Source organism: Geomicrobium sp. JCM 19055 (assembly GCF_000698185.1).
Taxonomy (GTDB): Bacteria; Bacillota; Bacilli; order Bacillales; family Marinococcaceae; genus Geomicrobium_A; species Geomicrobium_A sediminis.
In genome coordinates, this window is sequence record NZ_BAXL01000002.1 from 56438 (window position 1) to 113079 (window position 56642).

Sequence of the window (56642 nt, forward strand, 5' to 3'; positions counted from 1 at the left end):
TGACTGTACGTTTTACTATTAGAATAAAATAGTGTAGTGGCGTGTCATGAATGTCATTTTATGTATTTTTTGTAAAATTTTATAAAGTATGATAAGTTTACTGGAGTTTATTGGAATTAAAGTCTATTTTTCCTAAAGGGGTGTTGTATGCGAAATTATAATTCATTGCTTTGTAAAGTCGCCATAACATTGGTGTTCGTGTTGAGTTTGAGTACCGCGAATAGTACTCAAACAGAGGCATTAGAAGAGACTCATTTTGCTCATGAGACGTTGGAAATACGGGAAAGTGCCGATGAATCAGCAGCAATTATAGGTGAGGTTAAGTCAGATGAACCGTTTACGATGGAGCATGTGGAGGATAACGGTTGGATTGAAATAGAAAATGATGAGGGAACAAGTGGTTATGTACATAGTTCTATGATAGCGGAACGTTATTTAGAAAGTATAGAGCGTGAAGTCGTTGAAGCGATGAATGTCAGAAGCGAAGAGATGGTCGTATATTCACAGCCTTATGAAAGTGCTGAAGAAATCGGTAGTTTATCTCATGGAGAAGAAGTGAACATCTATGACCAGAAATGGTCGCCGTGGTTCGTAACGGATTTCAATGGTCAGTTGGCATTCGTCCATGAAGATGCCCTCATTCTTAAGAGAGAATCAGAGAATCAAGAAGAGGAGAATGAAGGTTCGGTTGATGATGAGCAAGTAGAAGAATCGCAACAGATCGAAGAGGAAGCTGAAGTTCCGGAAGATTCTCAACTTCAACCTCAAAGTGCAGACGGACTTGAACCACGTTCAATTGGCATTGTTACGCATCGTAATCTAGCCATTCGTGAATCTGCTAGTGGCTCAAGTCAGCGAGTTGGAAACGCAACTGAAGGTGATGCACTTGAGATTCTCGAAACGTTCGGGGAAGGACCTTGGGTAAGTATTCGTTACAACGGAGACATTGCCTACACGCACAGTAATTACTTCGTCGAACTTGAAGTAGCAGGTGAGGATGAACCTGTTATTGGCACAGGTACAGTCACTCATCGCGCACTCGCCATCCGTTCTAACCCGAGTGGTTCTGCTGCACGGGTCGGTACGTTAACCGAGGGCGCGCAAGTAGAAGTTCATGAATATGTGAATAATGGTCCATGGTTTTCATTCACATTCAATGGCGGGATTGCCTATACACACCGAGATTATGTCGACATTGAAGACATTACACCACCACCTGAACCTCCGGATGACGGGGAGTTAGGCGAGGTGATTGCGACAGGGATTGTTGATGCAAATGGAAGACTTTCGGTCCGCACAGAACCAAGTGGATCAAGTGAATCGTTAGGTCATTTGGTCAGTGGTGATATCGTTTTAATTTATGAATACATCAACGGTGGTCCGTGGGTGAAGATTGAATATGAAGGTCAAGTGGCCTATACACATGCTGATTATATGAATGTAACCGAGATGGGTGACGTCATTGATACTGCAACCGTTACGCACCATCGTCTCTCTGTGAGAAGTGGTCCGGGAGCGTCTTATGAAACCGTCCATCGATTAACGACGGGTGATCAAGTTGAAATCTTACAATTTGTTAACGGTGGTCCGTGGGTAGAAGTAAACTTCAACGGCGGGAGTGGATTCACACACTTAGATCATCTCCGATTGCACGCTGGCAATACCGGACCGTTGCAAGGAAGGTTAATCGTCGTTGATGCTGGTCATGGTGGGAGTGATCCAGGGGCTCAAGGGAATGGACTCGTGGAGAAAACATTAAATCTTCAAGTTTCCTTAGAGCTTGCTCAGCGGTTAGAAAGCAGCGGAGCTGAGGTGATCCTGACAAGAAGCACGGATACTTTTATTGACTTGTCTGAACGAGCGAACATTGCCAACCGAGCAGATGCAGACTTGTTTATTAGTGTACATGGTAATGCGGCAACAGATCCGCGGGCAAGAGGAGCGGAGACTTTTTATCATAGATCAGCGAACCCTGCCAGTGTACGACTTGCAAATGTGATGCAAGATCGTTTAGTGAGTGATACTGGGATGACGTATCGTCGTGTTGATCCTGCGGATTATGTAGTATTAAGAGAAACGGCTATGCCAGCGACATTAATTGAATTAGGGTTCTTGACGAACAGCGGTGACGCATCAATTATGAGACAACCGGGATATCCTGCACGTGCTGGAGAGGCGTTGCATCAAGGATTCTTAGATTACTATAGTTAATGAAGGTATAGGCAATAAATGTGGCAAAGATATCATTCAACTGTGTATTTAGAATCCAATATATGATATATTATAAAAATACTATATATTTCCTTTGTATAGTAAAACAAGTTTGAGCTACTCTTCTTTAGAGTAGCTTTTTTAGTGTTTTTATAGAGATATCTTTTATAAATAAATTATTCATATAAGTTATCTAAAGTGATAAAAATAATGAATGAATATTAATCAAAGTAAAAACTTGCAACGAGTCTAAGAGATCGGTTGCAAGGTTTTTTTGCTAGTAATAGTTTATGTAATGCCTTTTTATATTTAAGTAGCATAAGACTTTTTATCGTCTTCATCATTCATAAATATCAGGTAAAGAATAATCACACCAAAAGCAATTACAGTAGCGAGTAGTGACTGTATATCTGTTGTTAAAGGTGTATAAGCCAACAATCCTTACTCAATACATGAGCGTTCATTTTCCCTCTTCCTCCACCTCTCTAGTTATGACAGCATTTACGTTACGGCTGATTTCATTCCAATTTCTTAAGAATACTGCTAATTCATCCTCACCTTTTTGAGTTAAGTTGTAATATTTCCGTTTCGGTCCAGCGGTTGATTTCTTACGTGTAGAAGTTACAAGCTCTTCTCTTTGTAATCGCAAAAGCACAGGATAGATTGTCCCTTCACTAATTGAAGAAAAGCCATAATGGCTTAAGCGAGTAGCCATTTCATATCCATAACATTCCTCTTCGTTGATAATTGCAAGAAGACACCCATCAATAATCCCTTTTAACATTTGTGTTTGAGACATAGATAAACACCTTTCATATACCTTGTTAAACAAGGTATATGTTTATAATAATTGAATATATCTTGTAATACAAGGTAAATGATTAAATAAAAATCAGATTCTTTGAAACGTTTAGTGAGTAACAAGCGTAACTGTATATACAATGGAGGTGATGAATTTGAAAAAGAAGACACATAGCGCATTGTTTTTGATGTTGCTAGCTTTTATCGTAACGTATGTCGTTGCTTCAGCGAGTGCGCGTTTTGGAATTGATCCAACGACAGGGGTTGCTAGCCTACTTATTATTTGTACTGGTTATTATTTAACTACAGTTTTGAATAAGGTTTTTGGAAACACCGTGAAATTGATCAATGATTAGATAATTCCAGAGCCAATCAATGGGTCCTTTTTGTAACTTTAAAAGTCAATACGAATGCCGTTTACATGTATAAGGATCACTTGCCAGAAGAGATTTGAAAATACCCGATTAAGTCGGGTATTTTCGGCAGTTTATTCAATAATGATAACGATTACAAAAGATGTAATTACTCACCTTGGAAACCGGTTTTCTCTTCTCCAAAAAAGCTTGAACACCTTCTTGGACGTCATTAGTTTGGAAACATTTTTGAATGAGTAAATATTCTTGTTTGAGCAAGGTAGTAAGGTCAATGTCGTTGCTTGCTGTTAAGAGACGTTTCGAATAGGTCATCGCAACGGGAGGTCCTGCTGCTATTTCTTTTGCTAAGTTAAGTGCGTGGTTATATAGTTCGTCATCCGGTAACACATCGTTTACGAGTCCCAGTTCTTTTGCTTCTTGCGCCGCAATGTCACGTCCCGTAAAGATGAGTTCTGCTGCTTTCGGATAACCAATTAAGCGAGGTAAGAAGTAAGACATTCCTGCATCTGGACTTAACCCTCGACGAATATAACCCGTCGTTACTTTGGCACTTTCACTAATAAAGCGAATGTCACAGGCTAGTGAAAGGGCAAACCCTGCGCCAGCTGCTACACCATTAATGGCAGCAATCACCGGTTTATCACACTGAACAATTCCCAATGCTTGATGCCCGACCCATCCAAGATCATCTAACGTTTCATGACGTGTTTTCTCGGATGCTTTTCGGTTTCCGAGATCTTCAAGGTCAAGTCCTGCACAGAACCCACGACCATTCCCCGTGACGATGACTGCTCGTACTTCATCATCGAGTGAAGCTTCCTTGAAAGCTTGTACAATCTCTAAACTTAATTGGCTGTTTACCGCGTTTAGGCGTTCCGGACGATTCAATTTGAGTGTGCGTACGCCATCCTTTGTTTCAACGAGAATGTGTTCCATATTCGTTCCTCCTTAGTTAATTGAAATAGTTCATTGTAAATGTGCGTGAATTGCGAAGAGAAAGGTGATCCATATTGGTTAACGTATCACAATTGTTCATTTAGTTGAAGTGGTAATATTCAGATTATATAAAGCGGAGTTAAAGTAACTGAATGATTTATGCGTTGGGATTGGTACATCCTTTAAAGTGAGGAGAATGCGACATCAAAGTAGATAAAGTGTTTATAGTATCTTTATGGAAATAAAGGAAAAAGGTCATTTACGTAAAACTTAATAAAGATTGAGAGATTTGATAAAGGTATAGGTGCACTAATGGATATAAAAACAATATGGGGTTTAAGGGTACAGGAATTTTATCAAAAAAATGTTTAGGTATTATTCAATTATTGGGGCAAATGTTTTTTTATTTTTTCCTGATCATGAGTAGTATTTTCATTTATTTTTTTTCATTTATTTCTAGAGTGGGTTCCTCCTCAACTACCTGTTGAAGTAATCGGATCCCTCCTTGTAACTTACCTATTAATGCGTACAAAAGTCCGTACTTTTGTTAAAAGGGCAGACATCCCCTTTTTGTTGCCATTAGAATGGCGTTTGAAAAACTATTTTTTTAAAATCCATTCTGTATAGTTTTGTGATTAATGTTGTTATCTTGGTGAGTTTCTTAACTGTATTTTTAACTCTATTTTTGCAAGTAACGACGATAAATCTTCTCTTTCTTAGTTTTATAGTGGGGGTTGCTGCTTGTAACATTTTCATGAAGTGGATTGAGCAATGGTTAGATAACCGTGTACAACTTGTGTTACATCGGTTAAACAGGTTCCTATTGCTGTATGTAATGTGCTACTTTTTACTTGGAAATGATTGGATGTATGTACTTGCGTTAATGAGTGTCAAAATCGTCTATTTAATTTACTTTACAAGTAAAAAAAAGAAAGTTGAATTGGCAGTGGCTAATTGATGAAGAAGAACGTGCTTTAGTAAGAAATTATAAATTTATTAACTTTTTCATAGATGTTCCTAATCTTAAACGTTCTTTTCGACGTAGACGATTGCTTACAATGATTCTGAAAAGATGCATCCCAAGTAGACGGAGCCATACATTCGTCTATTTATACTCACAGTTGTTTGTACGACATAATGATTATTTTTACCTTTATTTAAGACTGACTGCAATTGGCATCGTTGTTAATTATGCAATGCCAGCAAATGGAGGGGTTTTTAATCTTCTAGTTCTATTTATGACTGGATCTCAAGTAACCCCTTTGCAATATGAACTGAATCAAAGTGTCACATTGTATCCGATTTCAGAATTTCAGAGAAAAGATTCTTTCTTAACGTTTGTCTTGATCATGCTCTATACTCAATTAGCTATTCTATTTTTCGCTACATCGCTTACGTCTACTGCGAACTTATTCAATCTTTTCATTGGAGGTCTATTTGTACATGTATTCGTTTATTTCTTTGTAGCAAAGAGAGTCAATGTCTTAGGAAGTGCCATTAAAAGGTAGTGTGGAATTCAATTCACAGATAAGAATGGAAAGATTATTCTTTTAAAGGTAACGAAATTTAGTTTGGATAGTGATGAATGATCCAGGTAATTGGATGATTACGACAATATTTCAGTCTGATTTATCCGACTGCACCGAAGCAGACAAAAAGACAAAGGAAGCTATAAATACAGCTTCCTTTGAACTTGAACATCTGATAAGTTGTTTAAGCTATTCTTAATCATTCCATTTTAATTTATAGTTTTGATCAAATGTTGATCCACTAAATAAACCAATATCAAAGCCACCACTCAAGTCAAAACCCTTACTTAAGTCAAATGTTTCAACTAATTGTTGGATTGCTTGAATACGATCTTTTCTATCGTGTTCGAAAAAGTAAAAGGCATCAAGAAATCATATGATTTTAGCATCTTTGCAACATACAAGGCATCCTCCATTGCGATCGTACTACCGTATCCAGTATTCGGGTTTATACCATGCGCAGCATCCCCTATCAAGACCGCCCTCCATTTAGAGAAGCTCGGTAAATTGGTTACTGTATGAAGTTGTTTAGGAATAATTTTCTTAGTTTTAAGGATAATTTCTTTTAACGGTCCTGTTATTTGGAAATTTTTAATTAGATCTTTTTTTTAATAATATCTTCGTTCTTAAGTTCATGATCTTGTTTTGGTAACTTTCTTTCATTATAACTAGAAACTTGCCAAGAAAGGTTTAGATTACTTGTTGGATGGCTTTTTGCTAAAAATAAAGCGAAGTTTTGATCAACATAAATCATCTCGTCACCAGTCTCAAGATCAGTAGCAATTTCACTTTTCATATCATCTAAAGAAGCTAATCCGTATAATGCCCAGGATTTAGCGTAACTAACTTGCGAATCAGAGTAAATTTGCTTTCTTACCGTTGAATTTAAGCCGTCAGCACCAACGATGATAGAGCCTTCCGCATTACTTCCATCTTCAAAATAAGCGGTTACCGAATTCTCTGATTGATCGAGCTTTATGAGTTTTTTATGCGAGTTAATCGTTATTCCTAATTGCTTTACTTCATCTAGTAATATTTCTATCAGATCAGAACGTTTCATGAAGATAGATCTATCACTAAATGCACTGCTTCTTTGCATTAAATTAAATTTAGCTAATTCATCATTGTTAGTTGTTAAAAGACGTAGGGAGTCAGCAGAGTGGCTATTTTTTTTGATTTTATCTAGTACACCCAACTCATTTAATATATTCACTCCACTTTTATTTATCCTAAAACTTGATTCTTCGACCCTTGTATAAGGGAACGTTTCGAAAACCTCACTTTTAATTCCTGCTTTTTTTAAGGAAAATAGCAGTCGAAAGCCCACTTACTCCTGCACCAATAATTAATACTTTATTTATTGACATTGCAACCTCCCGTTTGAACGTTCGTTCAATATTAGTTTTATTTAAAAGACCAAGCTTGGTCTTTTATGTTTTCATTGTTGTTATCATTCGATTCATGAAGTTATTCACAACACTTTTTATATCTGTATCATCGGGTAAATAGTGATTCATTAGTGACATACTCGTTAAGCTACTGTAAAGCATGATACTAACTTCCGAAACATCTAATTCATCGTCAAATTCGCCAGTATTGATACCATCTTCAATTATAGTATTAAATACATTGATTTCAGGGATAATGATTTCCTCATTTAGCTCTTTCAAAGTAAATCTTTGTTCAGCTGATCTCTTGGAACTTTCTTCAATAAATTGAGGAATACTAAAAGATAATGAGCTTTGATCTTCTTCTGTTAGGTAATCAGCTATCATTATCAATTTTTCCGTTGCTGATGCTTGAGATCGGTGAATTTTTTTCCCATGAATCTAAATGTTGTAACGTATCATATTTTAAGCATGAGACAAATAATTCTTCTTTGTTTTTGAAATGGTAATACATTAACCCTTTGCTTATTCCTGTTTCTAATCTCAAATCCTCAATTGATGTAGATCCGTATCCTTTTCTTTTAAATAGATCGATAGCATAATCAAGAATTTTTTTTGTTTTGTATTATTTTTAATCAAATCAGTGCTCCTTACATTAAATTTTGTTGAGGTTTTTCAGCAACAGAATTGTTTACTCTATATACCTTCGGAAGCTTTCCTTCTTCTAGAAAAACGCCATTGTTAAAATCTGTTTGTTTATATTTAAAAAAAACAAACCTTTTATTCCACTTTTTGTATCTGATTCATCAACTAGCAAACCATCGTCATCTAAAACCATCCTAATGCCTTGTTCAAAATCCTGACTGTCCGGCTCTTCAGATAGATGTTCAGTTAAAATCAATGTAATGTTATAAAAATATTTATACAGTTGTATAGGAAGACTTTCTTCAAACAGCTCTTCATAAAAACTTTCTTTAAATCTAGGAGTACTGACTACGGTTATATTATTTTTATCTAAAAACAAGGCTATTTCTTTTCTTAAATGACTGAAATCTTTAAAACTAAGAAAATCTAAAGAGGTACTCATTGTTTCAAGTTCCGCAATTTGTTTTACCTCGTGATATAAATAGCTTGAAGCAATATCATCCGTATAGTCAGAAGGAAATGCGATTAAAATATAGATTCGATTGCTCATCGATCTTAGCTTTTCAATGCTTTCTAAGACCCCTTTTTTTATGGTAATGATCGGACGTAAGGATTACCGCCGAATTTTGTTTCACGATCTCTTTCCCTCCTAATGATTCGTTAATCAAGCATATTGATAGTATCACAGTTTGAACGATCGTTCAAACTTTAAGTCTGTGCTTAATTATCGCATTGGATCGGTTCGATCAAAGAGCGCTTTTAGTGGATTTCGATCCGCAAGGAAAACAATTTGAAATACGAAGACATATTGAGTTAATACACTTAAGGATTTTTTTCATGGGGATAATGAGGGGAGCTGTTTATGCGCCTTTTTTTTATAAAGGTGTATGCTCATTATTTAAAATCAGGAGAAGTAAATTATTTAAGGAGAGGTAATGTCTAAGGAAGTGATTATGAAGGATAGCGTCGTATTCAGCTTGAAAAGCCAAATAGCACAGAGCAGAAGGCTGCTGTGCTATCGAAGATTACGCGTAATGTACAAGAGGTTACCCTTTAGGATCTGCAATCACTAGTTTATTCTGACCTGCTACGAGACCAAACAATGCAATGCAAGTCGCAACACCCATAAGAATCATGAATGGGACTGTCCAGCCATTTGTCCATTGCGCAACAGTTCCTAGAAGAATCGGTCCAGTCGCGGCAATGAGATAACCGACCGATTGAGCCATTCCGGATAATTGAGCAGATTCGGTTACTGTGCGTGTACGCAAGACAAAGAACATCATCGCTAAACTAAACGTGGTGCCTGCGCCCATGCCAGTTAAAATGAGAAAAACAAGAATGAAATAGGAACTGGAGAGGGATGTTCCGAGTAAACCCGTAAACAACAGAACCCCAGATAATAAAGCTAGCATTCGCTGATTGTGCATTTTAGCCGCAATCATCGGAACGATAAACGTAGCTGGAATGAGACCTGCTTGATAAATGGCCATAAACCACCCAGCTTCGGTTGCATCAAATCCTTTTTCTAGCATCATATCAGGAAGCCACGTAAAGATGCTGTATGGGATAAACGATTGAAAGCCCATGTATAACGTAACAGCCCAAGCGATCTTTGATTTAAATAAGGCAGAAGAAGGTTGATTGTTGACTTTACCAGGCACCTTTTTATCTTCTGAGAGGATCGCAGGCAGTCGCATTAGAAGTACGATAATCGCTACTACAGACAAAATTCCCCAGAGTTGCAATGCGCTTTGCCAACTAAACATTGACGATGATGCAACGGGTACAGATATGCCTGATGCAAGTGCACCAAAGACATTCATGGAGACTGAATAGATCCCGGTCATAAGACCGATCCGATAAGGGAAACTCATCTTTATTAAACCAGGCATAAGTACATTACCGACGGCAATACCAATTCCGAGTAACACAGTCCCTGTCAATAAGAAAGAGACAGAGCCGGTTGAACGAATGAAAATCCCAAATGATAGAATCACCATCGCCAACATTAACGTAACTTCCATGCCATATTTTCTCGATAGTCTAGGTACAAATGGTGAAAAGAGACCAAATGCAATGAGTGGGAGCGTATTTAAAAGTCCAACCGTAGAGTTAGAAATTTGAAGATCTTCCCGAATAAAGGGAACGAGTGGACCAACCGAAGTCATCGGTGAACGTAACGTTGATGCAATAATTAAGATTGCTAGAATTAGTAAAAACGTATAATAGCGATTGGACTTTTCTTCAGGTGAAAGTTGCATTTGGACCCTCCTTATTAAGCACTTGATGCTGGAGAAGTGTATCACAAAAGCAAGGCATTATAAATATTAGTTTCTTTGAGGGAAACATCAACATAATAATAAAGAAATTCATTGCCTGTTACTTCAATTAAAACGAAACATTCATTGAAAGGATACTGGATAATAAGCCAAAAAAATAACACAGGTTAATGTGCATCCTGTGCTACTAGTATGTACAATATACTATTGTTCTAAGGCTTGTGTTCATGTTCTCAAAAAGGATTTGAGAATGGACGAACCTAGTACGTAGAAAGCCAAATGTATTGAACATGATCATCCATTGTCCAAAGCGTTAGCTTTATAGTGTGATCGCGATCAATATATACGATCGCATCACCTAAGCCCATCTCTTGATAGGTATAATAATCATCGCCATAAACGTCAACCAAGTCCTCAACTGAATCGCCAATGTGAATGCCAGATGAGGTTTGTAATTCTTCACTGATTGAGATTGATGTAATTTCATGATCGTCATTCGTATGAACATAATAATTCTCAGATTGATAGCCATAGCCATTAGGTTGAATGGAGCGCTCAAATTCGCCAATAGAACGCAAGGCTTCTTCATTAAGAGTAGTGTGCAATGAGAACGGTTCAATAGATTCTTCACTAAGATTGGTAGAAGAAGTAATGAGTTGTTGAATAGGGTAAAGTGCAATGGCAATAACGGCGATAATTATGAGAAGCAAAAGAATGGCTACGGCTACAAGCCCGCGTTTACGTGTAATGAAGTTTCTCCTCCTTGCATCCTAATTCTTTGATGTTATTGTCGATCTATCGGGAGTTTGGTTACATGTACAACTCGAATTAAAGCAGATAATTCGAGCTGTTTAAGAATACCTCTCGTGTTGTTCCACTAATGATTCGTCCCATTTATCTTGTGGTAGCTTCGTAATCAATTCGATTAAATTCCCATCTGGGTCTCGTAAATGTACAGTTGAGATACCCCATAACGGCATAGCTTCAATATCTGAAATGAATGTCCCGCCTCGTTCCTTAATCTCTCGCACTGTTTCTTCTAGATCCGAGACTTCAAAGATACACATGAATGGATCCTGAGATCTTACTTGTTCTGGTAGTTCTTTCGTTCCGACAGTCTCAGCAATTAATTCTTTTTTTGAACAAAGCTAACACGCTGCCTTCTCCTACATCAAAGCTTGCATAATTCCCACCTCGTTCGCCCCAAGTAAGTGAGAATCCCATAACCGTTTCATAAAAGTGCAAACAGTCATCGAAGTTCGAGACGAGCAATCGAATGTTATCAAGTTTCATAAGTATCCCTCCTGATTTGTTTTGAAAATTATAAATTATTCACCCTTAGTTATTTTGGAGTACACGTTTCACTTGAGCGAAGTGGTGAAGGTCATGTTCAGCAAGCCCATTAAAATAGTCATATAACTGCAACCTTGTTTGACCAATAAGGAGTTCTTCTTTCCAACGGCTATTGGAAATCTCATGAATGGCGTTAAGAAGATTGGATCGTACTGAAACAAATTGACGAATTGTTGCACTCTTTTCTTCATTTCTAGATTTGAATGCGGATGCGTTGTTTAAGGTCATTGCTTCAGGTCCTTTTGGAAGTTGTTCGTTCGTGAATAGATAGGGAATCCGCTTTTGCAAAACAAATTCATCCCAAGGAATCAAGTGACCAATCACTTCGGCTACGCTCCATTGACCAGCTCCTAGTTCCATCCGCCATGTGTCTTCACTTACTGCATGCAAAGATTGTACGAATTCGATCGTTTTCCTATGATGTTCTACAATTCTTATTTTACTTTCTTCCATAAGATCAACTCACTTTTCTTACTTGAAGCTTATCATAAAAAGAGGCACAAGTAGGTTGTTATACCTCGCTTGTGCCTCGCATCATTCAACTAGTTAAGCTTCAATCGTTAAAAACTCAGCAAGTTGTATTTGATGTTTGTCGAGTTTAATTTGTTCAGGGCTAATCCCATGATCGAGTAATACGTTAATGTTTTCTGTAAGAAACTCATCGCTGCCAACAACGTAGAAAAGACCATCTTTGTCTGCAGAAAGATTCTTCACTTCTTCATAATAATCATGACGGTTATCGACGAATTGCGACGTGAATTTTTTTATCAGGAGCCGGCTCAAATAGCGTCGTAAATAGGTAATCTTTCGATGAATCGATGTTCAAGGAATGGATGTGGTTAACGTTGTCTGCGCGATCGAAATAATCAAGTAAAAGTGGTCTGAACGTTGCTAGACCAACACCAGAGGATAAGAGGTACACGTTTTTGTCATCTCTTCTAAGTGGAATATTCGAATGCGTCTTAAAGATCGCAACTTCATGCCCAACGTCAAGGTTACGTAAAATTGATTTGAATTCCGAACATTCTTCCTTGATTCGCGTTGTAATACCGATCGAATTTTCGTGTGGCAAAGTGGAAATTGACATATGGCGGATGAGGCTACGATTTGGTTTTTCACCAGCATTAAATCCTTCGAATGCGAAGTGAGTGTGAGCTCCTTCTTCCCAAGTGAAATCCTCAGGGCAGTCGAGTAAGTATGTTTTAACTTCAGGTGTTTCTTCGACAATCTTATTTATTTTCGTCCAGTAAATTTGCATAATCAGATCCCCTTAAACCGTGATATGACTCTTTAGTAGTTAGTATACAACAAATGATAATGATTCTCAATATCGATTGTTTGAATATTGAACCTTAGGTAATAAAAAACGAGGCTAGTTTCGCCCCGTTTTGAACTCATGAATTCGTGTTTGAATTTCGTCACGAACACGCTGAAAAACTCCCCACTTTTCTTCATCTGTGCCTGTGGCTTTTGCTGGGTCGTCAAAGCCCCAATGCTCACGTCTGACGTGAGAAGGAGTGATTGGGCATTTATCTTTTGCGTCGCCGCAAAGGGTGACAACGAGATCAGCGTTTTGCAGAAGCTCCATATCAATTTGATTAGAGGTTTGGATTGAAATATCAATTTCGATTTCATTCATCGCTTTGATGGCGTTGGGATTTAGTCCGTGTGCTTCAATTCCGGCACTGTAAACGTCCCACTCATCTGAAAGAATCTGCTTCCCAAATCCTTCTGCCATCTGACTGCGACAAGAGTTACCAGTACAAAGGAAATATAGAGTTTTCTTTTTCATATCATAAGCTCCTTAACTAATGATCATAAGCCAGAGGTATAGTCCAAGTAATGTGATGAACAGCACCGGCAATGTAATGACGATTCCGGTTTTAAAGTACGTCCACCAAGAAATCTTTACCCCTTTTTGGGTTAACACATGTAACCAGAGAAGCGTCGCTAATGAACCAATCGGTGTAATTTTTGGACCTAAATCTGAACCGACTACATTGGCGTAAATGAGCGCTTCTTTCATAAGTCCCGTCATTGCCGTCGTATCAATAGCAATTGCGTTGATCATGACGGTTGGCAGGTTGTTCATAATTGAACTTAAGATCGCTGCGATAAATCCCATGCCTATTGTTGCAGCGAACACACCGTGTTCTGCAATCGTTTCTAGTCCAGAAGCCAATACATCGGTGAGCCCAACGTTTTGTAGCCCGAATACAACGACATACATCCCGATGGAGAAGAAGACAATGTTCCACGGCGCACCCTTTAGTACGGAGCGAGTCTGAATGACTGGGCTTCGACTTGCAATGCCTAAGAAGATCAAGGCAATAATCCCTGCAACGATTGAAACGGGAATGTGTAAAAATTCACTGACCAAGTAACCGACTAATAAAATTCCTAGAATCCACCACGACAATTGAAACATGTTCTGATCTTTAATCGCCGTTTTCGGAGCTTGCAGTTTGTCGTGGTCATAGCGTTTTGGAATCTTTTTTTCTGAAATAAAGGTACAAGACTAGAATGCTTGCAATTAATGAGAAAAAGTTTGGCACGATCATTCGTGTCGCATATTCAATAAAACCGATCCCAAAATAATCAGCAGACACGATATTCACGAGGTTACTGACGATGAGTGGCAAGGAAGTTGAATCGGCAATAAAGCCACTTGCGATAATGAATGGAAAGACCATCGCCTCGTTAAAGTTCAACGAGCGAACCATCGCAAGCACGATCGGCGTTAAAATCAACGCAGCTCCGTCGTTAGCAAAGAAAGCGGCCACAATCGAACCGAGAATACACACATACACAAACATAAGAACCGCATTTCCTTTAGCGGCCTTCGTCATATGTAGGGCAGACCACTCAAAGAAACCAATTTCGTCTAAGATTAAAGAAATAATAATAATAGCAATAAACGTTAACGTTGCATTCCAGACAATACTCGTCACTTCAATCACATCGCCAAAGGAGACGACGCCAAGAAGCAAGGCAATCACCGCACCTCCGCAGGCGGACCAACCGATGTTTAAATTCTTCGGTTGCCAAATAACGAGAACAAGTGTCGCAATAAAAATTAATGAAGCCAAAATCACAGAGGACACGTGTTAAACTTCCTTTCTAGCCGCAATCAACTGGGCGTTCTTTGTTGATGAGCTCGATGTAACGCTCATCTTGATCTGAAATTTGATTAATAATGGCATGAACAATGCCGATTGCATCAGAAGCGGTGTTCAATGAGTAGAAACGCCATTGCCCTCGTCTTGTTTCCTCAACAAGACCAAAGCTTTTTAGTTTTTTTAGATGTTGACTGATGGACGGCTGGCTCATTTCAAACATCTCGACAAACTGACAGACGCAATATTCTTTTTTAGATACGAGCTTTATAATTAACAATCGTGTCGGATCGCTCATGACTTTCGCATAGGTAGCAATTTCTTCCGAACTTAAACGATAAGATTGGTTCATTTTCTTCCTCCTTTAGACTACGATTATAATTGAAGATTTATATATAAGTAAATGATTATATAAATGAAAGTGAATATATTATTTTCAATAAATTAATTGTGATACAATCACGAGAAGAGAAGCTTCGTTAAACAAAGCTGATGGTATTTAATGATTCATAAAGGATTGGAGTGATCGTGATGACGAAACATAAAATTTATACGATGAGCTTTGCTAGTGTGTATCCTCATTATGTTAAGAAGGCTGAAAGAAAAGACAGAACGAAGAATGAAGTCGATGAAATTATTCGTTGGTTAACCGGATACAGTCAGCAGCAACTTGAAGCACAAATCGACAATCAAACCGATTTTGAAACGTTTTTCAATGAAGCTCCACAATTACATTCATCAAGAGCACTCATCAAAGGTGTCGTTTGTGGTGTACGCGTGGAAGAGATTGAAGAGCCGATGATGCAGGAAATCCGTTATCTCGATAAAATGATCGATGAATTAGCGAAGGGCAAAGCAATGGAGAAGATTCTACGTCAACCATAAAGAAAGGCCACACAGGATAAACTGTGTGGCCGAAGTTATTTTTGATACGTGTTGAGTGCACTGCGTGTTACCGAGAACGGTGCCAAATCAAAGTTACTTGCACCTGTTAAGGTAAGGTCAGCGAGAATTTCTCCAATGACCGGTGCGTACTTGAAACCGTGCCCTGAGAATCCACCTGCCAACACAATCGAATGGTGCACGGGGTGGTGGTCAATGATAAAGTCGTGATCTGGCGTACGCGTATACATACACGCTCTTCCATCATTGCACGGACCAGCAGCTTTAGGTAAAAAGCGATCAAGAAATTGGCGTGGGTCTTGTTCATCTTCAGGATACGTGCCAAATGTGCGATCCATCGTCGATGGGTCCACATCAGGACCGTGATCGTGACGACCTGACTTTACACCTTTTCCATCGATCATTGGAAAGCCGTAATATTCTCCGTCTGGTAAATCAGCAAAGAAAATGGGGAAAGAATCCTCGACGCGATATAGATCCTCTTCAGGTTCAAACCAGACATTTGTCTGTCGGGTCGGTTGCATACGAATCTGCAGATCAAGCTGTTGGAATAGTTCTGTATTCCAAGCGCCACCACTAACGATGACTGTCTTGGCAGAATAGCTACCCTGATCGGTCGTTACCGTACCGGATTCAGCATCAATTCCAGTCACTTTCGTATTCGTTAACAGCTCTGCTCCTTCAGAGAGTGCCATCTTTTTGAACGCTCGCAAACAGTTCGCACTATATAACATGCCAGCATTTTCTTCAAGACAACCTTCATAACCTTCAGGTGCTTCGATGCCAGGCCAACGATTGTGAATTTGCTCATGATCTAACAGTTGATATGGAATGTTGTGCTTCTTGGCGCTGTTGATCGTTTCGCGAATAAACGAAGCACCTTTAGGTCCAAAAGCTAGCACCCTGTGTTGCGAAATAGTTCATATCCAGACTTCTCTTCTAACTCTTCCCACAGTTCCTGTGCTCGAAGAGCGAGAGGGGAGTAAAATTCTCCTTCTCCCAAAGCGTGGCGAATAATTCTCGTCTCTCCGTGATGACTTCCCATTTCGTGGGGAGGGTCAAATTGGTCGATGAGTAACGTGCGGACATTCTTCTTTGAAAGGTAGTAGCCTGCAGCCATCCCCATCGTACCTGCCCCGACGACAATTACATCATAATCCGTGTTCATTGTGAGAACTCCTTTGCTTATTCCATCGTGTCCGTCAGTTTCCCTAATCTAAGAATATGAAAACGTATTGATGATGAACAATCCGAATTAATCAACGCCAAGTTCGTCGTCCCAAACTCCTTGTTGCTTTCGGATGTCAACAATTTGACCAATATGATAAGCGTTGTGAATGGTTAGATGGGTCAAGTCAGGAGATTTCTCATTGAGTGTTTCTTCGCTAGAAGAGCGAACAACATCCGTCCACTCTGTCATCAACGTATCAAACGCACGAGTCGTGTCTTCCCAAGAATCATGACTATGGTTATCAAAAGACTCATCATTTGAATCGATCGAATAAGGTGAACCTCCTTGATTTTTAAAACGATTCAAATAAGAACGATTGTAATAAAGTAAATGATTAACCGTTCCCCAAATTGTGTTGGCACTCTGATGATTCGTCCATAGCGCCTCTTCTTCGGTAACACCAGTTAATGCTTCATTCATCGACACAAACCAACCGCTCTTGTTGTGAATCGCCTGTAGCTGGGTAAGAAGTAATTCTCGTGTATCCATCACACTCACTCCTTTATTCTTCATTAATGGGTGAAGTATAAAGAAAGGAATTGAAAAAGTCCAATTATTGAATCAATTGTGTTGTGATTCAAAAGATTCAATGCTACGTTAGAAAACGTGTAGAAGGGAATGTTGACCATGAATATCAGACCATATAAGCAAGCAGATCAAGAAAAGATTAAAGCGCTAGCTGAACGTTTTTTTGGAATTTGAGTTGTTGCCTCATCGCGATTCTGAACAAATGTACGAGAAGCAGATGGAGCTTGCAGAATCATCGGTAAAAAATGCTTCGAATATTTATGTAGCAGAACAAGAACAACAATTCCTAGGATATATCGAATTGGCTGAACAACGAGATTTCTTTACAAATGAAAGCGTGGCATACATCTCAGCCATTGCGGTTACCCCAGAAGCTCAAGGTAGCGGGGTAGGAAAACAATTAATGAAAAAAGCAGAACAATGGTGCATTGAACGAGGCCTCTCTCAACTCGTTTTAGATGTGTTCAAGGCAAATGAAGGGGCTGTGCAATTTTACAAGCGTTTAGGGTTCGAAGAAGAGGTTGTGAAAATGGTGAAATCGTTGAAGTGAGAACGGAGGAATGGTCATGATTACCGTCCTTGAATCGTATCAATGCTCAAAAACAGGAAATCCATCTGACATGGAAGACGTAACGGTCGTGACAGAATCGTTTGCTGCAGTCATTGATGGGGCAACGAATGTCTCTGGTCGTAAGATCAATGACCAAACACCAGGGCAACACGCAGCAAGACTCGTTGCTGAAACGATTCAAACCCTAGCAGGGCATGAAGGAATTCGTGAGATTATTCAGCTGATTAATCGTCGTTTTATTGCGTTTTATAGACAGTACAACATGTTAGAAGTTGTTCAAGAACAGCCCTACCTACAGCTTTCAGCAACGATGGTACTGTATAGTCACCACCATAGAAAAGTATGGACAATTGGAGACGCACAATGCTTGCTTAACGGACGCCACGTTCAAAACCAAAAGATCGTAGATCAAATTACAGCTAACGCCCGTGCATTAGTTGTCGAGGCTGAACGAGCTATGGGTAAAACAGAAGCTCAAATTCAAGAAGATGATCAAAGCTTTGAATTGATCAAACCACTTATCCAATCTCAGTATCAATTTCAAAACGGTCATCCTAACAATCCTTATTCTTATAGTGTCATTAACGGCTTTCCTATACATCAAGAAAGCATTGTAGAACGAGCTCTGAAAGATGATCCGACTACTCTTATTCTCGCATCCGATGGCTATCCGAAGCTTGAAGAGACACTAGAAGCAACGGAAGCTGTTCTTGCTAAAAGCATAAAAGAAGATCCGTTGTGTATTCGTGCGAACAAAAGTGTTAAAGGTGTGACAAATGGAAGAATCTCGTACGATGATCGAAGTTATCTTAAGTTAAAAATTGAAAGGCTAGCATAACGAAAAGCGTCGAAGAGAGTGAATCTACATATCGTATTAGAGTGAAAAATTGTAAGAGTGATTGCGTATAGTTAGGGTATTCGTTTACGAGTTCCCGAACCCCTTGTGGGAGACCGTTCATTAGTAAATAAGAGGGCTTAGAACACCAGGATTGTTCTCGATTAACGTCTTACCTATGACACTTGTCATGGGTGGGTTGTGACACGTGTGTCTTACCTAACTTGAAACGGTTCGCTACACTGAACGTATTCAGTGAGGTTGGGTGGGGTAGACATGAGCAGGGAAAAACAAAAAGCACTAAAACAGAGTGTCGCACCATATGCGACGTCCAATACGAAAGTCGGCATCTTTCAATTAGTGAACACATTGTTGCCATTTCTTTTTGTCTGGTTCTTGGCTTATCAAAGTCTAAGCATTTCAATTTGGTTAAGTCTAGTTTTTTTTCAGTAATTGCTACAGGGTTTGTTGTACGGATTTTTATTATCTTTCACGACTGTACACATGCAAGCTTCTTTAAAAATCGAACGTGGAACAGAATTGTAGGAAATGTATGTGGGGTGCTTACACACTTTCCATTTGAAAAATGGAAACATAGCCACGCCATTCATCATGCGACGAGTGGGAACCTTGATAAGCGTGGTGTTGGTGATATCTGGGTTATGACTATTGATGAGTATAAGGAAGCGACTAAGTTTGAGCGATTGAAATACCGGTTGTACCGAAACCCTTTAATCTTATTCGGGTTAGGACCACTCTATTTATTTCTCGTCGATAATCGGATTAACAAGAAGGGCGCTAAGCGTAAAGAGAAGTACAATACGTATCTAACAAATGTGTGCATTGTTTCGTATATGGTGTCATGATTTCATTGATCGGTTGGCAAGCGTTCTTACTCGTCCAACTACCCATTATGTATTTATCAGGTGTTGCAGGCATTTGGTTGTTTTATGTTCAACACCAATTCGAAGATTCCTACTATGAGAATGATGATGAATGGGATTTTGTAAAAGCGGCTGTTGATGGTAGCTCTTACTATAAACTCCCGAAAGTCATTCAATGGATGACGGGGAACATTGGTTACCACCATGTGCACCATTTAAGTCCGAAAGTTCCAAACTATCATTTAGAGAAAACACATGACAATACACCGCCTTTGCAAACGGCAACGACGATTACGCTCAAAAAGAGTCTTGAATCGATTCGATTTCGGTTATATGATGAAAAGAATCAGACGTTTGTGACTTTTAAAGAGATGAAACAATCACATCGTCCGCAAGTGGCAGCTAGTTTAAAGAGTAAATCCAAGCAAGTTGAACAGAGATTTTAATGAAAGCTCTCCTGACTGAGAGCTTTTTTCTTCGTCATAACGAGTATCGAAGAAAAGGGGTTATTCACTTGTATCATTGGTTTCATATTTTCCCAAAGAATACAGGCTTAAGCTTATATGCGTGGATTGCTTTTTGTATCTTGCCTTTTTACTTTATTATTCGGTCGTCCACGTTATATGAGATTATTGTTGGGGTCACGGTACTTATATTGTTTTTTTTACGATTTACCGACTTTCCTTTGTGAAACAAGGATGGACGGTTTACGTCGCGCTTAGCTTTGAAATGGTCATTAGCATAGGCATGACGATTTACTTTGGGTTTGTATATTTTGCATTGTTTATAGCGTTCTTTATAGGCAATGTGAAAAGCAAAGCAGGGTTTATTAGTCTTTATGTGGTTCATCTCTCGACAACCGTTATTGCATTTATTACTGGTTTTCTCATTCATAGTGAAATCTTTATTGCTCAAATCCCTTTTAATGTGTTGGGAATACTCGGTGTGATTCTACTACCTTTTACCATCTATCACCGTAATCGAAGAGAAGAACTAGAAGGCCAGTTAAGGGATGCCAACGAACGAATTTCTCAACTGATGGTCATGGAAGAGCGACAACGAATTGCTCGTGATTTGCATGATACACTTGGGCAGAAGTTATCATTAATCGGGTTGAAAAGTGATCTTGCAAGTAAGTTATTGAGTACAAAACCAGACTTGGCAAAGCAGGAACTTGATGATATTAATCAGACGTCGAGAACAGCATTAAGTGAAGTGCGAGAGATCGTCTCAAATATGCGAACGGCAAGGTTAGAAGACGAAATGATTCGTGTGCAAGAGCTGTTAACATTTAGTCAGATTGAGTGTGAAATCTCTGGAGAGCAAACGCTTAAGCAGCTCCCTTTACTCGTTGAAGATGTGTTTTGTATGTGTTTACGTGAATCCGTGACAAATGTTGTGAAACACAGTCAATCCTCTACTTGTAAAATACAATTAAACAATTTGCCAGATGAGTGGCGAATGATTGTCCAAGATGATGGAATTGGTATCAAGCCCGAAACCCCATCAGATAAGAAGAGTGGTATGAAAGGGATGAAAGAACGGTTAGAATTTGTGAATGGCAAGCTCGATGTGAACTCGAAGCAAGGGACGCAGCTAGTCATTCGTATACCGAGGATTATCCATCAAACTGAAGGAGGGCTCAGATGATTCGGATTGTGTTGGCAGAAGATCAAGGAATGCTTTTAGGGGCTTTGGCATCGTTGCTAGAGTTGGAAGAAGATATGACCGTAATTGGCAAGGCAACGAATGGACATGAGGCGGTGGAATTGGTTCGAGAACATCAACCTGATATTTGCATTATGGATATTGAAATGCCACTTATGACGGGGATTGAAGCTGCCGAAGCTCTAAAAGACGAAACGTGCAAAATCATCGTGCTAACGACTTTTGCAAGAACCGGGTATTTTAACTATGCACGCGAAGCAGGCGTAAGCGGCTACTTGTTAAAGGATAGTCCAAGTGATGAGCTGGCGAGAGCGATCCGAACGATTATGAGTGGCCGTAAGGTGTACGCTCCAGAGTTAATGGATATGATGCATAGCAATATTAATCCTCTGACAGAACGAGAAGGGCAAGTGATCTCGTTAATTGCTGAAGGCAAAAGTACAAAAGAAGTGGCCGATCTTCTAGACATAAAAACAGGGACGGTTCGAAATTACGTATCCGTGATTTATGAGAAGTTAAACGTAAGCAATCGCATAGAGGCGATTTCGCTTTTTAAAGAAAAAGGTTGGTTCAAATAATAGAGGGAAGTGTTCGGTGTGCAAACAGAATTACAGTCGAATTGTTTTCAATGCTTTGGGTTATGTTGTGTTGCACTACCATATAGTCAATCTGCTGATTTCCCTTACGACAAGGCAAGTGGCGAGCCTTGTCGTAACCTTAATGATAACTTTCTCTGCTCGGTTCATGATCAATTAGCTGAACGAGGCTTCCGTGGATGTGTGTCCTACGAATGTTTTGGAGCGGGGCAAAAGGTTTCTCAACAGATCTATGATGGACAAGATTGGCGAAGAAACCCCCAAACAGCAGAAGGAATGTTTCGTGTTTTTCCAATCGTGCAGCAACTTCACGAAATGCTCGTTTACTTACACCAATGTCTGCAACTAGACGAGGTCTCGTCTTTTCGCACTGAGCTAGAGCATCAGTATAAACAGATTGAAGAGCTAACTGTGCAATCACCGACGGATATGTTAACGATTGATGTTGCTTATTATCGATTAAACGTTAGTAGTTGGTTAGAGAAAGCGAGTATTGCCTACCGTGCGAAGAAAAGACAAATGAATCGTTTGTTAAATAAAAAAAGGAATCGATTGCATCGAAGCCGATTTAAGCAACATGAACCTGTATGGCGAGAGCTTTCGAGGACGACTCATGATTGCTACGAACTTCACGAAGAGTGATTTACGGCGAGTCGATTTTCTCGGAGCAGACTTGCGTAATGCCCATTTTCATGGCGCAAATCTAAGTGAAGCGTTGTTTCTTACACAATCTCAGTTAAATGCTGCAAGAGGTGATCAAGCGACGGTTATCCCAGATCATCTTGCGCGGCCGACGCATTGGTATTAAGGATATTGTTAAGAAGCTTATGCGTTCTGGGTAGGTACATACTAATGAACAGCGGCCCGCTTGCTTATCGTGTGTCTTATTTTTAAAACGACAAATTACATCCACTTTGCATTTCTATTTAAGTCGATATTTCTTAAAGTCTAGTCATTGGTATTCCTAACATAATAGGAATGCTTTTTTTTATGTATAAAAAACTATACGGCCTGTTCAAGTATTGGTATGATAAAAGCATACTCATTAGTATGCTTTTATCATGTTATAGAAGGAGAAATCATGAAAAGTCACGATAAGGTGATGGATGCAGCCATCAAGCTTGTAAGTAATAATCCTGTAGATAAATTGACTTTTGCAATGGTTGCTAAGGAAGCGGAAGTTCATTGGACGACCGTTAAGCGTCACTTTGGAAGCAAAGAAATGATGCATGAAACATTGCGGCACAAAAGTAAGCATTTAGGAACAAGAGAGCAGTTGTTACATGCAGCAGAAGTTGTTTTTAAGCGGCTTGGTTACGACAAAGCAACTTTGGATGATATAAGTGCAGAAGCTAAAATGACGAAAGGCGCAATATACTGGCATTTTAATAATAAAGATCACGTCTTCATTGAGCTTATGGATCAAGTGCTAGATAGGTTATTACAAGAAATTCCTATGACCTTAGCTAAAGTATTCAACCAGACTAACCCCGAGGAAGCAATTCGTGTCATGTTGCGTGTTCAATTTCAATCGTGTATCGATAATCCACCGACATTAATCTATGAGTTTATTTCAAGGCGCAGGGAAGAGCATGTACGAGAAAGGCTAGATCACTCTTTTTCTAAACTCTTTTCAGGTACTGCACAAGTACTTCGTACTTTACAGCAAGAAGGAAAGCTATCTGAAGAAGTGGATATTGAGCATCTTTCTGTAACTGTACATGGCTTAATTAATGGTGTTGTTCTCATGTGGTTAGTAGCTCCTCATACGGTCTCGTTGCTTGCTCTTGCAGATACGGTAGCAGCAACATTAACACGAGTCATAACTTCTAAAAACAAGGGGGTATAGTATGTTAGGGATTAGTCTTGTATTCGTTATACTAATTGGTGTCGGTCTACTTTGGTTGTACAATCAACAACATTTCAAAGCAATTGAAAAAAGAAATTCTCCTAAAGGTCAATTTGTGGGAGTGAATGGTTTAGAGTTGCACTACATTAGTGAAGGAGACGGGGAGCCGCTTGTTTTGCTACATGGTGGGGTCATTTCAAGTATCGATTTTCAAGAGGTACTGCCTCTTTTGGCTCAGAATGGTTACCGATGTATTGCATTTGATCGACCGGGATATGGACATAGCGATCGTCCAAAGGGGAGAACGACTCCTGATCACCAAGCAAAAATAATCCATGAAGCTATAAAACAGCTTGGGATACATACACCAGTTACACTAGTAGGTCATTCATGGAGTGGGGCATTAGTACTTTCATATGCGCAACAATTCCCAGATGATGTGAAAGGAATTGTTACGCTTGGAGCGGCTATGTACAAAGAAGGATACCCTGCTGAGAATGGTGATCTGCTTTCAAAGATTGTAACCACTCGAAAGATCGGTTCGCTAATTATGAATACATTGTTAGCAACGCCGCTTGCAAAGAAGATGGGCAAAGTAACCGTAGTTGAAACATTTAAGCCAGAGCATGCATCAGTTGGTTATGAACAGACTCTTCTAGACTTATGGGGGAGACCAAAGCAGTTCAAAGCTAATCGAGAAGATGTTCTACTATTTCCAGAATGTGCGCTTCACAACAGCAAATCCTATTCTGAGATTCATACCCCGATCCTTGCTGTTGTTGGAGAGCTTGACCCTTTTAATACGCTAGCTATGGCAAAGCGGTTGGTTGAGGAAACGCCAAATTCAGAATTATCCATATTGAAAGGTGTTGGCCATATGATTCCTCAGAATCATCCTGAAAAAGTCGTGAATGCTGTTCAGCAAGTTAACAGCGGAGAGAATCAAGCAGACCATGCTTAGCATAAGGCAATAAACCTAGGCGACGATTGCCACGCCTAGGTTTCTTTGTGATGACACGTGTCACATTGAAGAGGTGACAAACGTGAATAGGTTTCTTCTAGAGACTTCGCTACAATGGTAAGAGACTAGTCAAAGGGGCTTAAGGTGATGAGCTTTTCATTCTATCCGGATTATGCAAAGCGTTTTCTCGTCTTGGAACTCGTGAGCATTGTGTTTTTCTTTTTTTAACGTTTTGACGTATGACAATGACGTTTCGTTGGTTTTGCGGATTGCTGTTGTTCTTGCAATCTTGGCACTTTATTTAGGTACGCTTTGGTATTTTGATGTGCGATATATCTTGTTTAGTGCGCTTGCTTTTATCCTTTTTATTTATTTTAGTGTTGCACTGCATTATTACTTGTTGTTATTCATGATATTTTTTTACAGATTTTCATAAAAAAAGTGCCAATTGTACCGACTTTGCTTGTTCAACAAGTACTTCTAGTTATCACACATATCATTGTCTATTTGATCGCCGTCCCTTCCGCAGATGGTTCGTATTTTACGACGGTGCTCTTTCCGGTGCTGCTCATTCAATTGTTAATTCCTTACGTATCACGTTCGGTCATTCGGGCAAAAGAATTGCGAGAGGAATTGGAAGACACGAAGTCTCAGTTGGATGTGTATGTGCAAGAAGAAGAGCGAAACCGGATTGCGCGAGAACTGCATGACACGTTGGGACATACGCTCACGATGATGAAAGTGAAAAGTGAACTCGCACTGCATTATATCGACCGCGAGCCAGCGCGTGCGAAAATCGAAATGAATGACGTGCTGCAGACGACGCGTTTGCTTCCAAACAAGTGCGTGAGGTCGTGACAACCCTTCGTTATACATCGATTACAGAAGAAATGGCGCATGCAAAACAACTGTTTGCGACAAATGATACGGAATTTACAGTTGAAGGAATTGAAGAGATTCCATCACTTCGTGAAGTTATTGAAACGATGGTTGCTCAGTCACTTCGAGAAGCATTAGTAAATGCGTATAAGCATAGTTACGCAAAGCGAATATGCGTGTCCTTTCACTATGATGAGGAGCAGTTGATCGCCCGTGTAACTGACAATGGCATAGGATTTGAAGAACATATGACAGATCATGGAAATGGCTTGCATTCCATTCGGGAGCGAATGAAATTGGCAAAAGGAAAGGCAAGTATTCACTCATCACCGAAAGGAACAATTGTGATGTTAACCATGTTCGTAGGAAAAGAGGAACAACGATGATTCGACTATTACTCGCTGAAGATCAAGTTCTCCTTCGCGACGCTCTCCAATCTTTACTTCAAGTATCGGAAGAGATTGAAGTTGTTGCCGCGACCGGTGATGGAAGTGAAGCACTACACCTTGCGACCACTGAGAAGGTGGACGTGGCGTTACTCGACATTGAAATGCCTGGTCTTACCGGCATTCAAGTAGCGGAAAAGTTAAAAGAAAGCGATACGTACTCAGGCAAAGTTGTGCTATTAACAACATTCTCTAGACCTGGATATATTGAAAAAGCCATGGTGGCAAAAGTGGATGGGTACTTGTTAAAAGACGAACCGATCGCCACCTTAATTGACGCAATTAAGACGATTGATTCTGGTAAACAAGTCGTTTCAACGGACTTACAACCGTTGCTCTTCTCCTTAGAGACTAATCCGTTAAATGAACGTGAAATCATGCTTTTACATGCGGTAAAAGAAGGCTTATCAACTGAGGAGATTGCTCAAGCCAAGCACTTATCCGAAGGAACCGTTAGAAATTACTTGTCATCTGCTCTACAGAAGTTGCATGTTACCCATCGTCATGAGGCGGTCCGCGTAGCGGAAGAGAAAGGATGGATGTAATGTGAGCCGATTGTATTGGATTGGAATTACTGCATGGATCCTCTCCATAGTTCCGCTTTTGTATGAACCGATCGCCATCGCCGCCTCACCCGTGCCGTATAATCCTATGCTTCAACCGATGAGTGATCTTGGTGTGACCGTCTGTAAGGAAAATGCGTATCCGCTAGTTCATTCATTAATGATTTGCTCGCCTCATCATGTCATCGTTAACGCTTTGTTCACGTTATCGGGTGTCGCTTACGTTGTCGGAGCACTTGCATTGCGACGTTTTGTGTCCGAACGTCTTCCATTTGTCTTACTGATGCTGTTTGCCATCGGTGCAATCATTTCTGGATTGGTTCCAGCAGACGTAAATTTTGTGGCACATACGATCCCGGCGCTTACGATGTTCTTTGTGCCAATTGTGATCGGCTTTTATGCAAAGCGGGTACGCGTTGCTAAAGTGTGGAACTGGTCGATTTTTTGGATGATGATCTTAATCTTTGTAGGAATGATGCTGACCGTGTTTTTCCCGATTGGTGGTCTCTTGCAACGAAGTTTTTATGCGCTAGTTGCGGTATGGGGAGTTGGATTTAAGGTATTCCTTCGTAGAAAGCAAGGAAATCAATGATGAGTTCATTTCTATTAAATTACCAGTGGGAAGCGTTTATTGGTGCAGAAATTCTGAGTTGGATTTCGTTATTGGCATTTGGTCTTTTGCGATATTTCTTTCAACGGAAAGCCATGAGCCTTTTGTTTTTGGTCTTATTTGTAGCGATGACAGTATTTCAGGCATTACTTGCATGGGTTGTGTACCGCGAGACAGGTGAAATATCGACGTTTACGATTATTATTACGGTCTTTGTTCTGTATGCTTGTACGTTTGGAATAAATGATTTTCGCAAACTGGATCGCTGGATGCGTATGAAGATTGGCAATTTCCGTGGGCAGGATCTATTAACAGAACATGATCATGAAGCGATGAGAAAACAGAGCAACCCCCGTTACGTTGCGCTAAAAGATATAACGATCACGACTTTGCACGTCCTTATCTTCATAGGTGTACAACTGTACTTTTGGTCACAAGGTCCAATTCCTGTGGCAGAATGGGGCGAGGCGCTCGGGAACTTTAGTGAATGGTTTTCATCTGGTGACTATGAAGACTCGCCTTATGCGAATGAAACAGCTCTTGCCATTTCTTCCGTTTGGATGATCGTTGTCGTCATTGATGTGATTTATTCTGCGAGTCATCTATTTTCGATCGGTTCCAAAAAATAATCTGAATTGAATTCCCTCTAATTTGATCTGTTTTGTTATACTTGGATTAGAAAATGTTGACTAGGAGGGCTCGCATGAGTGAACAAACCCCGTTAGCGCACCACTCGATGTATCGCATTACCGCTCGTCTTGTGACTTATTTACATGAATCCGTGACAGAGTCCTTTGGAGACGAAGCAAAAACACTCATTCTAAAAGGAACCGAGTCTTTCGGATTGGCACGAGCGAAAAGCATTGCAGAACGTGCTCGTCATGAAGGAGAAGAACATATTCTTTTTGACTATGTATCAGAAAGCGAGCAGCCAACAACGGAGAAGTTGGATGACCAAGTCATTTATCCTTGGATGGCTACATGGTTCGCTCAAATTGCGAAACAAGTCGTCGATCAATTCGGAGAACAAGGTAAGGACGCGATTCGAGAAGGCGTTCGACGCTTCGGACTTCAACGAGGCGGAAACATTGCGAACCGTGCTGCACACATGGGTTATGACAATACGATTGAACATTATCTATCGAATTATGATATGGGACGTAGCGATTTGTTTGAATTCGATACGACCATTCATGCTGAGAACATTGATCAAACGTTTACGAAATGCCCATTCGGACAACAGTGGGCAGACGAAAATATGCATGAGTATGGCATTTTATATTGTGAGATGATTGATCCGTCCATTGCAAAAGGATACAACAAAGACTTCGAAGTTGATCATCCCAAATTCATTCTAAAAGAAGGCGTATGCCAATTTGATTTTAAATTGAAAAAGAGCTGAGAATGTTCAGCTCTTTTTTTTCGTAGGTTAGACTGAATCTGTTATACTGTGTGGCAATACAATTGTAAAGGGAACAATGTCATTATCATCGAGGAGATGATCGGGTGAACATTGCAAGTGTCGTATCTGTTGGACTTCTGCTATTGCCATGGATCTTCCTAACCGCTGCGATCCTTTATGCTACTTTGAAGAAACCGTGGCGACGGGAACGTGTGCTGTATGCCGGGCTTGGTTTTCTAACGAGCGTGTTAATAATTACGATTGTTCCGATTCAGGTGGTGAGTGGGGCAAGTGGCCACGCGGTATGGATGGAATCTGCTGTGATCACTTCGATCATAAATCTGTTTCTAATGGTACCTATTAGTATTGTGTTTACGTTAATTGGTTTGTTTATCTATTTTAGGAAACTGGACAATTAAAGTCGACTTTTTCTATTAAAGAGAACGCCTATTAAGAAGTTGCAATGCTGATGATGTGACTGCTTTGTCAGTAAAACTTACATGCACTGTGTATATGGCTAGGGTTGTTAGCTCCATACTAGTAGTATTAGCCTGTTAAAGTTCATAAAGTTTTTAGTATTACGACATTTATTGGCTTCCGTTTAAAAGTAAGCTAGTAGTAACAAAAGAGGATGGAGGGAAGTCAATGGAGAGTGTCACGTTAGGTTTAGCTGGACTAGCATTTGTTGCTGGAATGGTTTCGTTTTTCTCGCCGTGTATTTTTCCTTTAGTACCAGCATACTTAGCTCAATTAACTGGGAGTAACATTTCTGGATCATCGGTACAAACGCAAAAGCGGATCATTCTCTCGAGAAGTTTTGGGTTCATTCTCGGCTTTACCGTCATTTTTTTTATTGATGGGTGTTGCATCGACCTTTATCGGACAAGCATTTCGAATGTATTCTGGGTTGTTGGAACAACTTGGAGGGATCTTGATTGTTCTGTTTGGGCTCCAAATGTCTGGGCTCATTTCAATTCGAGCGTTGTTGATGGATAAGCGTATTGGGAAGCCGCGACGCTCCACGAGTTTTCTCGGATCGTTCGGTTTTGGGCTCGTCTTTGCTTCAGGGTGGACACCGTGTGTTGGGGTGGTTCTAGGTTCTGTTCTTGCGCTTGCCTCAAGTCAATCATCGGGTGATATGTTTGCTGGTGTCGGCATGTTATTACTTTATTCTTTAGGTCTTGGTATCCCTTTTTTTACTCGTGGCTTTGCTATTCTCGAATTCCCTTAATCGATTAAGTACGATAAACCGCTACCTGCCAACGTTACAAAAGGCAAGTGGGGTTTTGTTAATCGTGCTCGGTGTTCTATTAATTAGTGGCTACTTTCAAATATTATCAACATGGTTAGCTAGTTTTACAAACGGTTGGATGTAGTTGCATTTTGTATAGAAAGAAGTTGCTCATCTGAGCAACCTCATAGTGTCGAAAAAGTGTTGTTCTTATATATATGAAGTAGAGGCTTAATGAACTTGTAGATTTCAAAGTATTAAAGTTATACATTTTACTTTTGCTTTTGTTGTCGTATAAAAGTGGCTGTCGTGGCGAAGACGCCTGCGGCGGCCTGCAAAGCAGGTTGGTTCGACACCATTGCTATAAGCAATGACTGTTGAACTTCCTGTATTCGTTAGCCAAAGATCATCGTGCGAAGCACGATAGCTGAGGCAACGCCCGCGGCAAGCGTAGCCACAGAAGCCGCTTACTCATGTTCGAGTACACTTTTGGTACGTTTAAGTTTCTCAACAGCCTGGGATTGCTCAGATGAGCAACCTTTTTACCGTACCCAAGCTTCTTTCAACAACTGGATTCCGTTTTGAATGTCTTCGATCGTTAGTCCAGAAAATCCAAGTTGCAACGTTGCTGGCGGAGCGTCGCTTACGTATGCGGGTGAGGTTGGGTATACTTTGACACCCGCTGCATTCGCTTCTTCAATGAGTTGCGCTTCTCCCTTATCTAACAAGACATCAATTAAAACTCTCGGTCCTGCAAGGTGACCATGAATGTGAATCGTGTCACCAAATGTGTGTTCAAGTTCATTCAGAAGGACTGTTTTTTTCTTCGTATACATTGTGCGCATTTTATTTAAATGAATCGTCCATTCACGTCGTTCCATAAAGTCAGCGAGAGCGAGTTGCTGACTTGCAGGCACCGTTTGTTTGTAGAGTAAGGTTAGCTTCTGCATGTGTGGGAGCAGTGATTTGGGAAGAAACATATAGCTTAAACGCAAGGATGGCAGGAAAGACCTTGAGAAGGTTCCCATATAGATCACATTGTCGCGCTTCGCGAGTGCGTGCAGTGACGGTAAGGTTCGGTCGTGTAATGAAACTCACTGTCATAATCATCTTCAATAATGTATGCGTCAACATCTTCAGCAGACTGTAGTAGCTCTACTCGTTTCTGAAGCGTCATCCGAGATCCAAGTGGATAGTGGTGGGAAGGCGTAACATAGATAAGGTCGGGTTTTGTTGAATGAATGTCGCCCACCTGTATCCCTTTATTATGATCGACCCGCAACGGTACAACTACTTTTTTTTAGTAGTGTGAAAATCTCTCGAGATCTCGGATAGCCAGGATCTTCAAAGCCAACGCGCTGACATTCTTCAAGCACGTAGCAAAGTAATGTCAATAAATAGGACGTTGTCGAGCCAACATACACATGATCTGCTGACGTGTTCACCCCTCTCGTTTGATAGACGTAATCGGCAATCAATGAACGTAATGCATACTCGCCAAATTCATCTTTTGGTTTACACAGACGATCTAAATGAAAATCATAACTTGTGGAAAGGCTTTTCTTCCATGAATGTAACGGGAAATCATCTGAACTCACATGTCCATAATGAAAGTCAATGACGGTTGAAGCTGGATGTTTAGGAGATCGGACACCCTGACTTCCTTTATAGTGTAGACGATTGACTGCATCGTAATCGACATACATTCCACTTCGTGGTCGACTTCGAATATAGCCCTCAGCAAGCAGTTGTTCGTAACATCGTTCGACGGTCGTTTGACTGATGTGTAATTTGTTTGATAATGATCGTTTTGAAGGGAGCTTCATTCCTTTACGTAAAGCCCCGTCATGCATGTTGTTTTTGAAATAGTCAATCAGTTGTTGGTATAAGGGGATCGTCGATTCTCGATCTAGAAATGGCGTGACATCCATATCGTGCTTGCTCCTCTCAAACTGACGTGCAAAAAAAAGTAATCAAGTGACCTTTTTCGTTCTGTTTCATCCAGTATACACTTGGTTTGCGTATTGATCACGGTCGTGTTGAACAGGAGGATGTCACATGAACTCAAGTGCGAAAGGGTGGATCTACGGGTTTGTAGGGATCATCATCTTTAGTGGCTCACTCCCAGCCACTCGTGTTGCAGTTATGGAACTTGACCCGTTGTTTTTAACAGCGATTCGAGCGGTTATTGCTAGTCTGTTAGCGGTGGCTGCGTTACTGCTGTTTCGTTCAAAACTCCCTCGTCGTACGGATCTCGCTTCACTCATCATTGTAGCAGGTGGAGTCGTCATTGGATTTCCACTTCTTACAGCGCTTGCTCTTGAACACAACACCGCAGGGCAATCGATTGTGTTTTTAGGGTTATTGCCTTTATGTACGTCGATCTTTGCTGTTATTCGTGGAGGAGAGCGTCCGAATGCACTATTTTGGATATTCTCTATAATCGGTAGTGGTATTGTTTCCGGGTACGCGCTGTTCTCAAATGGTGATCTGTCGATGCACGGCAATGGATACATGTTGCTCGCCATTATCGTCTGTGGGTTAGGGTATGCCGAAGGAGCGATTCTGTCTAAGCGATTAGGGAATTGGCAAGTCATCTCTTGGGCGTTGTTGATCAGCTTTCCTATTATGCTCGTCATTACGCTCCTCTTATTCCCAAGCTCAATGATGGAACTGCAAGTAGAAACGTACGTTAGTCTTTTCTACGTTTCGTTTTTTTAGTATGTATATTGGGTTTGTCTTCTGGTACCAAGGTCTAGCGATCGGAGGCATCGCTTCAGTCGGCCAAATTCAATTGTTGCAACCGTTTTTCGGCTTGGTTATTGCAGCAGTATTATTACAAGAAACGATTGGATTGCTTCTTGTGATCGTCAATGTCGCTGTCGTCCTTTGCGTCGTTTTAGCGAAAAAGTATGCGAAGTGAATGTTATGAACGTATTACTAAATGTAGCATAATGAACAAACGATATGGAAAACCACAGAAGTGTAGCGATCAAACGCTACACTTTTTTATTTAATTGTCAGATTTTATTGACAAAATAAAGTTTTGTATATAAAATTCATGTAAGCGATTTCAAAATAGTTTAATTACGGGGAGAAGGGTGTTGTAGATGTCCAAGTCGTACCTTTATTTGACGGGGCTCGTTGGTCTTGTGTTACTAACTAGTTGTGATAATCCGAGGGCAAGTCCTGAAACGTTGACCGTAGGTGCTGCAGGAGAACAAATTCCTGAAACGATGGTTTGGAGTGTGTATGACATTAACTCAGGGGGATATGCGGAAGCGGCGGCTGTTGCCAATGAGATGACAGAGGAATATGGCACGCAAATCCGTATGTTGCCTTCTTCAAGTGGTGTCGGAAGGATGATGCCATTATACAACCGAGATGCATTACTCGGAAAGATCGGCGATGAAGTAAAATTCTCGTTCGAAGCAACAGAAGAGTTCTTTTATTTAGGATGGGGACCACAACCGATGAGAACGATATGGGCACCAATTTCACCGTTTGGTTTTGCCGTACGTGAGAACTCACCAATTCAATCGATTGAAGAAGTAGAAGGGCTTCGCGTACCGATGATTCCCGGAAACAATTCAGTGAATATTAAGACGGAAGCGATCCTAGGTTTTGGGGGCTTGTCTCGAGAAGACGTTGAAATTGTTGATATTAACTCATACGGTGGACAAGGTGAAGCACTCATTCAAGGGGAAATTGACGTTGCATCGATCAATCCATTAGCTGGTGGAATGTTTGAGGCTGATAGTTTAGGAGGCATTCGTTGGTTGCAAATGCCAAGTGACGATGAAGAGCGCTGGGCACAGTCAGCCGAAGTAGCTGATTGGTTTTTTTCCTAGAGAATTAGATAACGGTGCTGGTATGGACGGGATGAATGAAGTCTTGGGTCACGGTTACGTCTTTGCCACATATGAAGAAGCTTCGACTGAAGCAATCTATACGTTTACGAAGGCATTGATCGAGCAATACGAAAACTATGAAAATGCGACCTCCAACATGTGGACGTATCATCCGGATGAAGTCATTATGAATCCAGCTGATACAGGGGTACCATTCCATGAAGGATCCATTCAATATTTCGAAGAAGCAGGTCTTTGGAGTGAAGAATATGAAGAAGCGAACAACAATCTATTAGAACGAGAAGAACAATTAAATGAGATTTGGGAAGACGCAAAGCAAGTAGCAGAAGCCGAGAACCTAACAACCGAAGAGCATGAACAACTATGGCTTGAAATGAAAGCAGTACTTGATGAGTAAGCACGGCATAGGAGAGGGGTGCTTCGGTTGAAGCGACTAACAGGGACATGGGTCTGGGTTGTTATTATCGCAACGGTGATCGGAATTCTTTTAACAATCAATCAAGTGTTTTATTTGCGTTTCTTAGGTTTTGCTCCGCTCGCAAATGAGTATCTCTATTACATCATCGCAATTTTTATGTCGATTTCGTTTTTGATTCTACCAGCCGGAAGAGCGATACGAAGGTTCGATTCTACGATATCACGGCTTTTCTTTTAACCGTCATCTGCGCGCTTTACTTAGGTTTTAATGCGGAGCGGATCATTCTTGAAGGATGGGACTGGGTAGCCCCTGTTCAAGCGACTGCTGCAGCGATTATTCTTTGGATTCTCGTTTTAGAAATATTGCGTCGTGCTGGCGGGAAAATACTCTTTTTTTATCTGTCTAACCATTTCACTGTATCCCCTTGTGCACATACCATTCCGATTTATTTCTTACAAGGTCATAGTTTTGATTTCATTACACTCGCGAACAACCATCTGATGAGCACGAATAGTGTGCTTGGGATCCCGCTCAGTACAATTGGATCACTCGTAATCGGGTTTATGATCTTTGGGGTCATCTTAACGCATACAGGTGGGGGAGAGTTTTTCTTTAAGTTGGCACAATCGATTTTCGGTCGCTCCCGAGGCGGAGAGGCGAAAGTGTCGGTCGCAGGTAGCGCGTTTTTCGGGATGCTTAGTGGTAGTGCAATCTCGAATACGGTAACGACCGGTCAATTAACGATCCCTGCGATGAAAAAAGCAGGCTATGAGCCGGAATACGCGGCTGCCATTGAAGCGACCTCTTCAACGGGTGGGACGATTACGCCCCCAATTATGGTTCAGCAGTATTTATTATGGCGTCATTTATCGGTGTTGCGTACCTTGAAATCGCACTTGCGGCGATTATCCCAGCCATTTTGTTTTTCCTTGCTGTCTTTTTACAAGTGGATGCGTATGCGGCAAAGCGTGATTTAAAAGGCATTCACAAGTCGAAATTACCGAAGCTATTCGCGACATTGACGAATGGTTGGATGTATTTACTTAGCATTTTGGCACTAATCCTTGTGTTGATCTTCATTCGTTCTGAAGCACAAGCGCCATTTTATGCAAGCGCTTTAGTGCTCGTACTCTCGTTTTTCTCAACTCAAGCAAAGTTAACGTGGCAATCGTTTAAAACGATGATCTTTGACATTGGCAAAGTACTCGGGGAAATCGTCTCATTAATTGCAGGGATTGGCCTCATTGTCGGTGCGTTTTCTGCAACAGGCGTGTCGTTTTCATTCTCTCGAGAACTCGTGCAAATGGCAGGCGACAACTTATTGTTGCTCCTTATTGCAGGAGCTGTGACGAGCTTTATTTTAGGGATGGGTATGACTGTTTCTGCAAGTTATATCTTCTTAGCGATCGTGTTAGCGCCAGCGCTCGCACAAGTGGGTGTGAATGTGATTGCTGCACATTTGTTCGTTCTTTACTGGGCAACAGCATCGTACATTACACCACCTGTCGCGCTCGCATCGTTCGCCGCATCGAGCATTGCCAACTCAAATCCTCTGAGGACGAGTGTTGTATCCACAAAGCTTGGAATCGTTACCTTCTTCATTCCGTTTTTCATCGTCTATCAGCCAGCACTCATCTGGCAAGGGACGTTTACTGAATCAATTGTAAGTATTCTTGCAGCCGTAGTGGGTGTGTTCTTAATCAGCGCTTCACTTAGTGGATACCTCGTCGGAGTTGGACGTGTCAATGTCGTGATGAGGGGTGTACTTTTAGCTGGAGGACTACTCATGTTAATGCCAAGCATTGTTGTGAACCTAACGACGATTGCGGTGATGATCCTTTTATTAATCATTTATAAAGTGATTAAGAAGCAACGATTTAATCAATCTGGAACAGTTGATGTATCAAATTCTTAGGAGGCGATTGAATGTCTAGAACAGAAGCAATTGAGCGTTTACTGCATCCGAAGTCGGTCGCGATCGTCGGGGTATCGAAAGATTTCTCATCAATTAGTGGGAAGCCATTAAAAAACTTGCTTGAGCATCACTATTCTGGTCACATCTATCCGGTGAATCCGAAGTACGATTCGATCGGAGATCTTACGTGTTATGATTCGGTGCTAGATATTCCAGGCGAAGTCGATGTCGCATTACTTGCAGTTTCTGCATCACGAATTCTATCCATCCTAGATGAATGTGAACAAAAAGGAATTCGTTCATTAATTTTGTTCGGATCGGGATTTGCTGAAGTAGGTGAAGAGGGCAAGGCATTGCAAGAAAAGGTCGAGCAAAAGGCGAAACAAGCGAACCTTTCATTACTTGGACCCAATTGCTTAGGGCTACTGAATGTAAAAGACTCCTTGCCGCTTGGTTTTGCAACGTCGTTTGAAACGGAAACGGGCTTTATCTCTGGCAATGTCGGATTTGCATCACAAAGTGGTGCGCTCGGATTCTCGCTGTTTGGCATCGCCCAAGAGCAAGGCATCGGATTCTCGTACATTATTAATACAGGCAATCAAATGGACATCAATACGATCGACATTATGGATTACTTACTTGATGATCATGATACGAAGGTCGTTGCAGGCTACTTGGAGAGCATTCCAGACGGTGAAGCTTTCATTGCCCTTGCTAAGAAAGCAAAAGAGATACAGAAGCCTTTACTCATTATGAAAGCTGGTCGTTCAGAGATTGGGCAAGAAGCGGCGATGTCTCATACAGCCTCAATGACAGGTTCTGATGAGATGTTCCAAACGATTTCCAAACAGTACGGGGTAGTCATTGCAAATGATGTCGATGATTTAGTCGATCTTATGAAAATCTTCTCGCGTACGAAATCGATGCACGGCAATCGAGTCGTGACGATTTCAAATTCTGGAGCGGCAGGCATTACGATGGCAGATTATAGTGAGCAACTTGGACTGGATCTCGTTCGCTTAGAACCAAAAACATTAGAGCAAATCTCTTCAATTATTCCGAGCTACGGGTCAGCAGTTAATCCGATTGATGTGACCGCGCAAGCGTTAAAAGAACAACACATTATCGCGGATACTCTGGATGTGTTAGCGAACGCAAGCGAAGTGGATGCCATCGTCGTACAGACGACATTCGGGGGCGAACTCGGTAAAAAGGTGTGCGAGCGAATTGTAGAGATTGACCAGCAAACAGAAAAGCCAATCGTCGTAACTGTCACCGGTTCTGAAGAGCTTACAGGAGCAGGCCGGAAGGCGCTTGAAGATGCTAATGTACCTGTGTACGTTACGTCATACAAAACAATGTATGCTGTTGAGAAACTGTCAACGTTTACGACGACGACACTCGAAGACATTGACGTTCAATCTTCCTTAAAAGTTAGCCCGAGCGAAGCCATTTGGACAGAAGTTGTAGCAAAGCAAGCGGTGAAAGAGCTAGGCATTGACGTCCCTAGAGGAGTACTCGTAACGGGGGATGAACAATTAGTGAAGGTGTCCGAAGAACTGGCGTATCCAGTCGTCGCAAAAGTCATTTCGGATGATATTTTGCACAAGTCGGACGTTGGTGGTGTTGAACTAGGAATTGAGAACAGTACGCAACTTCGTGAAAGCTATGATCGTATTGTTCAAAGTGTTGCGAAGCACCATCCATCCGCTTCTATTGATGGCATTCTCGTAGAAGAGATGATGCAAGAGAAGTCGGTCGAGATGTTTATCGGCATTCAACACGATGTTGATTTTGGACCATTTATCGTCTGTGGTCTTGGTGGGATTTACATTGAAGTGTTCAAAGATTATGCAATGCGACATGCGCCTGTCTCAAAACGTAGTGCTTATCAGATGATTGATGAGTTACAGTCCGCTGCGATCTTAAAAGGTGTACGTGGTCACCAAGGGTATGACGTCAATGCGTTAGCCGATGCCATTGTTAAGCTCTCACAATTTGCAGCTGCGAATCAAGATCGTATTCAAGAGATGGATCTTAATCCAGTCTTCGTTCGTGAACAAGGCTTGCAAGCGTTAGATGCGATTATCGTTTGGAGAGAGGTCGATCGTGTCCATTCATAATAAGGAGGTACGTGTACGATGAACCCGTCTACTCAATTACCTGATACATTGGGAATTAATTATTATGAAGCAGATCAGAACTTGTCATTTTTGTTACGTCAGTATGTTGATACATCGTCTTTTGAACAACTTGAGCCTCTCTTACAACAATTAGGTCGGGTTGCAAGTGAAGAGATTGATCCGTTGGCATCCGTCGCTGACAAACATCCACCTGTTCTTCAAACGTACAATCGAAGAGGAGAGCGTGTCAATGAAGTGAGCTACCACCCCGCGTACCGTGAATTGGAGCGGATCGCTATAGCCAATTTGGGATGTCAGCGATGACCCATCGAGCAGGTGTGATGGGTCGAGACAGACCGTTTAAGAAAATTGAGAAGTATGCCCTCTGGTCATTGTTTGCTCAAGGAGAGTTTGGCCTGTGTTGTCCAATGAGTATGACCGATGCAGCGGCGACGGTGCTTACTAACTATGCAAGTAAAGAAATGAAAGAGAAGTACGTTCCTAGGCTTACGAGTACGTCGATGGATGACTTGTTCACTGCTGGTCAGTTCATGACCGAAAAGCATGGAGGTTCAGACGTAGGCGAGAATACGGTAAGTGCGAAGCTGAACGGAGATCACTATGAAATCTATGGAGACAAGTGGTTTTGTTCAAACGTTTCAGGCGATGTTGCGCTCGTGTTAGCACGACCAGAGGGTGCTCAAGAAGGTTCAAAAGGGTTAGCGATGTTCCTCGTGCCTAAATATTTGGAAGACGGCACTCATAATCACTACACAATTCTAAGATTAAAAGATAAATTAGGCACGAAAGACATGGCGAGTGGTGAAATAAACTTCCACGGAGCGATCGGTTACGTCGTCGGGAGTATCGATAACGGCTTCAAACAGATGATGTCGATGGTGAACGCATCACGATTGTCCAATGCGGTTAGGTCTACGGGCATCATGAGAAGAAGTTTCCTTGAAGCAATCGAAACCGCCAAAGAGCGAGAAGCGTTTGGAGGCAAGCTCATCGACTTACCGATGATGCAAGAGAACCTCGTGGAAATGCAACTAGATGTGGAAGCAGCACAAGCGATGATCTTGTACACCGCTCATCAATTCGATGAAAACGACCAAAACGTCAAAGGTGCAAAAGAGATGATGCGCATTCTCACCCCAATTCTAAAAGGGTACATTTGTAAGCGAGCCCGCTACGTGAGCGCTGAGGCGATGGAAGTTCGAGGTGGGAATGGCTATATTGAAGAATGGGTCAATCCACGACTCGTTCGCGATGCTCATTTAGGATCAATTTGGGAAGGAACGACGAATATCGTCGCTTTAGATGTAATCCGAGCGATGCGTAAAGAACAAGCGGGTGAGGTTCTTTTATCAAAGCTTTGTGAAACGTTAACGACTCTTAGAGAGGGTAGTGAGTTATTCAACATGGCGAAGAGTGTTGTTGAAGCACAAATTACACATGTTGAATCGGTCATGCAAGATGTCGTGGAATCAACAGACAGAGAAGTCAATGCATTTGCTCGTCATTTTCTCGAGTTGTTGTACCACACGACTGTTCTCGTTCGCTTCCTAGAAGAAGCAGCTGTTGAAGTAAAAGAAAGCAAATCATACCGGAAACTTTACGTGTTCTTCCAGTATTATCGACGGTATCTTTCTCGTGAGCCACGATCAGTTCAAGATGCACGCAGTACGGCAGCGGTGAGTAAGCAGATGCTTTTATGGCAGACGATTCATTTTGAAGATGTTGAGGAATATGGTCAATACGTGTTAAAGCAAGCGGTTACGATATAAAAACGAGGAGAGGTACTCCTCGTTTTTTTATGGATTAAGATGTTTTACGTGCTCTTCTGTAGAACAGGGCGGTAATACCGGCGAGTACAGCACCAATGGAACTGATGAGTACAACGAGACTAATCGATGAAGCTTCTTCAGGTTGATTGCTCGTTTCGTCTGAAATCGGGCTTGCATCTAGACGATCGTTATCCATATAGCGATAGACTGGGACTTCATCACCTAGATTAACTGGGATGAAATTATACGTAACGTAGCTGTCTTCAGATTCTGGTTCCAACGCTAGCGCGATGACAGTTGCTGCGGTTTGATACATTTCAAAGACGAGGCTACCAGCCGGAAAGATTCGCGTGGTCGTTTCTATTTCAGTTTCAACATGATTCGTAATGTGACCTTCTTGTACTTGTTCTCCGATCGTTTGCTCGATGACCTCATACCGCTCAACAGCTAATTCAACTTGTTCATTAAGTGCTTTTACTTCAACGCCATGTATGCGTAATTTATCAGCGATATGCTGGTGAGAAGGTGGCAAAAGGTATGCTCTAGGACGGACTCTTTCTAGTGTCGGTACAGCCTCTGTGGCACTCAAATAAGTCGTCGGCACTTCTACCACATCACCCGTTTCAATGTCTAATATTTCTAATGGACGCTCGAGTTCAGTCGCCTCACTGCGAATGACAATTGTATCAGAAGGGTCAACAGTTTTTCCGTTTTCAACCAATTGCTCACGTGCGTTGTGTATCATGGAAGATATATCGTCAGAATGCTCTGCAGTCGTTTGCAAGAAGCTTTCTATGGTCAAGTAATGAGAATGAACACGTCTTGCGAAGCTTTCACGACCAAAGCGATCGCCACGTCCTTCTAATAAAAACGTGAAGCTCGGAAGTAAAGCGGCTATCTCTTTTTCGAAACGAGGTGACCCATTTCCCTCGGAGACAGTGATGGTTTCTGTATCAGGGTCGTAATCTTCTGGAAAGGATACGTACGTATCGGTTGAATAACCAGCATCTTCTAATTGGTCAAACGCATTTTGAATGAAAAGGTCATCAGCAGTTTGCCGAATCTCTTCAGGTACATTTAAGTTGTAGCCTTTAGCGAGTAAGATGTCGTGGTACGGACCGCCACCTTCGTTGCCAAATTCTTTAAATGCATCCCAATTGCGATGACCATATTCATGGGATGTTAAGACAACTTCTGGCTTGAAGCGTTGCAACGTTTTGTTCATTGCTTTTGTTTCAGGGAGGTCTAATTTCATATGATCGCGGTTAATCCAAGGCCCTCTTGCACTTCCAAATTGGAAGTAATGCGAACCGTCAGGATTGACACGAGGAATAATGATGACGTTGATCTTAGCTAACAATTCGTCACCGATCTCTTCTAGAGCAAGCTTTTGCGCGGCAACTAAGGCAGCCTCGCCAGCACCGGGCTCACTACCGTGGACTTGGGCTTCCAGCCATACAGTAGGTTTATTCTTCGTTTCATCAATCGCCTTTCCATCTTCGGTGAAAATAAGTAAAGGAATCTCTCGGTTTTCTTGTGAATAACCGATATTCTCTAATTGGAGGCGATCACTTTCTGCATCTAGTTCATGTAGAAAGCTCATCATTTCTTCAGTAGTCGTAAAGTTTTCTTTCCCAGGTGCAAAACCAGGTGTAGTGAATGCAACGTCGGGGTCGGGGTAGAGCGATTTAATATGGTCAGGTTGCTCCATGCTTTGTCCGAAGTAAGGCTGATAAGAAAAGGGAATGGTTGCATCAGGCTTTTGACCCGCAGCAGGTGGAGTTTCTGCAGGTAGTAGACTGTTACTTGAACTAGTTGCTTGAACAGGTGTTGTCATGAGAAGTAAACCTCCGATTAAGATTGAATAGTTCTTTAATTTAGACATTTTATCATACCCTTTCTAAATTGTTCAGAGAGATGCACGAAAAAGGATTTCTGGATAATCGTATTGACGTAGTAAGGATTCCATGTTGATTTCGTGCGTTATTGAGGAAAAACTAGAAGTAAAGACTAGTTAATGTAGGTCGTTATTTCATATTTTCATAACGATGTTCTTAAACCGCGCAGTCTAACTAGTGGGAAGGGTGTTTAAGATGCTAAGCAAACCAAAAAAAGCTACTACGTGGAGATAAGGTTGCAACAATTAGTCCGTCTTTTGGGGGAGCAGGTGAACCTGATCTACACTGGCGTTACAAGCAAGGTGTGGAGCGTTTAGAATCGGTGTTTGGTCTAGTAGTGGTTCCGATGCCGAACAGTTTAAAACGTGCAGTCGACTTGTATGATCATCCCGAAGCACGTGCAGCAGATCTGATGTGTGCGTTTAAAGATCCAAGCATAAAAGCAGTGATTGCGAACATCGGTGGTGATGATAGCATTCGTTTACTGCCATATATTGATTTCGAAGTGATCAGGGACAACCCAAAGGTTATCCTTGGTTATTCTGATGTCACGATCTGTCACCTATTTTGTCATAAAGCAGGCCTTTCTTCATTTTACCGTCCTGCTGTTTTAACGGACTTTGCAGAGAACGTGGAAATGTTCCCATATACCGTTGAGATGATCAAGCGGACTTTGTTTTCGAGCGAAGTAATTGGAGAAGTAAAACCTGCCACAGAGTGGACGAGTGAGTATTTGCCGTGGGAAGAGGAAGAGACGAAGCATCAACGTCGTTCGACTCAAGTAAACGATGGAATTGAAGTTCTACAAGGAGATGGAGTCTTCAGTGGTCGCCTCTTTGGTGGGAGCATAGAGGCACTAGAACTTGCGAAAGGAACAATCTTATGGCCGGATGAGGAGTATTGGAATAATCGAATCTTATTCTTTGAAACTTCTGAGGAAAAACCAGAGCCGAGGCTGATTAGAAGTTGGCTAAGGAATTATGCAGCCCAAGGCATTCTTCATAGAATTAACGGGATGATCTTTGGGAAGCCGCAAGATGAAGCGTATTTTGAGGAATACAAAGAAACCATTCGTAGTGTTATGAAAGAACAGCAATTACAGTCACTACCAATCTTGTATAATGCAAACTTCGGTCATACAGAACCTAAGTTTGTCTTGCCTTACGGTGCGTTGGCTGAAATCGATACAAAGAACAAGACGTTCTCAATCTTGGAAAGCGGCGTTCAATAGCGTATATTTTTATTTTCGAAAAGTTCTTGCGATTAATGAGGGATTTCTGTATCTTTATATTGACTAATTAATCAATCAAAAATAGAGGTGTGACATGCAAGGGACGAACAGCAAAACCGTGAGATACGAGATGCAAGGCGAGATCAACTGCTGGATGCGGCCAGCATTATTTTTGCAAGAAGAGGAATGGCCGGGACGAAAATTAGTGAAATAGCAAAGGAAGCAAAGCTCAGTCACGGTTTGGTTTATCATTATTTTAATTCGAAAGAACATCTGTTTTTTGAGCTCGTTAAGAAAGCAAGTGAAAGGTCGATGGGAAGCGTTACGAAGGCAATGCAACGGGAAGGTACACCTCTAGAAAAGTTATCGCAGATGACAGAAGAGATTTTGCGTTCCATTGCACGTGGCAATGAATTGTATTTGTTCGTGATTATGATTCAAGCGAGCACATCAGACGCAGTACCAGACGACGTGACAAACTTATTAAGAGATGAGCAGAATTCGCCAGTCAAGGCGATCTTACCGATAATTATGGCCGGTCAAGAACAAGGAGAAATTGTAGATGATTCCCCGGTACAGCTCGCGGTTGCTTATTATGCAATGATCCAAGGGTTAGCGATTAATAAGTTGCAATGGGCAGAATGCCCAATACCAGAAGCATCACTTATTCTTCGGCTGTTCACGAGTAAGGGTGGAGAGTAAAGATGGCAAGCCGTGCTAAAACGACGTGGATTCTACTATCTCCGATCATCATTATTGCAATTGGCTTTGTAGTGGCAACATTGTTTTCATCGTTTATGAATGAGTGGGCATGGGTACCTCTGGCGATCGTGTATTGGTCGTTGCTTGGCTATTGCATCTATCGTTTTAAAGGAAATAAACAAGTGAAAAGCTGGCTTGGCAAATCAAGACCATCGAAAGGAATTGTAAGTTTAGGCTGGGTTGTAGGGTTGTTCCCATTCACTGTGTTACTCATGAATTTACACGTGTTAAATGATCCGTGGATCATCGGTTTATGGCTTCTGTTCGCGATGATTAATCCAGTTTTTGAAGAGCTCTACTGGAGAGGGTTATTGTTAGATGCGGCAATGAAGAGGTTTCCCAATTGGGCCAGTATTGCTTACACAACGGTGTTCTTCGTTTTGAGTCATCCACTCATGTGGGGCGTATTCTCGATTGCAAATCAACACATCCATGTGCTTCTATATCTACCGATCTTAGGCATCGTATGGTCACTCATCTACATAAAAACAGGAAGCTTACGCTTTGCGATCGCCTCTCATGCACTCGTAAACATCGGTATCTTGACCGTTCCTGTCTTTTTGAACTTGTACATCCCGCCGGTTTGATTACCGGATTATGTTCTGAATAACTAACAATCATTAATGTTGATAGGGTGCTAGGTGTAGCATCGTAATAAGTGAATGTAACTTAAAAAAGAGCCATTCATGTAAAGTCATGAATGCTCTTGAAATGTTAGTGAAATTACTAAATACCTGGCACATCCAAACCAATGACTTGCAATGTTGCACCACTTGTTCCTGTTTCTAATGTGATTGTCTGACCCGCCGGACCAACGACTGCTAATTGTAAGTTATCTCCAGGGGCAAGATCAAGTAGTACCTCATTATCGTAATTCGTATAAGACCCAGTTAAATTACCATTCAAAACCGAGGGATCAACGGGAGCGCCGTTTAACAATATTCGTGTCGAAACAACCCTTGATGTGAGTAATAAGAGAGAGTATGAAACTCTGTAACGACCTGCTGTTAGAACGGTAAAACCATCATTGGCTGCAATAATGTTCGGGCTTGTTAATTGATTGTCTGGAACAGCGATTATTGCTCCAGGTTCAGTTTCTAGTGTAATTACTTGACCCCCTGTTGAAGATCCGAAGGCTGATTCAACCGTCGAACCACCGCCACCAGGTCCGGTTGGTCCAGGTGGTCCAGTAGCTCCCGTCCCAGTAGCTCCTGTAGCCCCAGTCGCGCCAGCACCACCAGGAGGTCCTTCTGGTCCTTCTGGCCCTTCAATCCCTTGAGGTCCTTCCGGACCTTCCAAACCTTGAGGTCCCTCCGGTCCTTCTAAACCTTGAGGCCCTTCTGGTCCCTCCGGTCCAGGAGGTCCTTCTGGTCCTTCTAAACCTTGAGGCCCCTCCGGCCCTTCAATTCCTTGCGGTCCCTCTGGCCCTTCGGGTCCAGGTGGTCCTTCCGGTCCAGTAGCACCAACAGCGCCAGCTTCACCGGTCGCCCCCGTAGCCCCAGCGGTCCAGTAGCCCCTGTGCCCGGTGGTCCAGTCGCACCAATAGCGCCAGCTTCACCAGTAGCCCCTGTAGCCCCAGCGGTCCAGTAGCCCCGGTACCTGGTGGTCCAGTCGCGCCAGTCGCACCAATAGCGCCAGCCTCACCAGTCGCGCCAGTCGCCCCGGCAGGTCCCGTAGCACCAGTACCCGCAGGCCCAGTAACACCCGTAGCCCCCGCCGGTCCCGTAGGTCCAGTTGGGCAAGTTGGACAAGTTGCCCAAGTCGAACCGTTGATTAAGTTGTTATTAATATAGATTGAACAAGGTCCGCAACCGCAATTTTTCTTCCGGTTTGGTCCGAGGTGGTGCTTCCCTTTTGGTCCGCAGGCACAGTTAATATTCGTTGGAGTACTGTGTCCCTTATCTTTTTTTATGCTCCAATTCTATTCCCCCTATAGATTTATCCTTTAACGTTACTGTACGAACATCAGGTCAAAAAGGTTCGTCATTGAATGCATTAAGCTGTAAATAGGGACACCCATTTTTTGTAATCTTAACTAAAATAGTTATTCCTACTAACACGGGCGAGAGGTACCTGTACATAAGCTATATAAATATAGGAGAAAGGAGTGATTATATGGATAATTGTTTTAAAAGAATCGAGATTAACAATAATCTTATTAATGGTCCAGCGAATGTTGTGCCACCAACAGCCCCAACAGCTCCAACAGCCCCAACACAACCTACAATTCCACCATCTCCAACAGCGCCGACCGGTTTAAACAAAGTGTATGGTCTGCAGCCATTCACAGGGAATACAGCGGTTTTTGATGGGTTTACAAATGAACAAATTGGGACGTTACCAACGTTTTTTTCTTTCATTTGCGTTTGCAATTGCTGTCGATCCTTACCGAAATTATGTGTATGTTGCAGCAGCGAACGAGCCGGGAACAATGTATGTGTATAGTGCGTTGGACGAAAGTCTAATTACACAATTTGCACTCTCAACGCCAGGGCCGAATCCAGAAGCTGTCGAAATCAACTTCACAACGAATAAGCTCTATGTGACAACACTAACAGGCCGATTGTTTGTCGTGGATGGGGATACGTTTGAAGTAGAAGCTGTGATCGGTGAAGGAGTCTTTCCTAATCCTTTAAATGCGCTTGCTGTAAATTCACTGACGAACTTTATTTATATAGTGAGTGGTGGACAATTCGCTAATGAAATGAATGTAGTTAATGGTGCAACTAATGAAATAATCGGCCCGTTTACAGAAGGATTGGTTAACCCGAGCGATGTAATTGTTGATGAGCGAACGAATCTCGTTTACGTTACGAATACAGAAGGAGGCACGGTCACGGTGTATGACGGAAATACGTTGGCGTTAGTCGACACGATTGTCGTCAATGGTAGTCCGAACCGTGTTGAAATTGACCCTTTATTTGATGAACTCTATGTGACCAATGCGGATGGGTACGTTACGGTCATCGATGAGAATACGTCAGAGATCATTGCGGAGATTCCGGTAGCAGATTCAGGATCAAACCCTGTTACGATTGGTTGAATCCTTATACTCGTCGAGCGTATGTCGGTTATTCAAATCGACAATTAATTTCGATTATTGATATGGATACGAAAACCGAGATCGGTTCTTTGCCTAAACAATCGAGTCCGTTTCGAGTTATAGCATTGCCATAACTAGGGTAAAAAAGATCATTAACCAAAAGGTTCATGGTCTTTTTGTACGTCAAAATAGGAGATTTGAATGAATTCACGTACGTTTTAGACGATTTAATGTCGCATTTATCTTCGTTCATGATACTATGTTGATAATGATTATCATTATCGGTGGTGAGAGATGATGAATGAAAGTACGTTTATTCAATATTTAAATGAGCGGAAGTTTGAATTTGTACGAGCGATTGAAGGAATAGAAGGTAACACCGGATCACCTGATGGTGAAAGTTTGTACTTTGTCCAGAAGAATGATAAGCAGTACATCGCAACGAGAGATTATATTGCAGACGAAGATGTGTTGGTTTCATTAATTTGTAAAGCATACAAGAAAAGTCAGATTGAGGATAGGTTTATTCGTGAGGCGATCGACAATTTATATGTGGAATTCCCATTTAATGAAGCGATCTCACGCAAAGTAGAGCAACTTGTATGTGATTCGCGAAAATTAGAAACACAACCATTTACGTTAACGTACCGTTTGTATGAATTATTTTACCTCGTCTTGCAACAATTAAATGATCAAAAGAAAGATACATTGCAGTCACGCTTGGCTGATTCCAAGTCGTACATTGATCATTTTTATCACGCACCTTTAACGCGTGTCGACTTAGCACAACGAGCAGGGGTCAATGTTGACTACTTTTCACGAACATTTAAAGCGCGCTATAAAGAAAGTCCGATGTCGTATTTAAATCGTGTGCGGATCACTCATGCCAAAAGCCTTTTACTTAATCGAAACAAAACGATTCGCGACGTAGCTTTTGATGTTGGCTTTAAGGATGAGTTTTATTTTAGTCGGCAGTTCAAACGACAGATGGGACGTTCACCACAAAGCTTTATGAAGCGTTCGATTCTCTCACTAAAAGTCGCCTCCCTTCATCATCTTGTTACCGGTCATTTGTATGCGTTAAATCATTTGCCTCATTCAGCGATTATGAATCACTCGTATCCTCTTTCTTTAAAGGAAGCGGGCGTTGTCGAAATCGGGCAAGAAAGTGTCGATGTGGATAAGTTAGTCACCATTCAACCTGATGTTGTCATTCAGAAAGCTCCGATGAGTGATGCGGTACAAACAAAGTCAGAATTAATTAACCAGATTGCACCAGTTATAAACCTTGCATACGAAGGTACATGGCGTGAACATTTCACACAAATCGCCTCAATTGTTGATTGTGATCAGCGCGCGCAGCAATGGTTGGAACACTATGAACAAAAAGCGAGCAGTTTAAAAGATTCAATCAAGAAGTATGTCGGCAAAGAGACGGTGATTGTTGTTGGAATTGGAGAAGTAGGCTGTTGCCTTTATGGGATGCGGAATATGGGTGCGGTCATGTACGATGACTTACAGATGGAAGCACCTGAACGCATTCGAAAGATTGCTCACATTAAAGAGGTTACGCTGGAAGAGCTTATGGAAATCAATGCGGATCGAATTATTTTGACGGTATATCGAAGTCACAAGCGATTGCCGAGCCAAACGACGATTGTTCAGCACTTGAAAAAGTTAAGCCGAGATGAACGCTGGCAATCATTAAAAGCAGTAAAGAACAAGCAACTGTATGGGTTGTATGACACGAAACATTTATATACGAGCTACAATGCGTATTCACATAACCTTCTATTAAATAAGCTATCCGAGTTTTTCGTAACATAAAGTCTGAAATGTGCATGGTGATGTCAGTGTTGTCTATGTTGATCAAGTCAAAATAGTCATATAATCAGTAATGAGAATCATTATCAACAAATGGAGGGTGCCATGAAGATAATACGATTAATTCCGTTTGCATCATTACTTGTATTGATCGGTTGTGGAGGTAGTGACGAACCGACGACAAGTGATGCTGGTCAAGATACAGAAGAGAACACAGAATCATATACAGTGGAACATAGCTTAGGGGTTGCTGAATTTGAAGAGCCTCCTGAGAAGGTTGTTACGTTATTCCAAGGAGCGAACGATACTGCAGCAGCTCTTGGTTATGAACCGATAGGGATCGTGGAGTCATGGTTAGAACCACCAGTATATGAATACTTACGAGAAGATTTAGGTGAAAGTACGGTTGTAGGTGACGAGATTCAACCAAATTTAGAAGAGATCGCAGCGCTTGAACCAGACGTCATCATTGCAACGCAGTCCCGTCACGAAGAAATTTATGAACAACTGTCTGGCATTGCACCAACGGTTGTTATTGATGAACTTAATGATTTCAAGATGACGTTAGACGTAATGGGAGAAACGCTTGCTGTTGAAGACGAAGCGGAAGCGTTGTTAAGTCGTTGGGACGAGAGAATTGAGCGCTTTAAGTCAGAAATGGAACAAATTGAGGAAGAACCATTGACACGTTCAGTCATTAACTTCCGATCAGATTCATTGAGACTGTTTGTCGGAGGGTTCCCTGGAAGTGTTCTTGAAGATGCAGGGTTTACGATGCCTGAAAATCAACAAGAAGCTTATGATGCTGGTGAGGCCTTTATTGAGTTAACGAATACAGAGAGCATTCCAGAACTTAATAGTGATCAGTTCTTTATTTACCTACAAAGCAATCAAGACGGCGACGAATTGGATGAGTCTTGGGATCTTTGGACAGAACACCCGCTTTGGGAAGAGTTAGATGCTGTAGAGAATGATCAAGTAGAGATGGTCGATGAAGTGACGTGGAGTATGGGCGCTGGTATATCGCAGCGAATCATATGCTAGATGATTTGTACGATATGTATGGTATCGAAAAGGAATAAACGATGCGTGAGCGACTACTAACGACGAGGTCAAAATTTTTTTTGGCCTCATTCTCTTAATTCTACTGTTTATTCTATCCCTTTATATGAGCATTCAAGTGGGTCAACAACACGTTGCTTGGCATGTAATGTTTGATGCACTGAGGGAGTATGATGCGACCAATGCAGATCACGTGATTTTGTATCATCGAGTATCACGTGCGGCTTCAGCGATTTTGATCGGTTTAAGCCTTGCGGTCTCAGGTGCCATGCTACAGGCGTTAACGCGGAACCCATTAGCGTCCCCTGGGGTTTTTGGTATTAACGCGGGGGCACTGTTTTTTTGTCGTTGTTGCAATTTCTTTCTTTTCAATACAGGCGTTAACGTCATTGTTCTGGTTTGCATTTGCAGGAGCTTTGCTTGCTGCGGTGCTCGTCTATGCCTCGGTACAGTTGGCGACGAAGGGTTTTCTCCAGTTCGTGTCGTGTTAGCTGGAACGGCAATTAATGCGTTGTTCGTGTCCTTTACTCAAGGAATGCTCGTTACAAATGAAGCGAATCTTGATCGCGTGTTGTTGTGGATGGCAGGGACAGTTGCCAACCGTCCTATCGAAGTCTTGATGCCTGTCATTCCAATCGTTTGTGTAGCCTTAATCCTTGCACTTTTAATTGCTAAGCCAATGAATCTGTTGCATACAGGAGATGAAATTGCAAAAGGTCTTGGGCAACGTGTTCTTGCCTTAAAGATGATGATCATACTCGTTGCCGTCATGTTAGCGGGTGGAGCGGTAGCGGTTGGTGGAATGATTGGATTTGTTGGATTAATCGTTCCTCACATTGCTCGTTTCTTCGTCGGTCATCAACATATGTGGTTAATTCTATACTGTGTGTTCATCGGTGCAATACTGATGTTGAATGCAGATGTCGTTGGACGGATAGCTATTCAACCTAGAGAAATTCCAATCGGTGTTGTAACGGCTTTAATTGGTACGCCGTTTTTCATTTACATTGCTAGAAAAGGGTTTAAACAATCATGAAAAAAAGTGTTCACGCTACGTCCAAAGTCCGGTGCATTTTCACTTCAAGTACCGATCGTTCCAATCGTACTCACGTTGTGTTTATTTCTCGTGATGATCGTGCTCATGATTGTCGGTCTGTCTCTTGGTAGCACGTGGGTGTCGCCATTAGCATCATGCAATATTTTATCGGCATTGATGTAGGCGCAAATACATTTATCATTGAGAGCTTGCGATTACCGAGAATGTTAGTGGCCTTACTTGCAGGAGCTGCGCTAGGTGTATCGGTTGATTCTACAAGAGATGGTCCGCAATTCACTCGCCTCCCCAGATATTATCGGGATTACAGGCGGTGGGGCTGTTGCCGCAGTTTTCTTTATTACAACGTTTAGCGGCGTATTACCGATGAGCTGTTACCGTTAGCAGCAATGCTCGGTTCAGCAATCGTTTCAGTACTCATTTACGCTCTTGCATGGAAAGAAGGCATATCGCCCCTACGATTAGTGTTAATTGGGATCGGTATTAATGCAGCGATGAGTGCGTTAACAACACTCATGATCATTTTTAGTCCGATTAATAGCAGTAGTCAAGCTTATGTGTGGATGACTGGAAGTGTGTATGGATCCTCTTGGAGCGCAGTTCAACAAATGGTTCCATGGATTGGTTGCGCAATGATTCTGGCGCTTCTTTGTGCAAGAGCTGTGCATGTGCAACAACTAGGAGAAGATGTGGCAAAAAGTCTAGGTGCACGCATTCAGTGGCAACGATTAGGAATGATAACGGTAAGTGTCATCCTAGCAGGCGTCGCTGTCGCTTTCGCTGGTGGTATTAGTTTCGTTGGATTAATGGCACCGCACATTGCTCGTTTTATCATCGGTCGATCCTTTGCATTACTCGTTCCAACAGCTGCGATCATCGGTGGAACGATGGTGTTTGTCGCTGATGTGGTTGGAAGGACGGCATTTTTACCACTTGATGTTCCTGTGGGTGTACTCGTTTCCGGAATTGGTGCCCCGTTCTTTTTGTATTTGTTGTATCGCAATCGAAAGGGTTGAAAAAAAGTGATGGATGAAATGTTACGAACGAATTCACTTACACTCGGATTTAAAGATCGAATTGTCATTGATGAGCTAGATTTAGACATTCCAAAAAGAAAAGTAACCATTCTTGTCGGAGCGAACGGGTGTGGCAAATCGACCTTACTACGTTCGATCGCACGATTGCTCAAACCGAAAAGCGGAACAATCCAATTAGATGGGATGAATATGGAGCAGCTTTCAACGAAGGAAATTGCAAAGCGTCTCGCCGTTCTGCCTCAAAGTACGGAGAGTCCGGAAGGCATTACCGTCTCCCAACTCGTTAAACAAGGTCGTTACCCCCACCAAACTTTATTAAAACAATGGTCTGTAGAAGACGAGAAAATCGTTAATGAAGCGATGATTTCAACGGGCGTGTTTGAGATGGCAGATCGCCCAGTAACTTCTTTATCGGGAGGACAACGTCAACGGGTATGGATTGCAATGACGTTAGCACAACGCACGGAAACGTTACTTCTGGATGAACCGACGACGTTTTTAGACGTCGCTCACCAGATTGAGATTTTGGATCTTTGTCATACGTTAAACGAGGTAGAAGGCAAAACGATTGTCATCGTCTTGCACGATTTAAATTTAGCCGCACGCTACGCACATCATATGGTGGCGCTTAAGAACAAAACGATCTATGCACAAGGCAGTCCAGAAGAAGTTGTCACGACGGACATGATGAAGCAAGTCTTTGCGTTAGATTGTGAAGTAATTGAAGATCCAATTACATTAACACCGATGACCATTCCCTACAGCAAAAAGGCGGCACGTCGTGTAGAAAAGAAGGTCTTCGCATTATAGAAGCTTGAAAGGAGAAGGTAAGATGCGAGAATCTGTAACGATTGAACGCTTAGCTTCCTTTGGAATTGAGCGTTACACATCGAACACAACAGGATTCCGTATGGACCACTTATTGGATCCATTGAGATGTCGAGATTTCTTAATGAGTTATATGGAGAAGATTGAAGCACCGAACATTAAAGTCGCAGCATCATTATTTATAAAGTATTATGCTCGCGTGACTGTAGGCTCGTTATTGTATAGCTTAGGCAATTACAATCAGGCACTCTCGATGCCGTTAACGGGCTGTGTTTTTAATGAGGAACGCAAAAAGCTATGTATTCAAGAGCGGGACTGCCCGTTGGATACGTGTCCAGCCGAGAATCGAGTTGAGTGGCGTAATCGCACGTTGCAGACATTTTTTTACTGAACATATGACACCACTTATTCGCGCAATTTCAACGGTGAGAATTTCTACGAGAATTCTTTGGGAGAATATCGCGATTCGCATCCATTCGGTTTATCGAAGCCTCTTACAATCAACCGAATCGTGGATACAACGAGAACAATTATTGTCAGACTTTCGATGTTTACAACAAGCTGAAGGAGCTTTGTTTGGGTTGGAGTCAAATCCTTTACAACCTTACTTGTATGAAGAAGCAGTTTTAGGATCGCCGTGCACGAGAAAGACATGCTGTCTATTCCATCGAATTGAGAATAAAAAAGAAGACCTTGATTATTGCAAGATTTGTCCGTTGGAACGATCGTCATGATCGTTTCATTTTGTGATCAAGTAGTCTTTGGTTTACTGCCATATATCGCATATGACGTACTTAGTGATTAAGAGAGAAAATGTACGACAAGGTTTTGACTCTATAGGTAAGATATGCTATCATTGCGATGCAAATGATAATGATTATCATTTTCGTATTGGAGGGGAATACATTGGCGTTCCTGCAAATTCGTCAATTGTGCAAATATTATAACCAACAGAGTACAAAGGCGGTAAATGAGTTTACCCTTGATATAGAAGAAGGCGAGATCATTAGTTTGTTAGGCCTAGTGGTTGTGGCAAGACGACGACACTACGGATGATCGCCGGTTTCGAACAGCCATCATCTGGTTCCATAAGGAAAAACGAGCAAGTCATCTTCGACGCGAATATGAATGTACCCCCAGAGAATCGAAGCGTCGGAATGGTGTTTCAAGACTTCGCACTTTTTCCTCACTTAACGATTGAAAAAAACATTACGTTTGGATTAACGAAGATGTCACGTCAAGCTCGTAAAGACCGAGCGCTAGAGATGCTTCAACTAATCGGCCTTGAGAAATACGCAAAGTCGTTTCCACACGAGTTATCTGGTGGACAACAGCAACGCATTGCACTTGCAAGAGCACTGGCTCCAAAGCCAGATATCGTTCTACTTGATGAACCGTTTAGTAATCTTGACTCAAGTATGAAAGATCAAATGAGAAAAGATGTCGCGTACATGTTGCGTGAACAAAAAAACAACGGCGATCTTTGTCACGCACGATCAAAAAGATGCATTTGCAATCTCTGACCGTGTGATTGTGATGAACCAAGGTGCGATTCAACAAGTGATCATCCAAAAGCGATGTACAAACGACCGTGCAATCAATTTGTTGCTTCTTTTGTCGGTAAAACGAATTTAATTCGCGGTATTATTTCTGATGATGAAAGCGGAGTCATGACATCCTTTGGCAATGTACAGCTCTTACATAGTCCGAATACGAGACCTAAACAAGAAGTGAAACTTTCCATTCGACCGGAGAGCTGTCAAATTAATCAACAAGGTCAATACACTGGAATTGTTTCTGAGGTTTACTACGCTGGTGAGTATCAAGAAGTGAGGGTCTGCCTTAATTGCACACCAGAAGCGTGCCTACAAGGTGAGAAAGAAGAAATGTTAATACGTGTGTCTATTGAACACGACATTGAGTTAAACGAGCCAATATCGTTTGATATATCGCCTGATTTAATTGCAGTCGTGAACGAATAAAACTTGAAAGAGGTAATAAATACTATGAAGAAATTTGCATTACCGACAATGATGTTTGCGATGGGTGTTGTAGCACTTAGCGCATGTTCATCTGATGAAGAAGCACCATCAACAGAAGAAGCTAACGGTGAAACGGTCGAAGAAGAAGCTGGCGAAATTGTCGTCTATTCTAGTCGAAATGAGAACTTCACAAACGACCTTTTAGATAAATTTGAAGAAGAAACTGGAATCGAAGTGCTCGTAAGCCATCTCGATGATACAGCAGTAAACCTCATCAAAGAAGAGAGCTCAAACACTCAGGTGGATATTTTTCTTTCAAATGACATTGGTGGACTTGAGCATTTAAGGTCAGAAGGATACCTTGCTAGTGCAGACCCAGAAGGCATTGAAACGATTGATGAGAGTTACCGCGCAGAAGACAACTCATGGATCGGTTTATCAGCAAGAACGCGAGTTTTAATGTACAACACCGATTTGATTGATGAAGAAGATGTCCCAACAACCATTGAAGAACTTGCAAACCCTGAATACGAAGGCCAATTTGCCATTACACGTGGTGGTAACGGCTCCATGATCGGTCACGTATCTGCATTAAGAAATGAGTGGGGCGACGATCGCACGTTGGAATGGTTGAACGCTATTCGTGAAAATGCTGGTGTTGTCACGCAAGGTCATGGTGATATCCGTCGAGCAGTCGGCGCGGGCGAAGTGCCAATTGGTCTAGTGAATAACTATTACTATCACCAGCAACTTGAAGAGCCAATGGACAACAACGTAGGCGTTGTTTATCCAGACCAAGAAGAAGGCGAGATGGGCGCGGTCATTAATGCCGCGGGTGTAGGACTAATTCAAGATGCACCGAACGAAGAAAACGCTCATGCATTCCTCGACTGGTTATTGCTTCCAGAAAATCAACAGGAATTCTCTTATGAATCTATGGAAGTTCCATTGAACCCAGAAGTAGAAGCGTATGAGAACGCGGCTCCTCTTGATTCTTATGAGATTCAAGACATGCCACTACGTGAACTAGGGGAAGTTTGGGAAGATACACGTAGTCTAATTGAAGAATCTGGTTTAGACTTAGAGATAGGATAATAGTACAAAAAAGCAAAGGTATTCGTGCCTTTGCTTTTTATCTGAATTGATTAAAGAAGTGGTGGTACTTTGAAACTAAAACGTCTATGGATGAACATATGGAAAGGAAATCCACCAGGGAAGTTTTTGCTTGGAATTTCATCACTAGCGGCTATTCTTTTAGCTATTCCAGTGTTATATGTCGTGCTTCGTTCCTTAACAGCTGGGGCTGATCGCTGGGCTCGGCTGCTTGATGGAAGAATTCCTGAACTCCTATGGAACACGTTAAGCGTTACATTTGCAGTGACCGTCTCAACGATCATCATCGGTGTCGGTGCCGCTTGGCTTGTAGAGCGTACCCAATTGCCATGGAAGAAGTGGTGGCGCTGGATTTTGGCGATTCCGCTCGTTATTCCACCTTACATCGGAGCCGTTGCATTTATCATTCTATTAGGGCCACGAGGGAGTTTAGCGCGAACGTGGAGAGAATCAGAATGGTTATCTTCATTCGGTGAATTTCCAATTGATATTTATAGTTTTACAGGTGTGTGGCTCGTATTAACGTTATTTACATACCCGTATGTGTTTTTGATTTGTTCATCAGCGTTACGTCGAATTAGTCGAAGTTATGAAGAGGTCGCGCGCTCGCAAGGGTTAGGAACGTTGAAGATCTTTGCACGGGTTTATCTTCCATTTTTGCGCCCTGCAATCGGAGCAGGAGCATTGCTCGTCTCTTTGTATGTCATTACAGACTTTGGTGCCATCGCCATGCTTCGCTACTTAACGTTCACATCAGCAATCTATTACAACATGGGAAGTTACGATCACGTATCTGCAACTGTACTAAGCACGGTCTTATTTGCGATAACATTGATTATTTTATGGATGAACTCAAGGTTTTCAAAGAAACATAACGTCGTCCAAAACAGTCGAAGTC

General features: G+C 41.6%; 70 protein-coding genes and 6 pseudogenes (1 of these 76 cut by a window edge). 51 read left to right on the forward strand and 25 right to left on the reverse strand.

The window, feature by feature from the left end; translation table 11 throughout:
• Positions 1-147: 147 nt before the first annotated feature.
• Positions 148-2211, forward strand: coding sequence for an SH3 domain-containing protein (locus JCM19055_RS22425; protein ID WP_052365815.1), 2064 nt, complete (start codon positions 148-150; stop codon positions 2209-2211).
• A 460-nt stretch (positions 2212-2671) separates the two neighbouring features.
• Here the strand turns inward: JCM19055_RS22425 and JCM19055_RS02595 are convergent, their stop codons facing one another.
• The gene (locus JCM19055_RS02595; RefSeq protein WP_042358391.1) at positions 2672-3010 is read right to left on the reverse strand and encodes a PadR family transcriptional regulator; all 339 of its coding nucleotides are present in this window, start codon (positions 3008-3010) and stop codon (positions 2672-2674) included.
• A gap of 157 nt (positions 3011-3167) precedes the next feature.
• Here JCM19055_RS02595 and JCM19055_RS02600 point away from each other — a divergent pair, with 157 nt between their 5' ends.
• On the forward strand, positions 3168-3368 hold the full coding sequence (locus JCM19055_RS02600; protein ID WP_042358392.1) for a hypothetical protein: 201 nt from the start codon (positions 3168-3170) through the stop codon (positions 3366-3368).
• A gap of 135 nt (positions 3369-3503) precedes the next feature.
• Here JCM19055_RS02600 and JCM19055_RS02605 read toward each other — a convergent pair whose 3' ends face one another.
• The gene (locus JCM19055_RS02605) at positions 3504-4322 is read right to left on the reverse strand and encodes an enoyl-CoA hydratase/isomerase family protein (protein ID WP_042358394.1); all 819 of its coding nucleotides are present in this window, start codon (positions 4320-4322) and stop codon (positions 3504-3506) included.
• Positions 4323-4760: 438 nt separating this feature from the next.
• Between JCM19055_RS02605 and JCM19055_RS31085 the strand changes: the two genes are divergently transcribed.
• The 3 genes from JCM19055_RS31085 (at position 4761) to JCM19055_RS31090 (ending at position 5830) form a co-directional block, all read left to right on the forward strand.
• Positions 4761-4949, forward strand: a complete 189-nt coding sequence (locus JCM19055_RS31085; protein ID WP_152549729.1) for an ABC transporter permease — start codon at positions 4761-4763, stop codon at positions 4947-4949.
• A gap of 127 nt (positions 4950-5076) precedes the next feature.
• Positions 5077-5280, forward strand: coding sequence for a hypothetical protein (locus JCM19055_RS28135; protein ID WP_042358395.1), 204 nt, complete (start codon positions 5077-5079; stop codon positions 5278-5280).
• The gene (locus tag JCM19055_RS31090; RefSeq protein WP_081833387.1) at positions 5258-5830 is read left to right on the forward strand and encodes an ABC transporter permease; all 573 of its coding nucleotides are present in this window, start codon (positions 5258-5260) and stop codon (positions 5828-5830) included. Before JCM19055_RS28135 ends, JCM19055_RS31090 begins: the two co-directional genes overlap by 23 nt.
• 326 nt (positions 5831-6156) lie before the next feature.
• On the opposite strand, the gene JCM19055_RS31095 is transcribed toward JCM19055_RS31090, so the two are convergent.
• The 14 genes and pseudogenes from JCM19055_RS31095 to JCM19055_RS02670 all read right to left on the reverse strand — a co-directional run bounded on the left by JCM19055_RS31095 (position 6157) and on the right by JCM19055_RS02670 (position 14987).
• Positions 6157-6447 carry an FAD-dependent monooxygenase gene (locus JCM19055_RS31095; RefSeq protein ID WP_152549730.1) on the reverse strand — a complete coding sequence of 97 codons (291 nt, stop codon included), beginning with the start codon at positions 6445-6447 and terminating at the stop codon, positions 6157-6159.
• Complete coding sequence (locus tag JCM19055_RS02620) at positions 6447-7178, reverse strand: NAD(P)/FAD-dependent oxidoreductase (RefSeq protein WP_042358397.1); 732 nt, start codon at positions 7176-7178, stop codon at positions 6447-6449. Before JCM19055_RS02620 ends, JCM19055_RS31095 begins: the two co-directional genes overlap by 1 nt.
• A 103-nt stretch (positions 7179-7281) precedes the next feature.
• Positions 7282-7680 (reverse strand): TetR family transcriptional regulator C-terminal domain-containing protein, encoded by a 399-nt coding sequence (locus JCM19055_RS02625; RefSeq protein ID WP_370542971.1) that lies wholly within the window; start codon positions 7678-7680, stop codon positions 7282-7284.
• Positions 7616-7849, reverse strand: a complete 234-nt coding sequence (locus JCM19055_RS31100) for a helix-turn-helix domain-containing protein (protein WP_081833388.1) — start codon at positions 7847-7849, stop codon at positions 7616-7618. The genes JCM19055_RS02625 and JCM19055_RS31100 overlap by 65 nt, the downstream gene beginning before the upstream one ends.
• 114 nt (positions 7850-7963) lie before the next feature.
• Positions 7964-8434 carry a hypothetical protein gene (locus JCM19055_RS02630; protein WP_042358400.1) on the reverse strand — a complete coding sequence of 157 codons (471 nt, stop codon included), beginning with the start codon at positions 8432-8434 and terminating at the stop codon, positions 7964-7966.
• 496 nt (positions 8435-8930) lie between these two features.
• On the reverse strand, positions 8931-10148 hold the full coding sequence (locus JCM19055_RS02635; RefSeq protein ID WP_042358401.1) for an MFS transporter: 1218 nt from the start codon (positions 10146-10148) through the stop codon (positions 8931-8933).
• 278 nt (positions 10149-10426) lie between these two features.
• Positions 10427-10876: a hypothetical protein gene (locus JCM19055_RS02640; RefSeq protein ID WP_042358403.1), complete on the reverse strand. Its 450-nt coding sequence runs from the start codon at positions 10874-10876 to the stop codon at positions 10427-10429.
• Between the two features lie 141 nt (positions 10877-11017).
• A complete protein-coding gene (locus tag JCM19055_RS02645) occupies positions 11018-11233 on the reverse strand; it encodes a VOC family protein (protein WP_042358404.1) in 216 nt (71 codons plus the stop codon).
• Between the two features lie 52 nt (positions 11234-11285).
• Complete coding sequence (locus tag JCM19055_RS26930) at positions 11286-11459, reverse strand: VOC family protein (protein ID WP_193745270.1); 174 nt, start codon at positions 11457-11459, stop codon at positions 11286-11288.
• A gap of 45 nt (positions 11460-11504) precedes the next feature.
• Positions 11505-11972, reverse strand: coding sequence for a DinB family protein (locus tag JCM19055_RS02650; protein ID WP_042358405.1), 468 nt, complete (start codon positions 11970-11972; stop codon positions 11505-11507).
• A gap of 93 nt (positions 11973-12065) precedes the next feature.
• Positions 12066-12777, reverse strand: a pseudogene (locus JCM19055_RS02655) (dihydropteridine reductase).
• A gap of 114 nt (positions 12778-12891) precedes the next feature.
• On the reverse strand, positions 12892-13311 hold the full coding sequence (gene arsC, locus JCM19055_RS02660) for an arsenate reductase (thioredoxin) (protein ID WP_042358406.1): 420 nt from the start codon (positions 13309-13311) through the stop codon (positions 12892-12894).
• Positions 13312-13323: 12 nt separating this feature from the next.
• Positions 13324-14623, reverse strand: a pseudogene (locus tag JCM19055_RS02665) (arsenic transporter).
• Positions 14624-14639: 16 nt separating this feature from the next.
• Entirely contained in the window at positions 14640-14987 is a 348-nt protein-coding gene (locus JCM19055_RS02670) for a helix-turn-helix transcriptional regulator (protein ID WP_042358408.1), read from the reverse strand.
• 179 nt (positions 14988-15166) lie between these two features.
• On the opposite strand from JCM19055_RS02670, the gene JCM19055_RS02675 reads away from it, so the two are divergent.
• Positions 15167-15520, forward strand: coding sequence for a DUF2200 domain-containing protein (locus tag JCM19055_RS02675; RefSeq protein WP_042358410.1), 354 nt, complete (start codon positions 15167-15169; stop codon positions 15518-15520).
• Between the two features lie 35 nt (positions 15521-15555).
• On the opposite strand, the gene solA is transcribed toward JCM19055_RS02675, so the two are convergent.
• From solA to JCM19055_RS02685, 3 genes are all read right to left on the reverse strand, one after another.
• Positions 15556-16440 (reverse strand): N-methyl-L-tryptophan oxidase, encoded by an 885-nt coding sequence (solA, locus tag JCM19055_RS02680; RefSeq protein WP_370542957.1) that lies wholly within the window; start codon positions 16438-16440, stop codon positions 15556-15558.
• Positions 16434-16706, reverse strand: a complete 273-nt coding sequence (locus tag JCM19055_RS31105; protein WP_370542958.1) for an FAD-dependent oxidoreductase — start codon at positions 16704-16706, stop codon at positions 16434-16436. Before JCM19055_RS31105 ends, solA begins: the two co-directional genes overlap by 7 nt.
• 87 nt (positions 16707-16793) lie before the next feature.
• A complete protein-coding gene (locus JCM19055_RS02685; protein ID WP_042358412.1) occupies positions 16794-17258 on the reverse strand; it encodes a DinB family protein in 465 nt (154 codons plus the stop codon).
• Between the two features lie 202 nt (positions 17259-17460).
• Between JCM19055_RS02685 and JCM19055_RS02690 the strand changes: the two genes are divergently transcribed.
• The 18 genes and pseudogenes from JCM19055_RS02690 to JCM19055_RS31120 all read left to right on the forward strand — a co-directional run bounded on the left by JCM19055_RS02690 (position 17461) and on the right by JCM19055_RS31120 (position 29792).
• A complete protein-coding gene (locus JCM19055_RS02690) occupies positions 17461-17847 on the forward strand; it encodes a GNAT family N-acetyltransferase (RefSeq protein ID WP_052365816.1) in 387 nt (128 codons plus the stop codon).
• A 16-nt stretch (positions 17848-17863) separates the two neighbouring features.
• Complete coding sequence (locus JCM19055_RS02695) at positions 17864-18706, forward strand: hypothetical protein (protein ID WP_052365817.1); 843 nt, start codon at positions 17864-17866, stop codon at positions 18704-18706.
• Positions 18707-18979: 273 nt separating this feature from the next.
• Positions 18980-20033: pseudogene (locus JCM19055_RS02700) on the forward strand (fatty acid desaturase).
• Positions 20034-20274: 241 nt separating this feature from the next.
• Entirely contained in the window at positions 20275-21237 is a 963-nt protein-coding gene (locus tag JCM19055_RS02705; protein WP_370542959.1) for a sensor histidine kinase, read from the forward strand.
• Positions 21234-21833: a response regulator transcription factor gene (locus tag JCM19055_RS02710; RefSeq protein ID WP_042358413.1), complete on the forward strand. Its 600-nt coding sequence runs from the start codon at positions 21234-21236 to the stop codon at positions 21831-21833. Before JCM19055_RS02705 ends, JCM19055_RS02710 begins: the two co-directional genes overlap by 4 nt.
• Positions 21834-21851: 18 nt before the next feature.
• Positions 21852-22493 (forward strand): hypothetical protein, encoded by a 642-nt coding sequence (locus JCM19055_RS02715; protein WP_370542960.1) that lies wholly within the window; start codon positions 21852-21854, stop codon positions 22491-22493.
• Positions 22429-22659, forward strand: coding sequence for a pentapeptide repeat-containing protein (locus tag JCM19055_RS31110; RefSeq protein ID WP_370542961.1), 231 nt, complete (start codon positions 22429-22431; stop codon positions 22657-22659). Before JCM19055_RS02715 ends, JCM19055_RS31110 begins: the two co-directional genes overlap by 65 nt.
• Positions 22660-22932: 273 nt before the next feature.
• Positions 22933-23700, forward strand: a complete 768-nt coding sequence (locus JCM19055_RS22430; protein ID WP_052365818.1) for a TetR/AcrR family transcriptional regulator — start codon at positions 22933-22935, stop codon at positions 23698-23700.
• Position 23701: 1 nt separating this feature from the next.
• Entirely contained in the window at positions 23702-24661 is a 960-nt protein-coding gene (locus tag JCM19055_RS02725; protein ID WP_042358414.1) for an alpha/beta fold hydrolase, read from the forward strand.
• Between the two features lie 459 nt (positions 24662-25120).
• The gene (locus JCM19055_RS22435) at positions 25121-25519 is read left to right on the forward strand and encodes a sensor histidine kinase (RefSeq protein ID WP_052365819.1); all 399 of its coding nucleotides are present in this window, start codon (positions 25121-25123) and stop codon (positions 25517-25519) included.
• Positions 25504-25926, forward strand: a complete 423-nt coding sequence (locus tag JCM19055_RS22440) for a sensor histidine kinase (RefSeq protein ID WP_265181697.1) — start codon at positions 25504-25506, stop codon at positions 25924-25926. The genes JCM19055_RS22435 and JCM19055_RS22440 overlap by 16 nt, the downstream gene beginning before the upstream one ends.
• The gene (locus tag JCM19055_RS02735) at positions 25923-26531 is read left to right on the forward strand and encodes a DNA-binding response regulator (RefSeq protein ID WP_042358416.1); all 609 of its coding nucleotides are present in this window, start codon (positions 25923-25925) and stop codon (positions 26529-26531) included. Before JCM19055_RS22440 ends, JCM19055_RS02735 begins: the two co-directional genes overlap by 4 nt.
• A 1-nt stretch (position 26532) precedes the next feature.
• Complete coding sequence (locus JCM19055_RS02740) at positions 26533-27141, forward strand: DUF998 domain-containing protein (RefSeq protein WP_042358418.1); 609 nt, start codon at positions 26533-26535, stop codon at positions 27139-27141.
• Positions 27141-27788, forward strand: coding sequence for a hypothetical protein (locus JCM19055_RS02745; RefSeq protein ID WP_042358419.1), 648 nt, complete (start codon positions 27141-27143; stop codon positions 27786-27788). The genes JCM19055_RS02740 and JCM19055_RS02745 overlap by 1 nt, the downstream gene beginning before the upstream one ends.
• A 74-nt stretch (positions 27789-27862) precedes the next feature.
• Complete coding sequence (locus JCM19055_RS02750; protein WP_042358420.1) at positions 27863-28561, forward strand: L-2-amino-thiazoline-4-carboxylic acid hydrolase; 699 nt, start codon at positions 27863-27865, stop codon at positions 28559-28561.
• A gap of 104 nt (positions 28562-28665) precedes the next feature.
• Positions 28666-28980, forward strand: coding sequence for a hypothetical protein (locus JCM19055_RS02755; RefSeq protein ID WP_042358421.1), 315 nt, complete (start codon positions 28666-28668; stop codon positions 28978-28980).
• A gap of 226 nt (positions 28981-29206) precedes the next feature.
• Positions 29207-29557: a cytochrome c biogenesis CcdA family protein gene (locus tag JCM19055_RS31115; protein WP_370542962.1), complete on the forward strand. Its 351-nt coding sequence runs from the start codon at positions 29207-29209 to the stop codon at positions 29555-29557.
• Positions 29457-29792: a cytochrome c biogenesis CcdA family protein gene (locus JCM19055_RS31120; protein ID WP_370542972.1), complete on the forward strand. Its 336-nt coding sequence runs from the start codon at positions 29457-29459 to the stop codon at positions 29790-29792. The genes JCM19055_RS31115 and JCM19055_RS31120 overlap by 101 nt, the downstream gene beginning before the upstream one ends.
• A 542-nt stretch (positions 29793-30334) precedes the next feature.
• Here the strand turns inward: JCM19055_RS31120 and JCM19055_RS22445 are convergent.
• The 3 genes from JCM19055_RS22445 to JCM19055_RS22455 are packed head-to-tail and all read right to left on the reverse strand — an operon-like array spanning position 30335 to position 31723.
• Positions 30335-30820 carry a hypothetical protein gene (locus JCM19055_RS22445; protein WP_152549712.1) on the reverse strand — a complete coding sequence of 162 codons (486 nt, stop codon included), beginning with the start codon at positions 30818-30820 and terminating at the stop codon, positions 30335-30337.
• A 5-nt stretch (positions 30821-30825) separates the two neighbouring features.
• Positions 30826-31074, reverse strand: a complete 249-nt coding sequence (locus JCM19055_RS22450) for a hypothetical protein (RefSeq protein ID WP_152549713.1) — start codon at positions 31072-31074, stop codon at positions 30826-30828.
• The gene (locus JCM19055_RS22455) at positions 31058-31723 is read right to left on the reverse strand and encodes a GntR family transcriptional regulator (protein WP_052365823.1); all 666 of its coding nucleotides are present in this window, start codon (positions 31721-31723) and stop codon (positions 31058-31060) included. The genes JCM19055_RS22450 and JCM19055_RS22455 overlap by 17 nt, the downstream gene beginning before the upstream one ends.
• 127 nt (positions 31724-31850) lie before the next feature.
• Here JCM19055_RS22455 and JCM19055_RS02770 point away from each other — a divergent pair.
• From JCM19055_RS02770 to JCM19055_RS02795, 8 genes and pseudogenes are all read left to right on the forward strand, one after another.
• A pseudogene (locus JCM19055_RS02770) lies at positions 31851-32715 on the forward strand (DMT family transporter).
• A 187-nt stretch (positions 32716-32902) separates the two neighbouring features.
• Positions 32903-33643: a TAXI family TRAP transporter solute-binding subunit gene (locus JCM19055_RS02775; protein ID WP_042358422.1), complete on the forward strand. Its 741-nt coding sequence runs from the start codon at positions 32903-32905 to the stop codon at positions 33641-33643.
• Positions 33644-33674: 31 nt separating this feature from the next.
• On the forward strand, positions 33675-34061 hold the full coding sequence (locus JCM19055_RS02780) for a TAXI family TRAP transporter solute-binding subunit (RefSeq protein WP_193745272.1): 387 nt from the start codon (positions 33675-33677) through the stop codon (positions 34059-34061).
• Between the two features lie 27 nt (positions 34062-34088).
• Positions 34089-34319, forward strand: a complete 231-nt coding sequence (locus JCM19055_RS22460) for a hypothetical protein (RefSeq protein ID WP_052365824.1) — start codon at positions 34089-34091, stop codon at positions 34317-34319.
• A 125-nt stretch (positions 34320-34444) separates the two neighbouring features.
• A pseudogene (locus tag JCM19055_RS22465) lies at positions 34445-35997 on the forward strand (TRAP transporter permease).
• An 11-nt stretch (positions 35998-36008) separates the two neighbouring features.
• On the forward strand, positions 36009-38120 hold the full coding sequence (locus tag JCM19055_RS02790) for an acetate--CoA ligase family protein (protein WP_042358425.1): 2112 nt from the start codon (positions 36009-36011) through the stop codon (positions 38118-38120).
• An 18-nt stretch (positions 38121-38138) separates the two neighbouring features.
• Positions 38139-38444: a hypothetical protein gene (locus JCM19055_RS22470; RefSeq protein ID WP_052365826.1), complete on the forward strand. Its 306-nt coding sequence runs from the start codon at positions 38139-38141 to the stop codon at positions 38442-38444.
• A complete protein-coding gene (locus tag JCM19055_RS02795; RefSeq protein WP_193745273.1) occupies positions 38441-39910 on the forward strand; it encodes an acyl-CoA dehydrogenase family protein in 1470 nt (489 codons plus the stop codon). The genes JCM19055_RS22470 and JCM19055_RS02795 overlap by 4 nt, the downstream gene beginning before the upstream one ends.
• Positions 39911-39944: 34 nt before the next feature.
• Here the strand turns inward: JCM19055_RS02795 and JCM19055_RS02800 are convergent, their stop codons facing one another.
• On the reverse strand, positions 39945-41795 hold the full coding sequence (locus JCM19055_RS02800) for a M14 family zinc carboxypeptidase (protein WP_052365828.1): 1851 nt from the start codon (positions 41793-41795) through the stop codon (positions 39945-39947).
• 208 nt (positions 41796-42003) lie between these two features.
• Between JCM19055_RS02800 and JCM19055_RS02805 the strand changes: the two are divergent.
• The 3 genes and pseudogenes from JCM19055_RS02805 (at position 42004) to JCM19055_RS02815 (ending at position 44388) form a co-directional block, all read left to right on the forward strand.
• Positions 42004-43039: pseudogene (locus JCM19055_RS02805) on the forward strand (S66 peptidase family protein).
• A 150-nt stretch (positions 43040-43189) separates the two neighbouring features.
• The gene (locus JCM19055_RS02810) at positions 43190-43741 is read left to right on the forward strand and encodes a TetR/AcrR family transcriptional regulator (RefSeq protein WP_265181746.1); all 552 of its coding nucleotides are present in this window, start codon (positions 43190-43192) and stop codon (positions 43739-43741) included.
• 2 nt (positions 43742-43743) lie between these two features.
• Complete coding sequence (locus tag JCM19055_RS02815; RefSeq protein WP_042358430.1) at positions 43744-44388, forward strand: CPBP family intramembrane glutamic endopeptidase; 645 nt, start codon at positions 43744-43746, stop codon at positions 44386-44388.
• A 139-nt stretch (positions 44389-44527) separates the two neighbouring features.
• Here JCM19055_RS02815 and JCM19055_RS26935 read toward each other — a convergent pair whose 3' ends face one another.
• Both JCM19055_RS26935 and JCM19055_RS28150 read right to left on the reverse strand, forming a co-directional pair.
• Positions 44528-45100: a hypothetical protein gene (locus tag JCM19055_RS26935; RefSeq protein ID WP_042358432.1), complete on the reverse strand. Its 573-nt coding sequence runs from the start codon at positions 45098-45100 to the stop codon at positions 44528-44530.
• An 812-nt stretch (positions 45101-45912) separates the two neighbouring features.
• Positions 45913-46161 carry a hypothetical protein gene (locus tag JCM19055_RS28150; protein WP_265181700.1) on the reverse strand — a complete coding sequence of 83 codons (249 nt, stop codon included), beginning with the start codon at positions 46159-46161 and terminating at the stop codon, positions 45913-45915.
• On the opposite strand from JCM19055_RS28150, the gene JCM19055_RS02825 reads away from it, so the two are divergent.
• From JCM19055_RS02825 to JCM19055_RS02870, 16 genes are all read left to right on the forward strand, one after another.
• Positions 46131-46844: a YncE family protein gene (locus tag JCM19055_RS02825; protein ID WP_265181701.1), complete on the forward strand. Its 714-nt coding sequence runs from the start codon at positions 46131-46133 to the stop codon at positions 46842-46844. The two genes, JCM19055_RS28150 and JCM19055_RS02825, sit on opposite strands and share 31 nt — an antisense overlap.
• Positions 46841-46978 (forward strand): hypothetical protein, encoded by a 138-nt coding sequence (locus JCM19055_RS28155; RefSeq protein ID WP_265181702.1) that lies wholly within the window; start codon positions 46841-46843, stop codon positions 46976-46978. The genes JCM19055_RS02825 and JCM19055_RS28155 overlap by 4 nt, the downstream gene beginning before the upstream one ends.
• 160 nt (positions 46979-47138) lie before the next feature.
• Complete coding sequence (locus JCM19055_RS02830) at positions 47139-48671, forward strand: ABC transporter substrate-binding protein (protein ID WP_081833392.1); 1533 nt, start codon at positions 47139-47141, stop codon at positions 48669-48671.
• Between the two features lie 102 nt (positions 48672-48773).
• The gene (locus JCM19055_RS02835) at positions 48774-49712 is read left to right on the forward strand and encodes an ABC transporter substrate-binding protein (RefSeq protein WP_052365830.1); all 939 of its coding nucleotides are present in this window, start codon (positions 48774-48776) and stop codon (positions 49710-49712) included.
• Between the two features lie 109 nt (positions 49713-49821).
• Positions 49822-50766 carry an iron ABC transporter permease gene (locus JCM19055_RS02840; protein ID WP_265181747.1) on the forward strand — a complete coding sequence of 315 codons (945 nt, stop codon included), beginning with the start codon at positions 49822-49824 and terminating at the stop codon, positions 50764-50766.
• Positions 50767-50772: 6 nt separating this feature from the next.
• Positions 50773-50949, forward strand: a complete 177-nt coding sequence (locus JCM19055_RS28160) for a hypothetical protein (RefSeq protein WP_265181703.1) — start codon at positions 50773-50775, stop codon at positions 50947-50949.
• A gap of 75 nt (positions 50950-51024) precedes the next feature.
• The gene (locus JCM19055_RS28165) at positions 51025-51168 is read left to right on the forward strand and encodes an iron chelate uptake ABC transporter family permease subunit (RefSeq protein ID WP_265181704.1); all 144 of its coding nucleotides are present in this window, start codon (positions 51025-51027) and stop codon (positions 51166-51168) included.
• A 5-nt stretch (positions 51169-51173) separates the two neighbouring features.
• Positions 51174-51800, forward strand: coding sequence for an iron ABC transporter permease (locus JCM19055_RS02845; RefSeq protein WP_265181705.1), 627 nt, complete (start codon positions 51174-51176; stop codon positions 51798-51800).
• Between the two features lie 9 nt (positions 51801-51809).
• Positions 51810-52631, forward strand: a complete 822-nt coding sequence (locus JCM19055_RS02850; protein WP_042358551.1) for an ABC transporter ATP-binding protein — start codon at positions 51810-51812, stop codon at positions 52629-52631.
• 22 nt (positions 52632-52653) lie between these two features.
• Positions 52654-53040 carry a hypothetical protein gene (locus tag JCM19055_RS22475; RefSeq protein ID WP_052365831.1) on the forward strand — a complete coding sequence of 129 codons (387 nt, stop codon included), beginning with the start codon at positions 52654-52656 and terminating at the stop codon, positions 53038-53040.
• Positions 53041-53074: 34 nt separating this feature from the next.
• Positions 53075-53383 carry a hypothetical protein gene (locus JCM19055_RS26140; RefSeq protein ID WP_265181706.1) on the forward strand — a complete coding sequence of 103 codons (309 nt, stop codon included), beginning with the start codon at positions 53075-53077 and terminating at the stop codon, positions 53381-53383.
• A 172-nt stretch (positions 53384-53555) separates the two neighbouring features.
• Positions 53556-53705: a hypothetical protein gene (locus JCM19055_RS31125; protein ID WP_370542963.1), complete on the forward strand. Its 150-nt coding sequence runs from the start codon at positions 53556-53558 to the stop codon at positions 53703-53705.
• The gene (locus JCM19055_RS31130; protein ID WP_370542964.1) at positions 53702-54172 is read left to right on the forward strand and encodes an ABC transporter ATP-binding protein; all 471 of its coding nucleotides are present in this window, start codon (positions 53702-53704) and stop codon (positions 54170-54172) included. Before JCM19055_RS31125 ends, JCM19055_RS31130 begins: the two co-directional genes overlap by 4 nt.
• 54 nt (positions 54173-54226) lie before the next feature.
• Complete coding sequence (locus JCM19055_RS31135) at positions 54227-54631, forward strand: TOBE domain-containing protein (RefSeq protein WP_370542965.1); 405 nt, start codon at positions 54227-54229, stop codon at positions 54629-54631.
• A 24-nt stretch (positions 54632-54655) separates the two neighbouring features.
• Positions 54656-55726, forward strand: a complete 1071-nt coding sequence (locus JCM19055_RS02865; RefSeq protein WP_042358435.1) for an extracellular solute-binding protein — start codon at positions 54656-54658, stop codon at positions 55724-55726.
• Positions 55727-55795: 69 nt separating this feature from the next.
• On the forward strand, positions 55796-56642 hold the 5' portion of the coding sequence (locus JCM19055_RS02870; protein WP_042358437.1) for an iron ABC transporter permease. The gene runs 749 nt beyond the window's last position; 847 of the gene's 1596 nt are visible here — the first part of the coding sequence; the start codon lies at positions 55796-55798; the stop codon falls past the right edge of the window.

Excerpts from the sequence above, each read along its gene's own strand:
- JCM19055_RS22430 (WP_052365818.1), top strand. The coding sequence starts at position 22,933 with ATGAAAAGTCACGATAAGGTGATGGATGCAGCCATCAAGCTTGTAAGT.
- JCM19055_RS02745 (WP_042358419.1), top strand. The coding sequence starts at position 27,141 with ATGAGTTCATTTCTATTAAATTACCAGTGGGAAGCGTTTATTGGTGCA.
- JCM19055_RS02800 (WP_052365828.1), bottom strand. The coding sequence starts at position 41,795 with ATGTCTAAATTAAAGAACTATTCAATCTTAATCGGAGGTTTACTTCTC.
- JCM19055_RS02795 (WP_193745273.1), top strand. The coding sequence starts at position 38,441 with ATGACCCATCGAGCAGGTGTGATGGGTCGAGACAGACCGTTTAAGAAA.
- JCM19055_RS02865 (WP_042358435.1), top strand. The coding sequence starts at position 54,656 with ATGAAGAAATTTGCATTACCGACAATGATGTTTGCGATGGGTGTTGTA.
- JCM19055_RS28150 (WP_265181700.1), bottom strand. The coding sequence starts at position 46,161 with ATGAAAGAAAAAAACGTTGGTAACGTCCCAATTTGTTCATTTGTAAAC.
- JCM19055_RS02845 (WP_265181705.1), top strand. The coding sequence starts at position 51,174 with ATGCTCGGTTCAGCAATCGTTTCAGTACTCATTTACGCTCTTGCATGG.
- JCM19055_RS02815 (WP_042358430.1), top strand. The coding sequence starts at position 43,744 with ATGGCAAGCCGTGCTAAAACGACGTGGATTCTACTATCTCCGATCATC.
- JCM19055_RS02725 (WP_042358414.1), top strand. The coding sequence starts at position 23,702 with ATGTTAGGGATTAGTCTTGTATTCGTTATACTAATTGGTGTCGGTCTA.
- JCM19055_RS02675 (WP_042358410.1), top strand. The coding sequence starts at position 15,167 with ATGACGAAACATAAAATTTATACGATGAGCTTTGCTAGTGTGTATCCT.
- JCM19055_RS02595 (WP_042358391.1), bottom strand. The coding sequence starts at position 3,010 with ATGTCTCAAACACAAATGTTAAAAGGGATTATTGATGGGTGTCTTCTT.
- JCM19055_RS02645 (WP_042358404.1), bottom strand. The coding sequence starts at position 11,233 with ATGTGTATCTTTGAAGTCTCGGATCTAGAAGAAACAGTGCGAGAGATT.
- JCM19055_RS31130 (WP_370542964.1), top strand. The coding sequence starts at position 53,702 with ATGATCGCCGGTTTCGAACAGCCATCATCTGGTTCCATAAGGAAAAAC.
- JCM19055_RS02635 (WP_042358401.1), bottom strand. The coding sequence starts at position 10,148 with ATGCAACTTTCACCTGAAGAAAAGTCCAATCGCTATTATACGTTTTTA.
- JCM19055_RS22425 (WP_052365815.1), top strand. The coding sequence starts at position 148 with ATGCGAAATTATAATTCATTGCTTTGTAAAGTCGCCATAACATTGGTG.
- JCM19055_RS31110 (WP_370542961.1), top strand. The coding sequence starts at position 22,429 with ATGAACCTGTATGGCGAGAGCTTTCGAGGACGACTCATGATTGCTACG.
- JCM19055_RS22470 (WP_052365826.1), top strand. The coding sequence starts at position 38,139 with ATGAACCCGTCTACTCAATTACCTGATACATTGGGAATTAATTATTAT.
- JCM19055_RS22455 (WP_052365823.1), bottom strand. The coding sequence starts at position 31,723 with ATGGATGTCACGCCATTTCTAGATCGAGAATCGACGATCCCCTTATAC.
- JCM19055_RS31115 (WP_370542962.1), top strand. The coding sequence starts at position 29,207 with ATGGAGAGTGTCACGTTAGGTTTAGCTGGACTAGCATTTGTTGCTGGA.
- JCM19055_RS28135 (WP_042358395.1), top strand. The coding sequence starts at position 5,077 with ATGAAGTGGATTGAGCAATGGTTAGATAACCGTGTACAACTTGTGTTA.
- JCM19055_RS02830 (WP_081833392.1), top strand. The coding sequence starts at position 47,139 with ATGATGAATGAAAGTACGTTTATTCAATATTTAAATGAGCGGAAGTTT.
- JCM19055_RS02780 (WP_193745272.1), top strand. The coding sequence starts at position 33,675 with ATGAATGAAGTCTTGGGTCACGGTTACGTCTTTGCCACATATGAAGAA.
- arsC (WP_042358406.1), bottom strand. The coding sequence starts at position 13,311 with ATGAAAAAGAAAACTCTATATTTCCTTTGTACTGGTAACTCTTGTCGC.
- JCM19055_RS31135 (WP_370542965.1), top strand. The coding sequence starts at position 54,227 with ATGTACAAACGACCGTGCAATCAATTTGTTGCTTCTTTTGTCGGTAAA.
- JCM19055_RS02775 (WP_042358422.1), top strand. The coding sequence starts at position 32,903 with ATGTCCAAGTCGTACCTTTATTTGACGGGGCTCGTTGGTCTTGTGTTA.
- JCM19055_RS02750 (WP_042358420.1), top strand. The coding sequence starts at position 27,863 with ATGAGTGAACAAACCCCGTTAGCGCACCACTCGATGTATCGCATTACC.
- JCM19055_RS02630 (WP_042358400.1), bottom strand. The coding sequence starts at position 8,434 with ATGAGCAATCGAATCTATATTTTAATCGCATTTCCTTCTGACTATACG.
- JCM19055_RS22445 (WP_152549712.1), bottom strand. The coding sequence starts at position 30,820 with ATGGGAACCTTCTCAAGGTCTTTCCTGCCATCCTTGCGTTTAAGCTAT.
- JCM19055_RS02695 (WP_052365817.1), top strand. The coding sequence starts at position 17,864 with ATGATTACCGTCCTTGAATCGTATCAATGCTCAAAAACAGGAAATCCA.
- JCM19055_RS02850 (WP_042358551.1), top strand. The coding sequence starts at position 51,810 with ATGGATGAAATGTTACGAACGAATTCACTTACACTCGGATTTAAAGAT.
- JCM19055_RS22475 (WP_052365831.1), top strand. The coding sequence starts at position 52,654 with ATGCGAGAATCTGTAACGATTGAACGCTTAGCTTCCTTTGGAATTGAG.
- JCM19055_RS31105 (WP_370542958.1), bottom strand. The coding sequence starts at position 16,706 with ATGAACACGGATTATGATGTAATTGTCGTCGGGGCAGGTACGATGGGG.
- JCM19055_RS02670 (WP_042358408.1), bottom strand. The coding sequence starts at position 14,987 with ATGAACCAATCTTATCGTTTAAGTTCGGAAGAAATTGCTACCTATGCG.
- JCM19055_RS02685 (WP_042358412.1), bottom strand. The coding sequence starts at position 17,258 with ATGGATACACGAGAATTACTTCTTACCCAGCTACAGGCGATTCACAAC.
- JCM19055_RS02790 (WP_042358425.1), top strand. The coding sequence starts at position 36,009 with ATGTCTAGAACAGAAGCAATTGAGCGTTTACTGCATCCGAAGTCGGTC.
- JCM19055_RS02710 (WP_042358413.1), top strand. The coding sequence starts at position 21,234 with ATGATTCGGATTGTGTTGGCAGAAGATCAAGGAATGCTTTTAGGGGCT.
- JCM19055_RS31120 (WP_370542972.1), top strand. The coding sequence starts at position 29,457 with ATGTATTCTGGGTTGTTGGAACAACTTGGAGGGATCTTGATTGTTCTG.
- JCM19055_RS02650 (WP_042358405.1), bottom strand. The coding sequence starts at position 11,972 with ATGGAAGAAAGTAAAATAAGAATTGTAGAACATCATAGGAAAACGATC.
- JCM19055_RS26930 (WP_193745270.1), bottom strand. The coding sequence starts at position 11,459 with ATGAAACTTGATAACATTCGATTGCTCGTCTCGAACTTCGATGACTGT.
- JCM19055_RS02735 (WP_042358416.1), top strand. The coding sequence starts at position 25,923 with ATGATTCGACTATTACTCGCTGAAGATCAAGTTCTCCTTCGCGACGCT.
- JCM19055_RS02835 (WP_052365830.1), top strand. The coding sequence starts at position 48,774 with ATGAAGATAATACGATTAATTCCGTTTGCATCATTACTTGTATTGATC.
- JCM19055_RS02605 (WP_042358394.1), bottom strand. The coding sequence starts at position 4,322 with ATGGAACACATTCTCGTTGAAACAAAGGATGGCGTACGCACACTCAAA.